54 protein-coding genes and 1 tRNA gene (2 of these 55 running past the window's edge) are annotated in these 57,486 nt (G+C 71.8%); 18 read left to right on the forward strand and 37 right to left on the reverse strand.

Annotated elements, in window-relative coordinates; all coding sequences use genetic code 11:
- Positions 1-549: the 3' portion of a dihydroxyacetone kinase phosphoryl donor subunit DhaM gene (dhaM, locus tag EDF51_RS02655; protein ID WP_133936616.1), read on the forward strand. 174 nt of this gene lie to the left of the window's left edge; 549 of the gene's 723 nt are visible here — the last part of the coding sequence; its start codon lies beyond the left edge, outside the window; it ends in the stop codon at positions 547-549.
- A 23-nt stretch (positions 550-572) separates the two neighbouring features.
- On the opposite strand, the gene EDF51_RS02660 is transcribed toward dhaM, so the two are convergent.
- On the reverse strand, positions 573-1,214 hold the full coding sequence (locus EDF51_RS02660) for a TetR/AcrR family transcriptional regulator C-terminal domain-containing protein (RefSeq protein ID WP_133936615.1): 642 nt from the start codon (positions 1,212-1,214) through the stop codon (positions 573-575).
- A gap of 55 nt (positions 1,215-1,269) precedes the next feature.
- Here EDF51_RS02660 and EDF51_RS02665 point away from each other — a divergent pair, with 55 nt between their 5' ends.
- Together EDF51_RS02665 and EDF51_RS02670 are read left to right on the forward strand one after the other, a co-directional pair.
- Positions 1,270-2,490, forward strand: coding sequence for a beta-ketoacyl-[acyl-carrier-protein] synthase family protein (locus EDF51_RS02665; protein WP_133936614.1), 1,221 nt, complete (start codon positions 1,270-1,272; stop codon positions 2,488-2,490).
- 31 nt (positions 2,491-2,521) lie between these two features.
- A complete protein-coding gene (locus EDF51_RS02670; RefSeq protein WP_123938013.1) occupies positions 2,522-4,423 on the forward strand; it encodes an ABC transporter ATP-binding protein in 1,902 nt (633 codons plus the stop codon).
- On the opposite strand, the gene EDF51_RS02675 is transcribed toward EDF51_RS02670, so the two are convergent.
- Entirely contained in the window at positions 4,420-4,878 is a 459-nt protein-coding gene (locus EDF51_RS02675; RefSeq protein WP_166673173.1) for a MerR family transcriptional regulator, read from the reverse strand. The two genes, EDF51_RS02670 and EDF51_RS02675, sit on opposite strands and share 4 nt — an antisense overlap.
- Before the next feature lie 89 nt (positions 4,879-4,967).
- On the opposite strand from EDF51_RS02675, the gene EDF51_RS02680 reads away from it, so the two are divergent.
- Positions 4,968-5,951, forward strand: a complete 984-nt coding sequence (locus EDF51_RS02680; protein WP_131880121.1) for an aldo/keto reductase — start codon at positions 4,968-4,970, stop codon at positions 5,949-5,951.
- Positions 5,952-6,016: 65 nt separating this feature from the next.
- Here the strand turns inward: EDF51_RS02680 and EDF51_RS02685 are convergent, their stop codons facing one another.
- From EDF51_RS02685 to EDF51_RS02695, 3 genes are all read right to left on the reverse strand, one after another.
- Positions 6,017-7,060, reverse strand: coding sequence for a DMT family transporter (locus EDF51_RS02685; RefSeq protein ID WP_131880123.1), 1,044 nt, complete (start codon positions 7,058-7,060; stop codon positions 6,017-6,019).
- On the reverse strand, positions 7,041-7,412 hold the full coding sequence (locus tag EDF51_RS02690; protein WP_131880125.1) for a metalloregulator ArsR/SmtB family transcription factor: 372 nt from the start codon (positions 7,410-7,412) through the stop codon (positions 7,041-7,043). Before EDF51_RS02690 ends, EDF51_RS02685 begins: the two co-directional genes overlap by 20 nt.
- Before the next feature lie 63 nt (positions 7,413-7,475).
- The gene (locus EDF51_RS02695) at positions 7,476-8,312 is read right to left on the reverse strand and encodes a helix-turn-helix transcriptional regulator (protein WP_133936612.1); all 837 of its coding nucleotides are present in this window, start codon (positions 8,310-8,312) and stop codon (positions 7,476-7,478) included.
- Positions 8,313-8,414: 102 nt separating this feature from the next.
- On the opposite strand from EDF51_RS02695, the gene EDF51_RS02700 reads away from it, so the two are divergent.
- The gene (locus EDF51_RS02700) at positions 8,415-9,095 is read left to right on the forward strand and encodes an SDR family NAD(P)-dependent oxidoreductase (protein ID WP_133936611.1); all 681 of its coding nucleotides are present in this window, start codon (positions 8,415-8,417) and stop codon (positions 9,093-9,095) included.
- Positions 9,096-9,111: 16 nt separating this feature from the next.
- On the opposite strand, the gene EDF51_RS02705 is transcribed toward EDF51_RS02700, so the two are convergent.
- Positions 9,112-9,561, reverse strand: a complete 450-nt coding sequence (locus EDF51_RS02705; protein WP_123938006.1) for a GNAT family N-acetyltransferase — start codon at positions 9,559-9,561, stop codon at positions 9,112-9,114.
- 91 nt (positions 9,562-9,652) lie between these two features.
- Between EDF51_RS02705 and EDF51_RS02710 the strand changes: the two genes are divergently transcribed.
- Positions 9,653-10,684: an alcohol dehydrogenase catalytic domain-containing protein gene (locus tag EDF51_RS02710; RefSeq protein WP_133936610.1), complete on the forward strand. Its 1,032-nt coding sequence runs from the start codon at positions 9,653-9,655 to the stop codon at positions 10,682-10,684.
- Between the two features lie 5 nt (positions 10,685-10,689).
- On the opposite strand, the gene EDF51_RS02715 is transcribed toward EDF51_RS02710, so the two are convergent.
- Positions 10,690-11,283, reverse strand: a complete 594-nt coding sequence (locus EDF51_RS02715) for a dihydrofolate reductase family protein (RefSeq protein ID WP_133936609.1) — start codon at positions 11,281-11,283, stop codon at positions 10,690-10,692.
- A gap of 152 nt (positions 11,284-11,435) precedes the next feature.
- A complete protein-coding gene (locus EDF51_RS19760) occupies positions 11,436-11,591 on the reverse strand; it encodes a hypothetical protein (protein WP_159571359.1) in 156 nt (51 codons plus the stop codon).
- A 95-nt stretch (positions 11,592-11,686) separates the two neighbouring features.
- Between EDF51_RS19760 and EDF51_RS02720 the strand changes: the two genes are divergently transcribed.
- Positions 11,687-12,586 (forward strand): shikimate dehydrogenase, encoded by a 900-nt coding sequence (locus EDF51_RS02720; protein WP_131880137.1) that lies wholly within the window; start codon positions 11,687-11,689, stop codon positions 12,584-12,586.
- A gap of 93 nt (positions 12,587-12,679) precedes the next feature.
- On the opposite strand, the gene EDF51_RS02725 is transcribed toward EDF51_RS02720, so the two are convergent.
- From EDF51_RS02725 to EDF51_RS02740, 4 genes are all read right to left on the reverse strand, one after another.
- The gene (locus EDF51_RS02725; protein ID WP_123294405.1) at positions 12,680-12,946 is read right to left on the reverse strand and encodes a hypothetical protein; all 267 of its coding nucleotides are present in this window, start codon (positions 12,944-12,946) and stop codon (positions 12,680-12,682) included.
- 119 nt (positions 12,947-13,065) lie between these two features.
- On the reverse strand, positions 13,066-15,459 hold the full coding sequence (locus EDF51_RS02730) for an excinuclease ABC subunit UvrA (RefSeq protein ID WP_131880139.1): 2,394 nt from the start codon (positions 15,457-15,459) through the stop codon (positions 13,066-13,068).
- Positions 15,460-16,020: 561 nt separating this feature from the next.
- On the reverse strand, positions 16,021-16,476 hold the full coding sequence (locus EDF51_RS02735) for an NUDIX domain-containing protein (RefSeq protein WP_131880141.1): 456 nt from the start codon (positions 16,474-16,476) through the stop codon (positions 16,021-16,023).
- A 10-nt stretch (positions 16,477-16,486) separates the two neighbouring features.
- Positions 16,487-17,248 carry an SDR family oxidoreductase gene (locus EDF51_RS02740; protein ID WP_133936608.1) on the reverse strand — a complete coding sequence of 254 codons (762 nt, stop codon included), beginning with the start codon at positions 17,246-17,248 and terminating at the stop codon, positions 16,487-16,489.
- Positions 17,249-17,402: 154 nt separating this feature from the next.
- On the opposite strand from EDF51_RS02740, the gene EDF51_RS02745 reads away from it, so the two are divergent.
- Entirely contained in the window at positions 17,403-17,876 is a 474-nt protein-coding gene (locus EDF51_RS02745; protein WP_235035827.1) for an NfeD family protein, read from the forward strand.
- Positions 17,873-19,099: an SPFH domain-containing protein gene (locus tag EDF51_RS02750; RefSeq protein WP_133936607.1), complete on the forward strand. Its 1,227-nt coding sequence runs from the start codon at positions 17,873-17,875 to the stop codon at positions 19,097-19,099. Before EDF51_RS02745 ends, EDF51_RS02750 begins: the two co-directional genes overlap by 4 nt.
- Positions 19,100-19,172: 73 nt before the next feature.
- Here EDF51_RS02750 and EDF51_RS02755 read toward each other — a convergent pair whose 3' ends face one another.
- The 9 genes from EDF51_RS02755 to EDF51_RS02795 all read right to left on the reverse strand — a co-directional run bounded on the left by EDF51_RS02755 (position 19,173) and on the right by EDF51_RS02795 (position 29,514).
- Positions 19,173-19,523 carry an RNA polymerase-binding protein RbpA gene (locus tag EDF51_RS02755; RefSeq protein WP_111084006.1) on the reverse strand — a complete coding sequence of 117 codons (351 nt, stop codon included), beginning with the start codon at positions 19,521-19,523 and terminating at the stop codon, positions 19,173-19,175.
- A gap of 145 nt (positions 19,524-19,668) precedes the next feature.
- Positions 19,669-21,261, reverse strand: coding sequence for an apolipoprotein N-acyltransferase (gene lnt, locus EDF51_RS02760; RefSeq protein WP_243833988.1), 1,593 nt, complete (start codon positions 21,259-21,261; stop codon positions 19,669-19,671).
- An 11-nt stretch (positions 21,262-21,272) separates the two neighbouring features.
- Entirely contained in the window at positions 21,273-23,717 is a 2,445-nt protein-coding gene (locus tag EDF51_RS02765) for a DEAD/DEAH box helicase (RefSeq protein ID WP_123339651.1), read from the reverse strand.
- Positions 23,714-24,466: a twin-arginine translocase subunit TatC gene (gene tatC, locus EDF51_RS02770; RefSeq protein WP_111084003.1), complete on the reverse strand. Its 753-nt coding sequence runs from the start codon at positions 24,464-24,466 to the stop codon at positions 23,714-23,716. The genes EDF51_RS02765 and tatC overlap by 4 nt, the downstream gene beginning before the upstream one ends.
- Positions 24,467-24,615: 149 nt before the next feature.
- A complete protein-coding gene (locus EDF51_RS02775) occupies positions 24,616-25,587 on the reverse strand; it encodes a WYL domain-containing protein (RefSeq protein WP_123937905.1) in 972 nt (323 codons plus the stop codon).
- Positions 25,580-26,611, reverse strand: coding sequence for a WYL domain-containing protein (locus EDF51_RS02780; protein WP_123294400.1), 1,032 nt, complete (start codon positions 26,609-26,611; stop codon positions 25,580-25,582). Before EDF51_RS02780 ends, EDF51_RS02775 begins: the two co-directional genes overlap by 8 nt.
- A gap of 71 nt (positions 26,612-26,682) precedes the next feature.
- Entirely contained in the window at positions 26,683-27,609 is a 927-nt protein-coding gene (locus tag EDF51_RS02785) for a hypothetical protein (protein WP_131880148.1), read from the reverse strand.
- 43 nt (positions 27,610-27,652) lie between these two features.
- Positions 27,653-28,759, reverse strand: a complete 1,107-nt coding sequence (locus EDF51_RS02790) for a tRNA (adenine-N1)-methyltransferase (protein WP_235035825.1) — start codon at positions 28,757-28,759, stop codon at positions 27,653-27,655.
- A complete protein-coding gene (locus EDF51_RS02795; RefSeq protein WP_243698093.1) occupies positions 28,756-29,514 on the reverse strand; it encodes an HAD family phosphatase in 759 nt (252 codons plus the stop codon). The genes EDF51_RS02790 and EDF51_RS02795 overlap by 4 nt, the downstream gene beginning before the upstream one ends.
- 150 nt (positions 29,515-29,664) lie before the next feature.
- Between EDF51_RS02795 and EDF51_RS02800 the strand changes: the two genes are divergently transcribed.
- Positions 29,665-30,600, forward strand: coding sequence for a PAC2 family protein (locus EDF51_RS02800; protein ID WP_134193787.1), 936 nt, complete (start codon positions 29,665-29,667; stop codon positions 30,598-30,600).
- Positions 30,601-30,916: 316 nt separating this feature from the next.
- Here EDF51_RS02800 and mshC read toward each other — a convergent pair whose 3' ends face one another.
- Genes mshC through EDF51_RS02815 form a run of 3 tightly spaced genes read right to left on the reverse strand, consistent with a single transcriptional unit; the run spans position 30,917 to position 34,365 of the window.
- Positions 30,917-32,161: a cysteine--1-D-myo-inosityl 2-amino-2-deoxy-alpha-D-glucopyranoside ligase gene (gene mshC, locus EDF51_RS02805; RefSeq protein ID WP_123294396.1), complete on the reverse strand. Its 1,245-nt coding sequence runs from the start codon at positions 32,159-32,161 to the stop codon at positions 30,917-30,919.
- Complete coding sequence (locus EDF51_RS02810; protein WP_111083996.1) at positions 32,158-32,988, reverse strand: undecaprenyl-diphosphate phosphatase; 831 nt, start codon at positions 32,986-32,988, stop codon at positions 32,158-32,160. Before EDF51_RS02810 ends, mshC begins: the two co-directional genes overlap by 4 nt.
- 60 nt (positions 32,989-33,048) lie before the next feature.
- Positions 33,049-34,365, reverse strand: a complete 1,317-nt coding sequence (locus tag EDF51_RS02815) for a M20/M25/M40 family metallo-hydrolase (protein WP_131880150.1) — start codon at positions 34,363-34,365, stop codon at positions 33,049-33,051.
- 183 nt (positions 34,366-34,548) lie between these two features.
- Between EDF51_RS02815 and EDF51_RS02820 the strand changes: the two genes are divergently transcribed.
- Positions 34,549-34,634, forward strand: a tRNA-Leu gene (locus EDF51_RS02820).
- 421 nt (positions 34,635-35,055) lie between these two features.
- Here the strand turns inward: EDF51_RS02820 and EDF51_RS02825 are convergent.
- From EDF51_RS02825 to EDF51_RS02850, 6 genes are all read right to left on the reverse strand, one after another.
- Entirely contained in the window at positions 35,056-36,384 is a 1,329-nt protein-coding gene (locus EDF51_RS02825; RefSeq protein ID WP_131880152.1) for an FAD-dependent oxidoreductase, read from the reverse strand.
- A gap of 59 nt (positions 36,385-36,443) precedes the next feature.
- The gene (locus EDF51_RS02830; RefSeq protein WP_123294394.1) at positions 36,444-36,641 is read right to left on the reverse strand and encodes a hypothetical protein; all 198 of its coding nucleotides are present in this window, start codon (positions 36,639-36,641) and stop codon (positions 36,444-36,446) included.
- Positions 36,642-36,666: 25 nt separating this feature from the next.
- Positions 36,667-38,460: a DEAD/DEAH box helicase gene (locus EDF51_RS02835; RefSeq protein WP_123294459.1), complete on the reverse strand. Its 1,794-nt coding sequence runs from the start codon at positions 38,458-38,460 to the stop codon at positions 36,667-36,669.
- A 176-nt stretch (positions 38,461-38,636) separates the two neighbouring features.
- A complete protein-coding gene (gene dinB / locus EDF51_RS02840; RefSeq protein WP_111083991.1) occupies positions 38,637-39,881 on the reverse strand; it encodes a DNA polymerase IV in 1,245 nt (414 codons plus the stop codon).
- Between the two features lie 37 nt (positions 39,882-39,918).
- Positions 39,919-42,246: an FUSC family protein gene (locus EDF51_RS02845; protein WP_134193789.1), complete on the reverse strand. Its 2,328-nt coding sequence runs from the start codon at positions 42,244-42,246 to the stop codon at positions 39,919-39,921.
- Between the two features lie 190 nt (positions 42,247-42,436).
- Positions 42,437-43,600: an acyl-CoA dehydrogenase family protein gene (locus EDF51_RS02850; protein ID WP_133936606.1), complete on the reverse strand. Its 1,164-nt coding sequence runs from the start codon at positions 43,598-43,600 to the stop codon at positions 42,437-42,439.
- 11 nt (positions 43,601-43,611) lie between these two features.
- Here EDF51_RS02850 and EDF51_RS02855 point away from each other — a divergent pair, with 11 nt between their 5' ends.
- Complete coding sequence (locus EDF51_RS02855; RefSeq protein ID WP_207913256.1) at positions 43,612-44,418, forward strand: SGNH/GDSL hydrolase family protein; 807 nt, start codon at positions 43,612-43,614, stop codon at positions 44,416-44,418.
- 134 nt (positions 44,419-44,552) lie between these two features.
- Here EDF51_RS02855 and EDF51_RS02860 read toward each other — a convergent pair whose 3' ends face one another.
- From EDF51_RS02860 to EDF51_RS02875, 4 genes are read right to left on the reverse strand one after another with little or no spacing between them, the layout of a single operon-like run.
- Positions 44,553-45,935, reverse strand: a complete 1,383-nt coding sequence (locus EDF51_RS02860; protein ID WP_131880172.1) for a serine hydrolase — start codon at positions 45,933-45,935, stop codon at positions 44,553-44,555.
- Between the two features lie 50 nt (positions 45,936-45,985).
- A complete protein-coding gene (locus EDF51_RS02865) occupies positions 45,986-47,215 on the reverse strand; it encodes a D-alanyl-D-alanine carboxypeptidase (RefSeq protein WP_123294391.1) in 1,230 nt (409 codons plus the stop codon).
- 25 nt (positions 47,216-47,240) lie between these two features.
- A complete protein-coding gene (locus EDF51_RS02870; protein ID WP_243648776.1) occupies positions 47,241-47,819 on the reverse strand; it encodes a DUF1097 domain-containing protein in 579 nt (192 codons plus the stop codon).
- Complete coding sequence (locus tag EDF51_RS02875; protein WP_123937879.1) at positions 47,812-49,143, reverse strand: amidohydrolase family protein; 1,332 nt, start codon at positions 49,141-49,143, stop codon at positions 47,812-47,814. Before EDF51_RS02875 ends, EDF51_RS02870 begins: the two co-directional genes overlap by 8 nt.
- A 146-nt stretch (positions 49,144-49,289) precedes the next feature.
- Here EDF51_RS02875 and EDF51_RS02880 point away from each other — a divergent pair, with 146 nt between their 5' ends.
- The 3 genes from EDF51_RS02880 to EDF51_RS02890 are packed head-to-tail and all read left to right on the forward strand — an operon-like array spanning position 49,290 to position 52,695.
- The gene (locus tag EDF51_RS02880; protein WP_123294389.1) at positions 49,290-49,982 is read left to right on the forward strand and encodes a FadR/GntR family transcriptional regulator; all 693 of its coding nucleotides are present in this window, start codon (positions 49,290-49,292) and stop codon (positions 49,980-49,982) included.
- Entirely contained in the window at positions 49,982-51,082 is a 1,101-nt protein-coding gene (locus EDF51_RS02885) for an acetamidase/formamidase family protein (protein ID WP_131880174.1), read from the forward strand. Before EDF51_RS02880 ends, EDF51_RS02885 begins: the two co-directional genes overlap by 1 nt.
- Complete coding sequence (locus EDF51_RS02890) at positions 51,079-52,695, forward strand: AtzH-like domain-containing protein (protein WP_134193791.1); 1,617 nt, start codon at positions 51,079-51,081, stop codon at positions 52,693-52,695. The genes EDF51_RS02885 and EDF51_RS02890 overlap by 4 nt, the downstream gene beginning before the upstream one ends.
- Positions 52,696-52,730: 35 nt before the next feature.
- Here the strand turns inward: EDF51_RS02890 and EDF51_RS02895 are convergent, their stop codons facing one another.
- Positions 52,731-53,549, reverse strand: coding sequence for an RNA methyltransferase (locus EDF51_RS02895; protein ID WP_131847417.1), 819 nt, complete (start codon positions 53,547-53,549; stop codon positions 52,731-52,733).
- Positions 53,550-53,723: 174 nt separating this feature from the next.
- On the opposite strand from EDF51_RS02895, the gene EDF51_RS02900 reads away from it, so the two are divergent.
- From EDF51_RS02900 to EDF51_RS02910, 3 genes are read left to right on the forward strand one after another with little or no spacing between them, the layout of a single operon-like run.
- Positions 53,724-54,605: a Sir2 family NAD-dependent protein deacetylase gene (locus EDF51_RS02900; RefSeq protein ID WP_166673177.1), complete on the forward strand. Its 882-nt coding sequence runs from the start codon at positions 53,724-53,726 to the stop codon at positions 54,603-54,605.
- Entirely contained in the window at positions 54,602-55,240 is a 639-nt protein-coding gene (locus EDF51_RS02905) for a histidine phosphatase family protein (protein WP_133936603.1), read from the forward strand. Before EDF51_RS02900 ends, EDF51_RS02905 begins: the two co-directional genes overlap by 4 nt.
- A gap of 57 nt (positions 55,241-55,297) precedes the next feature.
- Positions 55,298-56,038, forward strand: coding sequence for a hypothetical protein (locus EDF51_RS02910; protein WP_131880182.1), 741 nt, complete (start codon positions 55,298-55,300; stop codon positions 56,036-56,038).
- Between the two features lie 104 nt (positions 56,039-56,142).
- On the opposite strand, the gene EDF51_RS02915 is transcribed toward EDF51_RS02910, so the two are convergent.
- The gene (locus tag EDF51_RS02915; protein ID WP_131880245.1) at positions 56,143-57,216 is read right to left on the reverse strand and encodes a glycosyltransferase; all 1,074 of its coding nucleotides are present in this window, start codon (positions 57,214-57,216) and stop codon (positions 56,143-56,145) included.
- Between the two features lie 5 nt (positions 57,217-57,221).
- Positions 57,222-57,486 carry the final stretch of an alpha/beta hydrolase gene (locus EDF51_RS02920; protein ID WP_131880184.1) on the reverse strand. It continues 743 nt past the right edge of the window, so the window shows 265 of its 1,008 coding nt (coding positions 744-1,008); its start codon lies off the right edge, out of view; its stop codon occupies positions 57,222-57,224.

Below are 57,486 nucleotides of genomic sequence, written 5' to 3' on the forward strand. Positions count from 1 at the left end.
GCCGACGCCGTCGTGGTCCTGTGCGACCTCGGTTCGGCCTACCTGACCACCGACACGGCGCTCGACTTCCTCGACGACGACGTCCGCGCACGCGTGCACGTCTCGCAGGCTCCCCTCGTCGAGGGCGCGGTCGCCGCGGCCGTCGCGGCCCAGACGGGTGGTGACGCCGAGGCAGTGCTCGCTGCCGCGGCGTCCGCCGCAGGGTCCGCGGACGACGCGAGCAGCGCCTCCCGTCCGTCCGGTGACCAGCCGGGAGGCACGGGGCCGGGTGACGGGGCGGCCAGCGTCGACGACGTGGCCGCGTCCGAGAGCGTCGAACTGGTGAACGAGACCGGCCTGCACGCCCGCCCCGCGGCGGAGTTCGTGAAGACGGCAGCCAAGTACGACGCAGCGGTGCGCGTGAACGGCGTGGACGCGAAGAGCCTGCTGGCGATCATGGCGTTGGCGCTCCCGAAGGGCGCCACCGTGTCGATCGAGGCGAGCGGGACCGATGCGCAGGTCGCGGTCGACGCACTGGTGGAGCTGGTGCGGAGCGGCTTCGGCGAGTAGGCGTCGCGGCTCGTCTCCCGCGCTCAGCGGATGGACACCGTGCCGGCCAGGTCGAGGTCCGACGGCCCGCCGGTCACGCCCGCGTCGGCCAGGAGCGTCGCGCCGAACACCGCGCTCCAGAACGTCCGGGCATCACGGCCGACACCGCTCGGACTCGTCCAGCCGTGCTCGGCGACGACGCGCTCGAGGTAGCGCTCCGACTGCCGGAACAGGACTGCGAGCAGGAGTCGCACGCGCTCCCGCTGGGCGTCGTCGTCACCGGCGGCGGCCAGCGCGCGCACGACGAGGAGTGTCGACGGCATGGCGAGCGCGGTGCGTGCGAGCACCTGACGGAACGCGTCGGCGGACCCGGCGCGCCGACCGGCTGCCTGCAGGCGCGTGGTGTCGCGGAGGAAGAGCGCGAAGGCGGCGTCGAGGACGAGGCGGTCCTTCGAGCCGTAGTGGTGCGTGATCTGGTTCGGGTAGACCCCGGCCGCACGGGCGATCTCGCTGACGGTGGCGGCGTGGCGTGCGGTGCTCGCTCCGCCCGCGTCACCGGCGCGTGCGGTGCTCGCTCCGCCCGCGCCACCGGCTGCCCCTGCGCTGAGGAGTCCGGCGGTCGCGGCGAGGATCCTCGCCCGGGTCGCTGCGCCGCGGGTCGTCCCGGTGCCGTCGGTGGTTGCCATCTCCGAATTGTACGTGGTACAACTCCACTTGTTCAACGTACAAGAAGGAGCACTCGTGGACATCTCCATCACCGGCTACGGCGCGGTCTCCCCGTTCGGCCACGGCGTCGCGCCGCTGTGGGACGCCCTGGTCGCCGGACGCTCCGGCGTGCACGAGCTGCACCGCGACGGGCAGCTCTGGGAACGGGTGCCGATCATGGTCGGCGCCGACGCAGCGCTCGACGCCGAGTCCGTACTCGGTCGCGTCCGGGCGAACCGACTCGACCGCAGCCAGCAACTCGCGCTCGTCGCCGCCGGCGAGGCCTGGGCCGACGCCGGCGCGCCCGCGGTGGAAGGCCACCGCCTGGCCGTCGTCGTCGGGACCGGCATCGGGGGAGTGGAGACGTTGCTCGATGCACACGACGTGCTCGGCGCCTCGGGCGCGCGTCGGGTGTCGCCCCGGACCGTCCCGATGCTCATGGCCAACGGGGCCGCGGCGCAGATCAGCATCGAGTACGGCGCCCGCGCCGGTGCGTACACGACCGTCTCGGCGTGCGCGTCCGGTGCCGAGGCGATCGCGACGGCCGCGCGGCTCATCGTCACGGGGGAGGCCGACGTCGTCATCGCGGGCGGCACCGAAGCGGCGGTCACCCCGGTCACCATGGCCTCGTTCGCGCAGTCCCAGGCCCTCGCGAAGCCCGACGGTGACGACCCCACCACGTTGTCGCGACCGTTCGACGCCGACCGCCGCGGGTTCGTGCTCGGCGAGGGCGCCGGGTTCGTCGTCCTGGAACGGGCCGGGCACGCCGCCGCCCGCGCACAGCGGTCGCACGGGACGCTCGCCGGGTGGGGGATCACGTCGGACGCGTTCCACATCACCGCCCCGCTCGGGGACGGCAGCGAGCAGGAGCGCGCGATGACGGCGGCGATCCGGATGGCCGGGCTCACCGGTGCGGACATCGACCACGTCAACGCGCACGCGACCGGGACCCCGGTCGGGGACGTCGGTGAGGCAGCGGCGATCGGTCGCGCTCTCGGGACCGGTGCACTCGTCACCGCGCCGAAGAGCGCCATCGGGCACATGTTCGGCGCGGCGGGAGCGGTCGAGGCGATCCTGACGGTCCGGGCGCTCGAGACCGGGGTCGTGCCGCCGACGCTGAACCTGCAGCACCAGGACCCGGCGATCGACCTGGACGTGGTGGCGGGGACGGCTCGGACCGCGACCATGCGTGCGGCGCTGAACAACTCGTTCGGGTTCGGTGGGCAGAACGCCTCGTTGGTGTTCACCGCGGTCTGAGGCGCACGGGGACCGACGTATCCTGACTGCCATGAGCATGGAAGGCGTGGCCTGGAGCTCGCTGTACAAGATCTCGACCGCCAAGGACGGCAAGCACGGCATCTCGCGCGAGTCGGTGCGGCGGATCATGACGTTCGCAGTGCCCTACCGGGCCAAGCTGGTGGTCTTCATCGTCCTCTCCGTCGTGGGCGCGGTCCTCGCGGTCGCGACACCGGTGCTCGCCGGCCGGGTGGTCGACGTCATCGTCGCCCGGGGCGCGCTCAGCACGATCACCTGGCTCGCGGTCGTCATCGCCCTGGTCGCCGTGGGCGACGCAGGCGTGTCGCTCGCCACGCGCTGGTTCTCCGCACGCATCGGCGAAGGCGTGATCCTAGACCTCCGGACCGCCGTCTTCAACCACGTGCAGAAGATGCCGATCGCCTTCTTCACCCGCACACGCACGGGTGCCCTCGTCAGCCGCCTCAACAACGACGTGATCGGCGCGCAGCAGGCCTTCAGCGGCACGCTGTCCGGCGTGGTCACGAACCTCGTGGCGCTGATCCTCACCCTGACCGTCATGCTCAGCACGTCCTGGCTCGTGACGGTCCTGGCGATCGTCATGCTCCCGATCTTCCTCGTGCCTGCGCGGCGCATGGGCAGCCGCCTCGCCGCGCTGCGTCGCGAGGCCGCCGACCACAACGCCGCCATGAGCACGCAGATGACCGAGCGCTTCTCCGCGCCGGGCGCCACCCTCGTGAAGCTGTTCGGCCGGCCCGACGAGGAAGCAGAGGAGTTCCGGGTGCGCGCCGCCCGCGTCCGCGACATCGGGGTGCGGAGTGCCCTGCTGCAGTTCGTCTTCGTGACCGCCCTCACCCTGGTCTCCGCGCTCGCCCTCGCGCTCGTCTACGGGGTCGGCGGCGCCCTCGCACTCGGTGGCCAGCTGAACACGGGCGACGTGGTGACGCTGGCCCTCCTGCTCACCCGCCTGTACGCGCCGCTGACCAGCCTCGCGAACGCCCGGGTGGAGATCATGAGCGCGGTGGTCAGCTTCGAGCGCGTCTTCGAGGTCCTCGACCTCGAACCGCTCATCCAGGAGAAGCCCGACGCCGGCACCGTCCCCGACGGCCCGGTGGCGGTCGAGTTCGACGACGTCCGCTTCGCGTACCCCTCGGCGGACAAGGTGTCCCTCGCCTCGCTCGAGGAGGTCTCCACGCTGGACACCCGCGGCGGTGACGAGGTGTTGCACGGTGTCTCGTTCCGGATCGAGCCGGGGCAGACCGTGGCCCTCGTGGGCACCTCCGGAGCGGGCAAGTCCACGATCGCGCAGCTGCTCTCCCGCCTGTACGACGTCGACAGCGGCGCCGTACGACTCGCCGGGTCGGACGTCCGCGACGTCACGTTCGCCTCCATGCGACACACCATGGGGATGGTGACGCAGGACGGCCACCTGTTCCACGAGACCATCCGCTCCAACCTGCGCCTCGCACGGCCCGAGGCGACCGAGGACGAAGTGTGGGACGCCGTCCGGCGCGCGCGGCTCGAACCGCTCATCCGCTCCCTGCCGGACCAGCTGGACACGATGGTCGGCGAGCGCGGCTACCGGCTGTCCGGCGGCGAGCGCCAGCGGATGACCATCGCCAGGCTCCTGCTCGCCCAGCCGCGCGTCGTCATCCTCGACGAGGCCACCGCGGCGCTGGACTCGACATCCGAGGCGGCCGTGCAGGCTGCGCTCAGCGAGGCGCTCGAGGGGCGGACGGCGATGGTGATCGCCCACCGACTGTCGACCATCCGCAGCGCGGACCTGATCCTGGTGGTCGAGGACGGTTCGATCGTCGAGCGTGGGACCCACGAGGAACTGCTGGCCGTCGGCGGACGGTACGAGGAGTTGCACCGGACCCAGTTCGCGGTGCAGAAGGACGTCGCGGCGGACGAGGAAGCGCTCCGGGGGAGCTAGCCTTCCGCCTGTGCCGGATGGCTCCGACCGCTCATCGAAGGACCCGTCGATTCCGCGGTCTCGGGCCGCCTTGCAGCGATGGTCCGGCGGTACGCGTCGATCTTCCGTTCCAGCGCGGCCAGGTGCCGCTGGACTTCGGCCTGCCGGGCGAGGACGGTCGCATGGTGTCGTTCGAGGAGCGCAAGACGCTCGGCATCGTCGGCGCCGGCCCGGTACGCGGCCGCGTACTCGCGCATCTCCTGCACGCTCATCCCCGTACCGCGGAGCATCACCGTCCCGGCGAGCCAGCTCAGCGCAGCCGTGTCGTAGCGGCGCCACCCGTCCTGCCCACGATCAGGAGCCGGCGCGATGCCTTCCTTCTCGTAGTAGCGGACGGTGTCGACGGTGATGCCGAGCAGGCCTGCGGCGGCGCTGATCGTGACGGGCTCGTCGACGCGGACTTCGGGAAGGAGCACGGGATCGAGTACCGCGCTTGACATGGTGTGCGCACCAGGGTGGAAGGTCAGGTTGTCCGGAACGATCCGGCGGCGAACGGAGCACACGCATGCAGCAGATTCCTCTCGGCTCTCAGGGCCTCGTCACGTCCGCGATGGGGCTCGGGTGCATGGGGATGAGCGCGTTCTACGGCGGCGCGACCGAGTCCGGCTCGGTCGAGACCATCCGCCGGGCGCTCGACCTCGGGATCACGCTGTTCGACACGGCTGAGGCGTACGGGCCGTTCGAGAACGAGCGGCTGGTCGGACGGGCCCTCGGCGCTGACCGTGACCGGGTGGTCGTCGCGTCGAAGTTCGCGACGGACTTCACGGATGACGGCACACCGATCGGCCTCGACGGCTCCCCGGAGCATGCCCGTCGCGCGATCGACCGCTCCCTCAGGCACCTCGGAACCGACCACGTCGACCTCTGGTACCTGCACCGTGCCGACCCGAACGTCCCGATCGAGGACACCATCGGGGCGATGAGCGACGCGGTCACCGCCGGGAAGGCCCGGTACATCGGCGTCTCGGAGACCTCCGCCGCAACACTGCGCCGAGCGCACGCGACCTTCCCGATCACCGCGATCCAATCCGAGTACAGCCTGTTCGAGCGCGACGCCGAGCACAACGGCGTCCTCGACGCCGCCTCAGGACTCGGGATCGGCTTCGTACCGTTCTCTCCGCTCGGCCGCGGATTCCTCTCCGGTGCGGTCACCCGCAAGGACGACCTCCCCGAGGGCGATGCCCGCCGGAACCTCCCACGGTTCTCCGACGAAGCCATCGATGCGAACCTCCGCGTCGTCGACGCACTCAAGGTCATCGCCGACGAGAAGGGCGTCACCACCGCCCAGCTCGCTCTCGCATGGCTGATCCAGGCAGGAACCGTCCCGATCCCGGGCACCACGAAGGCATCTCGGGTCGAGGAGAACGTCGCCGCCGCCGACGTCGTCCTCTCCACGAGTGAGCTCGGACGGATCGAAGCGGCCGCACCGCACGGCGTTGCCGTCGGTACCCGGAACACCGAGGTGGGGATGGCGCGAGATCGCGGCTGACTGACGCCCTCGGCGCCGGCCGGGGGCGTCGTGGTGCCTGACGGCCGGTCGTCGACCGAGACACCTCAGTGGGAGTGGCGGTGGTGGCTGTCGGGGTAGTGCTCGTGGGTGTGGGTGATCGGTTCGTTAGTGTGCGTGTGTCGGTGCCACGTGCCGACCGCGACGGGTTCGGCGTGCTCGTGCTGGTGGTGCTCGTCGTGGTGGTGCCAGTGGTCGTGGGTCACGGCTTCGTGGGTGTGCTCGTGCTCGTGTCGCTCGGTGAGGTGGAGCCAGATCCCGACGGCCATGAGGACGCCGGCGATGACCAAGGGCACGGTCACGGGTTCGCCGAGCACGATCGCGAGGACGGCGCCGAAGAAGGGGGCCACCGAGTAGTACGCGCCGGCGCGGGCGGTGCCGACGTGGCGGAGTGCGACGATGAACAGCACCAGGCTCACGCCGTACGCGAAGAAGCCCACCACCATCGCGGCGACGACGTTCCCGATGGCCGGCAGCTGCGCGCCGAGCAGGGAGGCCAGGAGCAGGTTCACGGGCCCGGCGACACCGCCCTTGACGGCGGCGAGCCAGGACGCGTCGTGGATGGCGACCTTCCTCGTGAGGTTGTTGTCGATGCCCCATGACAAGCATGCGCCGAGGATCGCCAACGACGGCCAGGCGCTGACGAACTCGATCCCGGCCGGGACGGTCAACACGACGGCGCCGGCGACGATGGCGAGCATGCCGAGGGCGATGCGGCGGTCGAAGTTCTCACGGAACACGAACCAGGCCAGCAGTGCCGTCGCCACGCCTTCCGCGTTCAGCAGCAGCGATGCCCCTGAGGCGGGCATGTTCACGAGGCCGATCAGCAGGAGGACCGGTCCGAGGACGCCGCCGAAGAGGATCGCTCCGGCGAGGGGCAACTGCTCGTCCCTGGCGAGGTGCACGCGCGGAGCGCGTCGGACGATCCGGATGAGGCCGAGCCCGAGTCCCGAACCCGTGTAGAGCAGTCCGGCGAGCATGAACGGGCTGACCGTGTCGAGGAGGATCTTCGCCGCGGGTGTCCCTGCACCGAAGAGCACCGCGGAGAGCAGCGCCGCTTGGACGCCGCGACTATGCAGGGCGGTCGGCACGAGAGGCTCCGTCGTGGTGGTGGGCGGGGGTCCCGTCGAGCTGGTGCTCGGCCTGGAAGATCGCGTCCGACACGAGCTGGCGAGCGTGCTCGTTCGTGAGGCGGTAGAAGACCCGCGTGCCCTCGTGCCGGGTCGCGACCACGCGGGCGAGGCGCAGCTTGGCGAGGTGCTGCGAGACCGCTGCCGGCGACTTGCCGACCTGCGCGGCGAGGTCGTTCACGGGCAGCTCGCCGTCGGAGAGCGCCAGGACGATCCGCACCCGCGTGGCATCGGCGAGCATGCTGAAGACCTCGACCGCCAGCTCGACGTACTCACTGTCGACGTGTCGGCCACACCTACTATCTGCATCCATGCGCAGATTCTTGCACGCGCACCCGGCCGACGCTCCACCGGCAGGGTGCTGGTGCTGGATGCTCTACGACGCCGTCGTGAACTGCTGGAGGCCGGTGACGCGCAGCAGGTCGAGCTTGGCGGCGTCCTCAGTTCCGGGAACCGCGGTGTAGACGACGATCCGCAGGTCTCCGCCCGGCACCGTCAGCACGTCGCAGTCGATCTCGATCGGCCCGACGGGCGTGTGCACCTGCTTGCGGCTCGCCCGGTGCTCGGCGATGCGACCGGTGTCCCAGCGACGTTCGAACTCGGGCGACTCCCGGCGCAGCCGCGCGACGAGTTCGGCCAGGTCGCGGTCGGCGGGGTAGCGGCCGGATGCCTGCCGGAGGTCCGCTGCGAGGTCGCTCGAGAACTCCTCCTGGTGCTCGTCGTCCCACTCGACACCGTCGTGCGCGTGCATGAAGTGCCGCCACACCAGGTTGCGCTCGATCCCGGCCGCCCGGGACGGGTCACCGTTCAGCGCAGCCCACAGGTCGTTCCACAGCACGATGTCGTGCGTCGCCGTGAACACCGCGATCGGGACGTCGCCGAGCCGGTCGACGAGCCGCTGCACCCCGGGTGTGATGTGCCGCGGGACGACCTGGAGCGACGGGGGAGCGACGCCCGCGACCCGGCACAGGTGGTCGCGCTCGGCCGCGGTGAGCCGGAGCGCCGTGGCGAGCGCGCCGAGGAGCTGCGGTGAGGGGTTCAGCGCGCGGCCCTGCTCGAGCCGGACGACGTAGTCGACGCTCACCCCGGCGAGCGCGGCGAGCTCCTCGCGACGGAGACCCGGGGTCCGTCGGCCGGGCCCGGCCGGCAGGCCGACCTCTTCGGGACGGACGCGGTCGCGCCAGGAACGCAACACACTCGCGAACTCGCTCATGTCCACCATCCTGGCCCCGCGCCTCCCGTCCGTCCTGGTACTGCTGGTCCCACCGTCGCACGGTGCCTGGGGGAGTCAGCCGCTCGGGCGGAGAGTGGGGGCATGACAACGACACTCATCACCGGAGCCAACCGCAGCCTGGGGCTCGAGACCGTCCGCCGCCTGGTCGACGCGGGCCACACCGTGTACGCCGGCATGCGCGATCCGTCCACCGGCGACGAAGCACGCGCCCTCGGTGCCCAGGTGGTCCAGCTCGACGTGACCGACCAGGACAGCATCGACGCCGCGATCGCGACCATCCCCGTCCTCGACGTGCTCGTGAACAACGCCGGCATCCTCGGGACGTCGTTCGGCGTCGACGACCTCGACTCCGCCGCGATGGCCACCGTGCTCGACACCAACGTCACCGGCATCGTCCGGGTGACGCAGGCAGCGCTCCCGCTCCTGCGGGCATCCGACCACCCCGTGATCGTGAACGTCGCCTCGGGCGTCGGGTTCGCCCGCTGGTTGACGACCCCGGGCCACGACGAGTACGCGGTGCCGGCGGTGCCCTACGCCGCGTCGAAGGCCGCGGTGATCGCGTTGACCGTGCAGTACGCGAAGAACCTGCCGGGGTTCCGCGTCAACGTCAGCGACCCCGGGTACACCGCCACCGAGTTCAACGGGTTCGGTGGCCACCAGACGATCACCGAGGGCACGGACGCGACCGTCGCACTCGCCACCGTCGGGCCGGACGGGCCCACCGGCGAGTTCCACAACCGGGACGGCCGCATCGAGTACTGAGGTCACGGCGTCCGGCTCAGTCGTGCACGTCGGCGCCGAACCCCGGCCCGGGGCGCATCATCCAGCCTTCCGGGTCGGGGAGCGGACGGAACCCGAACCGCTCGTACAGTCCGTGCGCATCCGCGGTGAACAGGGCGAACCGCTTCAACCCGAGTGGCTCGATCGCCTCGGTCACGCCCTGCACGAGGGCGACGCCGACACCACGGCCACGAGCGTCCGGATCGACGAAGACGTCGGCCAGCCAGCCGAACGTCACCCCGTCGGTGATCACCCGGGCGTACCCGAGCTGCGCACCCGTCGCCGTGTCGTAGACGCCGAAGTTGCGGGACCCGGCGATGATCGCGTCCTGGGTGGCACGACTGCGACCCCGCGCCCAGTACGACTGCTCGCTGAGCCAGCGGTGCACGCGGTCGACGTCGAGGTCGGCGGGGTCGGCGGAGAAGTGCAGTGCGGTCGGTTCGTCCATGGGACCAGTGAACCGGCGGTCGCCATCGTCGGGCAACGGCCAATCCGTCGCCTGTGGACAACGCGGCACCACCGTCTGGGACGATGGCGGGATGCGCGCAGTCCAGTACGACCAGTTCGGATCCGCCCCGTCGATCGTCGACCTGCCCGATCCGGTGGCACCGGACCACGGTGTCGTCGTCCGGGTCGCGGCCACCGGGGTGTGCCGCAGTGACTGGCACGCCTGGAAGGGGCACGACGACTCCGTCTCGCTGCCGCACGTCCCCGGGCACGAGTTCGCCGGTGTCGTCACGTCCGTCGGGGACGCGGTGACCCGGGTCTCGGTCGGTGACCGGGTGACCGCGCCCTTCGTGTTCGCCTGCGGGACGTGCCCGGAGTGCGTCGACGGCGCCACCCAGGTGTGCACGCGCCAGCAGCAACCCGGATTCACGCTGCCCGGTTCCCACGCCGAGTCGGTCGTCATCCCGCACGCCGACGTCAACGTGGTCGCGCTCCCGGACGCCGTGGGCTTCGCCGAAGCCGCGGCGCTCGGGTGCCGGTTCGGGACGGCGTACCACGCCCTGCACGCCCGAGGTCGGGTCGCCGCAGGGGAGTGGGTGGTCGTGTTCGGCTGCGGCGGCGTCGGTCTGTCGACGATCATCGTCGCGGTCGCGGCGGGCGCACAGGTCGTCGCGGTGGACGTCTCGCCGGCGGCGCTCGAACGTGCCGCGGCACTCGGCGCCGTCACCGTGCCGATGGACGGAGCGGCAGTCGCCGCGGTCCGCGCTCGCACCGACGGCGGCGCGCACGTCTCGATCGACGCCTTCGGCAGTCGAGCGACCTCAGTCGCAGCGGTCGCTTCCCTGCGCCCTCGGGGACGTCACGTGCAGGTCGGCCTGCTGCTCGACGACGAAGCCGAGCCGGTGATCCCGATGGGCCGCGTCATCGCTGATGAACTCGAACTGCTCGGCAGCCACGGCATCTCCGTGGGGGAGTACGCGGCGATGCTCGCCGACGTCGTCACCGGGCGACTGCGTCCGGACGACTCGATCGGTCGGACGATCGGTTTCGACGACCTGCCCGGCGCGATCGTCGCCATGGACCGTCCCGCCACGTCGGCCGGGATGACCGTCGCCGTCTTCTGACCTGCTCAGCGCTTCGGTCGGTACACCAGTCCGAGCGCGCCGCCGGCGAAGGCCTGAGAGCTGATCAGTTCGAGATCGAGCTCGTCCGTCAGGTCGGCGAACACGCCATCGCCTGACCCGAGCGCGACGGGCAGGACCGCTAGCCGGTACTCGTCGACCAGACCAGCCCGGACCAGGCTGCGACCGAACTCCGTCCCGCCCTGCGCGAGGACGTACCCACCGGACTCCTGCTTCAGCGCTGTCACCTCGGCTTCGAGCGGTCCGGCTGCGACTCGTGCACCCGTCCAGGTCGCCGCCGCGGGGGAGTCGGGGTCGGGGACCGGCACCGAGCGTGGATCGAAGTCGCGCTGTGTGGTGAAGACGACCTTGGGGATCCGGTTCATCGGTTCGGCGATCGGCCCGGGCGCCGTCGGCCAGAAACCTGAGATGATCTCGAAGGTCTTGCGGCCGAAGGCGTGCACGCCCGCACCAGCGACGACGTCGAGCACCCAAGCCATCGAGTCCGGACTCCCGCCGCGGAACATCCAGTCCGACTCAGCTCGGGGAGCGGCCACGAAGCCGTCCAACGACATCGACATCTTCAGGACGAGTTCACGCACGGGGAGCCGCTGTCCGGATCTGAGTTGACATAATATGCATTATCGGCGCACAGGTACGAGCGGCACCAGAGCGTTTCGTGAGCAGAAAAGGTCGGGTCCCACGCGCGGACCCGACCTTTCCTGCTCACGAAGCACATCGTCGGGCGACAGTGTCAGTCGACGGGCTTCGTCGGGACGTCGTCGGCGTCGATCTCGAGCGCCGCCGGTTCACCGCCCTGTTCTTCCAGGTTCTCCTGGTCGGTGTCCGGCTGCTCCGGCGTCTCGCTCTGGGTGGTCTCTTCGGCTGGGTCTGGCTGGCTGTAGCTCATGCGCCGGACGGTACGCTCACCGCGCTGATGACGTATCGGGGCTCCGTGCACGGCGCGCTACTGTCGGATGGCCGGTCGACGCCACGGGAGGAACGATGCCGCAAACGCTCGTCGGGCTGATCGGCGTCGGACTGCAGCGGTCGCTGACTCCCCTGATGCACGAAGCAGAGGGCCGGCTGCTCGGACTCGACTACGAGTACCGTCTTCTCGACCTCGACATGGTGGGCCGGACTGCGGCCGATCTACCGGAACTGCTCGCCACCGCCGAGGCCGAGGGGTACCGCGCGGTCAACGTCACGCACCCCTGCAAGCAGGCCGTCGTCCCGTTGCTCGACGCGCTCGATCCGCGCGCTGCCCGGATCGGTGCGGTCAACCTCGTGCTGTTCCGCGACGGCCACCGCATCGGGTACAACACCGACGAGACCGGCTTCCGGATCGCCGTGGAACGCGGCCTCGGATCGGTCGCCGGGCAGCACGTCGTGCAGTTCGGTGCCGGCGGTGCCGGCTCGGCGATCGCCCACGCGCTCGTCGGACTCGGTGTCCGGCGGCTCGACGTCGTCGATGCGGACGTCGGCCGCACGGAGGCGCTCGTCGCGACGCTCGAGCCACCGACCGACTCCCCCGTCGACGCCCGTGTCCTGGCGATGACCGATGCCGACGAGGTACTCGCGACGGCGGACGGAGCCGTCAACGCGACACCGCTCGGCATGAACGACGACCCGCGGCAGGCCTTCGACCCCGCGCTGCTCCCCCGAGGCGCCTGGGTCTCCGACGCCGTCTACTTCCCGCTCGAGACGCCGCTCGTCCGGTCGGCACGTGCGGCCGGATGCCGGGTGGTCGACGGTGGCTGGATGGCCGTCGGGCAGGCGGTCGCGAGCCTCCGACACATCACCGGGCTCGAGCCGGACCTCGACCGTGTGCGCGCTGCCTTCACCGGGTTCCTCGCCGAAGGGCGAACCGCCGGTGACCGGACCGGGCGCGAAGCCATCGGGTGAGCAGAAGAGGTCGAGTCCGGATGGCGGACTCGACCTCTTCTGCTCACGATGCACGCCCGCGGACGCACCGAGTGCGCCCGCGAACGCGCTCCATCACGACTGGGTGAGGATGACCGCCGTCAGGATGTAGCCGACGATGCCGATGACGATCGCGACGGCCGACAGGATGATGCCGGCGAGGACGGTGCCGCGGCTGCCCCCACGCTTGCGCGCCAGGATGCCGAGCACGAGCCCGATGATGCCGGCGATGATGCCGATCAGGGCGATGAAGATGCCGCCGACGACGCCGACGATGCCGAGCACCAGGGAGACGACACCGAAGGTGTTGGACTGAGCGGGCGCGTTGCCGGGGTTGGACATGGGAGCTCCTTCGATCAGGACGCCGATCCAGGCCGGGTAGCCGATCGTGAGCGTCGATCAAACGCTATCCGAATCGCACCGGCAACGTTCAGGTTCTGCGCACGAACCTGTCCCCTGCTTCAGACGCCGACGTACGTCGCCAGGTGCTGGCCGGTCAGTGTCGAGCGAGCGGCGACGAGGTCGGCGGGCGTGCCCTCGAACACGATCCGGCCGCCGTCGTGCCCCGCGCCGGGCCCGAGGTCGATGATCCAGTCGGCGTGCGCCATGACGGCCTGGTGGTGCTCGATCACCACGACGGTCTTGCCCGAGTCCACCAAGCGGTCGAGCAACCCGAGCAGCTGGGCGACGTCCGCCAGGTGCAGTCCGGTGGTCGGTTCGTCGAGCACGACGATGCCGCCCGGCTCGCCGAGGTGCGTCGCGAGCTTGAGGCGCTGCCGTTCTCCGCCCGACAGCGTCGTGAGCGGCTGCCCGATGGTCAGGTAACCGAGTCCGACGTCGGCCAGGCGCGCCAGGATCGTGTGCGCAGCAGGTAGCGCGGCAGGACCGTCGGCGAAGAACGCCACGGCCTCGGCGACGGACATGCCCAGGACCTGGCTGATGTCCTTGCCGCCGAGCTGGTACCCGAGCACCGACTGGTCGAACCGTTTGCCGTCGCACTCCACGCACGGGGTGGCGATGCCCGCCATCATCCCGAGGTCGGTGTAGACGACACCGGCGCCGTTGCACGCGGGGCACGCGCCCTCGGAGTTCGCGCTGAACAGCGCGGGCTTCACGCCGTTGGCCTTCGCGAACGCCTTGCGGATGGGTTCGAGCAGCCCGGTGTAGGTCGCCGGGTTGCTGCGTCGGGAGCCGCGGATCCCGCTCTGGTCGATGGCCACGACACCCTCGCGATGCGCGAGCGAACCGTGGATCAGCGTGCTCTTGCCGGAACCGGCGACGCCCGTCACGACGGTGAGCACCCCGGTGGGGACGTCCACGTCGACGTCGTGCAGGTTGTGTGCCGACGCACCGCGGATCGCGATCGCCCCGTCGCACCGGCGGACGGCGGTCTTCACCGAGACGCGGTCGTCGAGGTGCTGACCGGTGATGGTCCCGCTCCCCCGCAGCCCCTGCACCGGACCCTGGTAGCAGAGCGTCCCGCCGCCGGAGCCGGCGCCCGGGCCGAGGTCGACGACGTGGTCGGCGATCGCGATCACCTCGGGCTTGTGCTCGACCACGAGGACGGTGTTGCCCTTGTCGCGCAGCCGCAGCAGCAGGCCGTTCATCCGCTCGATGTCGTGCGGGTGCAACCCGGTGCTCGGCTCGTCGAAGACGTACGTGACGTCGCTGAGGGACGACCCGAGGTGCTTCACCATCTTGACCCGCTGCCCCTCTCCCCCGGACAGCGTGCCGGTCGGGCGGTCGAGCGAGAGGTAGCCGAGACCGATCTCGACGAACGACTCGAGCAGGTCGCGGAGGCCGTCGAGCAGCGGCGCGACGCCGGGGTCGTCGATGGCCCGCAGCCACGGGACGACGTCGGTGATCTGCATCGCGCAGACGTCGGCGATGCTCCGGCCCGCGATCTTCGACGAGCGGGCGATGTCGTTCAACCGGGTGCCACCGCACGCCGGGCACGTCGTGAAGGTCACCGCACGGTCGACGAAGGCGCGGATGTGCGGCTGCATCGCCTCGCGGTCCTTCTGCAGCATCGAGCGGCGCACCCGGGGAACGAGCCCTTCGTACGTCATGTTGATGCCGGCGATCTTCTGCTTCGTGGGCTCGCGGTACAGGAAGTCGGCGCGCTCCTGCTCGGTGAAGTCGCGGATCGGGGTGTCCTTGTCGAAGTACCCGGACTCCGCGTACATCCGGACGTTCCACCCGTCGGTGCCGTAGCCGGGGATCGTGATCGCCCCGTCGCCGAGCGCCTTCGAGTCGTCGAACAGCTGCGTCAGGTCGATGTCGTTGACGAGCCCGCGCCCCTCGCAGTCGGCGCACATGCCACCGAGCCGGGTGAACGAGACCTTCTCGGCCTTGGCGTCCTTGCCCTTCTGCACGGTGATCGCTCCCCCGGCGGTGACCGTCGCCAGGTTGAACGAGAACGCGTTCGGACCACCCACGTGCGGGTCGCCCAGACGGCTGAAGAGCACCCGCAGCATCGCGTTCGCATCGGTGGCGGTGCCGACGGTCGACCGCGGGTCGGCGCCGATGCGCTCCTGGTCGACGACGATCGCGGTGGTCAGGCCGTCGAGCAGGTCGACGTCGGGTCGTGCGAGCGACGGCATGAAGCCCTGCACGAAGGCGCTGTACGTCTCGTTGATCATCCGCTGCGACTCGGCGGCGACGGTGCCGAACACGAGCGAGCTCTTGCCGGACCCGGACACACCGGTGAACACCGTGAGTCGACGCTTCGGCAGGTCGACGTCGATCCCCTGCAGGTTGTTGGCGCGGGCACCGCGCACGCGGATCCGGTCGTGGCCGTCGGCGGCGTGCACGCTCCGGCTCTGGGCGGCGTCGTCACCGGAACTGGTATGCATGTCGATCAGCGTACCGGCGGGTACCGACACCGACAAGACAACCCGGCACCATGCACGCCTGCTCACCCGGTGCGCGGTTCCGCGCACCGTGCGCACCTTCTCACCCCGTGCGCGCTTCCGCGCACCGTGCAGCGTCACGAGCGCGCACCACGCCACCAACCCCGCGCCGGCCGACGGACCCGGCACCGTGCGTTGGACGCAACCCACCACCGGACGGGAGGCACGGGTCAGGCCCGCACCGGGCCTCCCGTCAGCACCGTGCGGACCTTCTCACCCCGTGCGCGGTTCCACGCACCGTGCAGCGCCACAAGCGCGCACCACGCCACCAACCCCGCACCGGCCGACGGAGCCGGCACCGTGCGTTGGACGCAACCCACCACCGGACGGGAGGCACGGGTCAGGCCCGCACCGGGCCTCCCGTCAGCACCGTGCGGACCTTCTCACCCCGTGCGCGGTTCCACGCACTGTGCAGCGCCACAAGCGCGCACCACACCACCAACCCCGCACCGGCCGACGGACCCGGCACCGTGCAGACGACGGCCGGGTCAGACGACGGCCGGGTCAGCTCACGGCGAACCGACGCACCAGCTCCGGCAGCTCCGCCGGTTCGAACGGCTCGTCGGTGGCGTCGAGCTCGTCGGCAGTCCACCAGCGCGACGCGAGGATGTCGACCCGCTCGTCGTCGGTCCACTCGGCGTCCGACAACTCGAAGCCCGGGGTGCGCACGACGTAGAACTCGCTGTGGCCGCGGTCGTGGTCGGCAAGGTCCCACTCGACGGTGAAGTCCCAGGACCAGACCGGCTCGCCCGGGTCGTCGATGACGATGCCGGTCTCCTCGCGCAGCTCGCGGATCGCCGCGTCGCGGTGGTCCTCGCCGGGGTCGACCCCGCCACCCGGCGTGATCCACCGGTGCGCGCCGTCCGACGACGGCGAGTTCGTGTCCATCAGGAACACGCGACCCTCGGGGTCGAGCAGGATGATGCGGGAGGTTCGGCGCAGGCCGGGCTTGGCAGTCACCCGCCCGACGCTAGCCGACGAAGCCGCTGACGTCGCCGACGAGCTTGGTGTGGTCGGCGGGGATCGGATCGATCGCGGCGAGGGCGATCTCGGCCGCGAACTCCGACACGCTGTAGAGCTTGCCGACCTCTTGCCGGCGGCCCTCGATCGCGCCGGGGTTCAGGCGGTTCAGCAGGGTCGCGGTGATCGTGCCCTCGATCATGTCGCCGGAGACGACGACGAACTCGATGCCGGCGGCCTCGAGCTGCGGGATGAGCTCACGCAGGGCGAGTTCGCCGGCGCGCTTGCTCTTGGCGACGGGAACGTACTCGTCCATCGTCTCGGCGGTCTCGACGAAGTGGGCCTGGTGGCTCGTGACGAAGACGACGCGCGACCCGGCGGGCATGTGCGGCACGGCGGTCTGGAGCATGTCGACCTGCGCGTCGCGGTTCAGGCGGAGCGCGTAGTCCTCGCCGAGGCCGGACTCCATGCCGCCCGAGGCGTTCAGGACGAGCAGGTCGATGCCGCCCCACTCCTGCACGACGGTGTCGACGAGCGCCTGCACCGACTCGTGGTCGGTCAGGTCGGCGCCGATCGCCAGGGCGGAGCCACCGGCTGCGACGACCTTCTCGGCGATCTGCTCGGCGCGCTTGGCCTTGTTGCGGTAGTTCACGACGACCTTGGCGCCGGCCTCGGCCAGGTACCCGACGGTGTCGGCGCCGATGCCGCGCGACGAGCCGGTGACGACGGCGCGCGTGTCGGTGAGGGATCCGGGGGCGAGGGGGTTGCTCACAGTCGTGTTCTCCAGGTCGTGTTCCGGCCGGTCGGCCGCATCGAGCCTACCAATCGCCTGCACGGCCGACCGACCCTCCTGATATGTTGAACGGAGTTGTACCGGCCGTCGCGACGCTGCGAGCCACGGCGCGCGACCGAGGGAGGGAGATCGCGTGAACGGAATCGATTGGATCCAGACCATCGTCTGGATCGGACTCGTGTTGCTGCTGGGAGTGGTCGAGATCTTCACCCTCGACTTCATCTTCATCATGCTCGCGGCCGGAGCCGCCGGTGGGTTGATCGCCGCCTTGCTCGGCGCCCCGTGGTGGCTGTCCGCCATCATCTCCGCCGTGCTCGCGCTCGTGCTGCTGTCGCTCGTGCGACCGCGCCTGCTGCTCATGCTCGGCCGAGGCGCCGACCCGCACCGCACGAACATCGAGGGGCTCATCGGGCTCCCCGGCACCGTCGCCGTCGCGTTCACATCATCTGCTCCCGGTCAGGTCCGCCTGGCCAACGGCGAGACCTGGAGCGCGCGGTTCGCCGTGGGCGCCATCGACCGCACACCGCCACTCGGCACCCCCGTGGTCGTCGAGTCGATCGAGGGGTCGACCGCGGTCGTGCGCCTCGCAGAAAGGGCCACCTCGTGACCATCACACCCGGGACGATCGCACTGCTCGTCCTGATCCTCGTCGTCGTCATCTTCGTGATCGTCGTCCTGGCCAAGGCGATCCGCATCGTCCCGCAGGCCACCGCGGGCATCGTGGAACGCCTCGGCAAGTACCACAAGACGCTCTCGCCGGGCCTGAACCTGCTCGTGCCGTTCATCGACCGCCTGCGGCCCCTGCTCGACATGCGTGAGCAGGTCGTGTCGTTCCCGCCGCAGCCGGTGATCACCGAGGACAACCTCGTGGTCTCCATCGACACCGTCGTGTACTTCCAGGTCACCGACGCCCGCGCGGCGACGTACGAGATCGCGAACTACCTCGGCGCCGTCGAGCAGCTCACCACCACCACGCTCCGCAACGTCGTCGGTGGCCTCAACCTCGAAGAGGCCCTGACCAGCCGCGACAACATCAACGGTCAGCTCCGGGTCGTGCTCGACGAAGCGACCGGCAAGTGGGGCATCCGCGTCGGCCGTGTCGAGCTCAAGGCGATCGAGCCGCCCGTGTCCATCCAGGACGCCATGGAGCAGCAGCTGCGTGCCGAGCGGAGCCGTCGTGCCGCGATCCTGCAGGCCGAGGGCACCAAGCAGTCGCAGATCCTCGAGGCCGAGGGGCAGCGGCAGGCCGCCATCCTCGCGGCCGAGGGTGACGCCAAGGCCCAGGTGCTCCGCGCCGAGGGTGAAGCCTCCGCCATCGCCACGGTCTTCGAGGCCATCCACACCGGTGACCCCGACGACAAGCTGCTCTCGTACCAGTACCTGCAGATGCTCCCGAAGATCGCCGAGGGCACCGCGAACAAGCTCTGGATGATCCCGAGCGAGTTCACCGAGGCACTGTCCGGCATCGCGAAGGGCTTCTCCGGCGGACGCAGTGGCAGCGGCCCGGTCGCCGGCGCCGGCTCGGGCGGGGACTTCCTCTCCCGCATCTCCAAGCTCGCGAACGAGAGCCTGGCGAACACCGCCGCTGCCGGGTCCGCCGGCACGACCATGCCGCGTGCGGACGCCACCGCCGCGGACATCGTCCCCGAGTCCGACCTCGACGCACGACTGGCCGAGTCGAACCGGAGCGTCGACGCGCACCTCGCAGCCGCCGACGACGCGACCGCCGAGAAGGTCGACGACGCACCGGCCCCGCAGACCGACGCCGCGCAGCACCCGAACGACGAAGCGTCGGGACACCGCACCAGCGACGGCTCCGGCCGACGCTGACCCGCACCACCACGAACGACGATGCCCGCCCCGGGGAACCGGGGCGGGCATCGTCGTTCGTCAGGTGGTGGTGTCAGGCACCGCGTCGTGCACGGAGGACCTGCAGGCGCTCCTCGAGGAGCTCCTCGAGTTCCTCGCGCGAGCGACGCTCGAGCAGCATGTCCCAGTGGGTGCGGGGCGCCTTGACGTCCTCTGCTGCGACCTCGACGGGGATGCCGTCGTCACCGAGCAGGCGTCCTTCGCGGCCGGAGCGTGGCTCCGACCAGGTCTGGGGCACGTCTGCGTCAGCGGAGAAGACGATGTCGAAGGTCTCCCCCGAATCGGTCTGGTAGACCGCGCGCTTGCGGTCCGAGAGCTCGACGCCCTCTTCGCTCTGGAGACTCTGACTCCCGAGCCGCATGCCGCGGAGACTCCGATCAGCCATGTGTGTGCTCCTCTCGCTCGTCTGCCCTCCACAACACTGTCCCACGCCCCGTCGTTCCCGACTGGGCGCATTCACAGTCCGTTCCCAGTGCGTGGCCCCGATGCACAGGATCACAGCCTCGGACGGACAGGGACGCGGCGGCGGATCAGGAGCGGTTGCGGCGTCCCCACGGTGCGCAGGCGAGCAGCACGAGGAGTCCGCCGAGCGACAGGAACAACGCGATCGACCCCGAAGCGAGCGACGCCGGAGTCGTCGAGGTACCGAGCGGCACGTCGGTCACCATCGAGGTCGCGGTGTACTCGGGGACCCGGTCGATGGTGCGTCCGGACGGGTCGATGACCTGCGAGGCGCCGACGGTCGAGATGTTGACGAGGGACCGACCGGTCTCGATCGCCCGCATCCGTGCGATCTCGAGTTGCTGCAGGTTCTCGTCGGTGCCGGAGAAGTCCGCGTTGTTCGTCTGCGCGAGGATCACCTGCGCTCCCCCGCGCACCATGTCGCGGGTCAGCCCGTCGTCGACGATGTCGAAGCAGATCGCGATGCCCGCCTTGATCCCCGCCACCGGCAGGACGTTCGGTTTCGTCCCCGGCGTGTAGTCGCGCTGCAGCAGGCCGATCAGGGACGGCGCGAGCTTCGAGAAGAACCACCGGTCCGGCACGTACTCGCCGAAGGGCACCGGGCGCTTCTTGTCGTAGGACGACTGCCAGCCGTCGGCGGTCCACACGAACGACGTGTTGTGCAGCACCCCGGACGGCGTCTGCGTGATGGCTCCGGCGACCAGCGACGCACCGACCGAGTCGACGACGGCGTCGAGCGACGACGCGATCACGGGCTGCTGGCGCGGGTCGAACTCGGCGGAGGCCTCGGGCCACACGACGAGGTCGACGCCCTTCGCATCGACGTCGGTCGCCGCGACCTGCGCCGCCAGGACCTCGCCCGGCGCCGCACGGTCGAAGTACCCGGCCGGCCCGTTGCCCTGCACCGACTCGATCCGGATGGTGCCGGAGGTCGCGGTCGGCCAGGCCGGCACCGCCAGCACGGCGGCGACCAGCAACCCGGCCGTCGCGACCCGGACCGGCAGCCGCAGGGTCGCGCCCGGCGCCCGCGGGGACACGAGGGCGAGCGACACGACGACCGCGACGCAGTAGACGACCACGAACGTCACCCCGAGGACGCCGACGTACGCGGCCAGGTGGGTGAACGGACCCTGCGACTGCGACAGGCCGACGCGCCCCCAGGCGAAGCCGCCGTACGGCCAGCTCCCGGAGAACCACTCGCGTCCGGTCCACAGTGCGGCGACCACGGCCGGGAGGCCCCACACGCGTCCGGCGGTCGAGGGCACCACGCGCGCGACCCAGCGGTACGCGAGGGCGATCGCGACGCTGCCGAGGGCGAAGAACGCCGCCTCCAACAACGCCAGTGCGAACCACGGGACGGGTCCCAGGTAGCGCCCAGCCCACGAGATGGCCGGGATCCAGAACGCGGCACCGGCCACGTAGCCGAGCCACGCGGCCCTGCGGGCACGCTGGCCCATCGCGGCGAGCAGCATGCACGCGAGCGCCGGGAAGGCCAGGAACCACCAGCCGGGCGACGGGAACGCGAGCGCGAAGAGCACCCCGCCGATGACGGCCAGGGGCAGCGCGCTGCCCAGCGGGAGCGCCGCGAACGGGCCGTCCGCGACCGCACCGCGGCCCACGCGCGCGGGCACCCCGCGCACACCGGTCTCCGGAACCCGCACCGTGCCTCCTGTCAGACCGCGGCGTAGGCGACGATGCCGCGGCGCACCGCGTCGGTCGCACGTCGGGCGGTCTGGGCGAGGTCGTCGTCACCGGCGTTCCGGATCTGGTCGAGCAGGTCGATGACCTGCTTCGACCAGCGGACGAAGTCGCCGGCGGGCAGGTCGAGGGTGCGGAGGACGTCGTCGAGGGCCGAGCCGGAGGCCCAGCGGAACATGCCGACCGCCATCGCCGGGGTGGGCGGCACCGAACCGGCCAGACGGGCGTCGCGCTCGATGTCGTCGAGGCGCGACCAGATCGTCAGGGTCTCGTCGAGCGCCGGACGGAACGCGCCGCGCGGCAGTGCGTGCTCGGTGCCGGGGGCGTCGTCGCGGCGGGGCTGGTAGATGATCGTGGCGGCCATCGCGGCGAGCTGCGCCGGGGTGAGGTCCTTCCAGACGCCCGCCTCGAGGCACTCGGCGACGAGCAGGTCGCGGTCACCGTAGATGCGCTGCAGGCGGCGACCACCAGCGGCCACGGTGGCCTCGCCGTTGCCGGCGTCGACGAGGTAGCCGAGCTGCAGGAGCACGTCGGTGACCCGGTCGAACGTGGTCGCCACGGCACCGGTGCGGGACCGGATCTGCTGGAGCAGCTTGTCGTTGACGCGCTTGAGCTTCCACCAGCGCTCCGCCCAACGGGCGTGCGCCTCGCGGTCGGGGCAGGCGTGGCAGGGGTGCCGCTGCATCTGGCGACGGACCGCCGTGATCGCGGCCTGCCGTTCCTGCCGTGCGCCGTGCGAGGCCTCGCGCCCACCGGGCACGTTCGTGCGCTCGAGGTCGGAGAGCTCGCGGCGGAGCGTCGAGTACTCGGTGAAGTCGCCGAGGTGGCACTGCATGGCCTCGCGGTAGCCCTCGAGGGACTCCTGCTGCGAGCGGACCTTGCGGGCCAGGTCGACCACGGACCGGTCGGCCTGGAACTGCGCGAACGAGGTCTCGAGGACCTCACGCGTGCGCTGCCGCCCGAACTGGTCGATCAGGTTGACGGCCATGTTGTACGTCGGCTTGAACGACGAGTTCAGCGGGTAGGTGCGTCGGCTGGCGAGCGAGGCGACGGCCTGCGGGTCGAGGCCGTCGGTCCACTGGATGACCGAGTGCCCCTCGACGTCGATGCCACGGCGTCCGGCACGCCCGGTGAGCTGGGTGTACTCCCCCGGGGTGATCGGGACACGGGCCTCGCCGTTGAACTTCTCGAGCTTCTCGAGCACCACCGTGCGTGCGGGCATGTTCACACCGAGCGCGAGGGTCTCGGTGGCGAACACCACCTTGAGCAGCTTGCGTTGGAAGAGGTTCTCGACCACTTCCTTGAACGCGGGGAGCATGCCGGCGTGGTGCGCGGCGACCCCGCGCTCCAGGCCCTCGAGGAACTCCCAGTAACCGAGGACGGCGAGGTCCTCGTCCGGCAGGGTGCGGCAGTGGTACTCCGCGGTCTCGCGGATCTCGTTGCGCTCCGGGACCGTGGTGAGCGACAGGCCGGAGCGCAGGACGTTGCGGACGCCCTGGTCGCACCCGGCGCGGCTGAACACGAAGAAGATCGCGGGCAACAGCATCCGCTCGTCGAGCATGTGTGCGATGCGTTCGCGGTGCAGTTTCTCGGTACGCGGCCCACGGCGGTCGTGGTATCCCCCACGCCCTCGTCCGCCACGGTGGCCGCCGCCGTGCCGTTCGCTGCGCGAGGCACCGCCGACCATGCGGAGCAGTTCCGGGTTGACGCGGTTCGTCGCCGCCGCACCGCTGGAGTCGAACAGGTCGACCATCTTCGAACCGACCAGGACGTGCTGCTCGAGCGGGACCGGGCGGTCTTCCGACACGATGACGTCGGTGTCCCCGCGGACGGCCTGCAGCCAGTCGCCGAACTCCTCCGCGTTGGACACCGTCGCGCTGAGCGAGACCAGCCGGACCTCGGTCGGCAGGTGCAGGATCACTTCTTCCCACACCGCACCGCGGAACCGGTCGGCCAGGTAGTGGACCTCGTCGAGGACGACCCAGGCCAGGTCGTCGAGCAGGTCGGAGTCGGCGTAGATCATGTTCCGCAGGACCTCGGTCGTCATCACGACGACCCGCGCCCGCGGGTTCACGTTCGTGTCACCGGTGAGCAGGCCCACCTCGGACTCGCCGTAGACCTCGACCAGCTCGGCGTACTTCTGGTTGCTCAGGGCCTTCATCGGCGTCGTGTAGAACACCTTCGCCGTCGGCTGCCGCATCGCCAGCCAGATCGCGAACTCGGCCACGATCGTCTTGCCGGCACCGGTCGGCGCGGCCACGAGGACGCTGCGGCCCTGGTCGAGGGCGTCGCACGCGGCGAACTGGAACGGGTCGAGGTCGAAGCGCAGGTCGGCGCGGAACAGCTCCAGGTTGCGGGAGCGGTTCCGGACCTTGGCGGCGGCGAAGCGCTCGGCCGCGCTGAGGTCCGCGCCCGTCACAGGCCGTACTCTTCGTCGAGCTTGGCCTGCTTCTTCGCCACCCTGCGGTCGTGGAACCAGGCCACGACGCACGCGGCGATGTAGAGCACCACCATCGGGACGGCCAGCAGGAACATCGAGATGACGTCGGCGCTCGGCGTGACGATCGCGCAGAAGACCAGGATGCACAGGATCGCGATGCGCCAGGACTTGATGATCGCCGCCGCCGACAGGACGCCGACGAAGTTCAGCAGCACGATGAAGACCGGCAGCACGAACGCGATGCCGACCGCGACGATGAGCTTGATGACGAAGTCGTAGTACGCCTTCGCGTCGACGATCGAGGTGTCCTGGCTCGACACGAAGCTGCCGAGGATGCCGACCACGTGGGGCAGGATGTACCACCCGAAGTAGCACCCGGCGAAGAACAGCGGGATCGCGGTGCCGAGGAAGCCCCACACGTACTGCTTCTCGCGCCGGACCAGGGCGGGCACGATGAACGCCCAGATCTGGTAGAGCCACACCGGGCTGGCGATGACGATGCCGATCGTGATCGCGATCTGCAGCTTGAGGTCGAACGCGCCCGTGATCATCGGGAAGTTCAGCTCGGCCGTGTGCCCGCCGACCTTGGCGAGCTCGGCCACCGGTGCCCGGAGCGAGTCCAGCACGAACGGGGTCAGGAACCATCCACCGACCGCGGCGATGACCACGGCGATCACTGCGCGGAACAGGCGGTTGCGCAGCTCGATGAGGTGCTGCCCGAGCGACATGCGGCCTTCGGCGTCGTTGTCACGGCGCCCTTGCCGCCTCGCTCGCCCGCGCGCGGTCGTCGAAGCCATGGGTCGATCCTACGGGGTGGGGACCGACAGTTCGGCGCGCTCCGTGCGAACGCACATGCAGAGGCGGCCAGCCGGCCCGGTCAGCCGGCGGCGAGGGCGGCGGCGGCGAAGTCGCGCACCGCGTCCCGCGCGGCGGGCGGGTCGAGCACCACGGCGCGGCCGGGCAGCCCAGCGACGAGCCGGACCACGCCGTCGAAGCCGTTCGACGCCGCGAGCCGGATGCGTACACGCGCCTCGGCGTCGGGGGCGTCCGCGGTGTCGGCGAGGAAGTCGGCCACGAGCGGCAGCGACGACGAGTCGAGTTCGACGGTGACGATGACGTCCTCTGCCGACTGCTGGAACAGCGTGTCCGGGATCACCACCTGGTCCGCCGACTTCTCCACCGCACGGTCGTCGACGCGTGCACCGGACATCCGGTCGAGGCGGAAGGTCCGGAGCGCCTGCCGGTCGAGGTCCCAGGCGCGGAGGTACCAGTCGGTGTCGATCGACTCGACGCGGAGCGGGTCGACCCGGCGGGTGCCGCCCTGGGTGCGCGGACCGGCGTACTCGAAGGACAACCCGCGGCCGCCGGCCATCGCACGACGGATCGTGGCGAGGGCGACGTCGTGCAGGTCCTGCCCCACGGCCACCGTCGAGGCGGCACCGCCGGCACCGCGCGACAGCTTCGCCATGAGTGCTCGGATGGCGTCGCGGTCAGCGGCCTCGGGCAGCGCGGAGAGGTACTGCAGCCCGGCGATGAGCGCCGAAGCCTCTCGCGCGGACAGTCGGGGCGAGTCGTCGATGGCGACGAGGTTCGTGAGGACGATCATCTCGTTCTGGTCGAAGTCGTCCCAGGCGATGTCGAACAGGTCGCCGTGCTGGTACTGCATCGTCTCGCCGGGGACCCCCGACACCGCGATGAGCTCGACGGCGCGGCGGATGCGGGCCTCGGGGACGCCGAAGTGGCGCGCGGCCTCGGCCACGGAGACGCGCTCGCGGTCGATCAGGTACGGCACCAGGGCGAGCAGGAAGGCGAGCTTGTCCTGCGCCTGCAGGGGTTGGGCGTCAGCCACGGGCGGACTCCTCTCCGTCGCTGTGGTCGCGCACGAGCGCACGGAGCCGCTCGACGACGCGCAGCCGCAGGTCCTCCGGCTCGAGCACCCGGACCTCGGGTCCGAAGGCGGCGAGTTCCTCAGCCAGGATCTGCGGGTCGACGTGGTGCAGCACGAGTGCGCCGTCGGCGTCGGTCTCGGTGTCACGACGGCGGGCGAGCCGCCGCTCGGCGTCGGAGCCGGGGGTCACCGCGATGCGCGCCGTGCGGGCTGACCAGATCCGTTCGAGTTCGGCGAGCGTGCGCTCCCCCGCGCCCACCGGGGCGGTGTGCTGCCCGACGTCGTACTGCGTGACGGGTCCGACGATGCGTGAGAGCAGGTAGTTCTTGTCCGAGTCCGTGGCGAACTCGTGGGCGGCGAGCATCCAGCGGCCGCCGTGCTGCACCAGGGCGAGCGGGGCGAGCTCGCGACGACGGGCCTCGTGCTGGCCCGGCGTGATGTAGTCGAACCGGACGGCGGCACCGCGGTCGAGGGCGGAGCGGAGCGGCTCGAACGCCGCGTCGCGTGCTCGGAGCCGCGGGGCGTACGCGTCGACGCCGAGCTGGAGTGCGCCGTCGTCGTCCTCGGAACCCGCGGACCGGACCTTCAGCAGCCCGCGACGCGAGTCAGCGGACAGCGCGCCTTCGCGCCAGGCCATGGCGGCCAGCGACAGCAGGGCCGACTCGTCCGGGGTGAAGCGGACGTCGACGGGCAGGTCGTACTCGCCCTTCGGGATCCGGTAGCGCAGCGTCTGGTTGTTGCCGGCGGCGCCCGGTGTCTCGATGGTCTCGAGCGGGATGCCGAGCTCGCGGACGTCGTCCTTGTCGCGCTCGAACTGCCGCTCGAGCGAGGCGTTGTCCCCACCCGGTGTGAACCGCTGGCGGTAGCCCTGCACGTTGGTCAGGATCTCCGCCTTGGTCAGCCCGGACTCCGTCGAGAGCAGCGCGAGCACGAGGCTGAACAGCCGCTCCTCTGCGGGCACACGGGGCACACGGGTCGCTGGCACGAGGCGATCCTACGGCAGCGCGGGTGCACCGGAGTGCACCCGCGCCGCGGTCGGTGGACGGTGTGGGAGCGTCAGCTCGACATCGCTCCGAGCACGTCGATGACGTACGCGTAGGCGGTGCCCTGCTGGTTCACGACGGCCAGGACCTGGTCGCCGACGTGGTGCCCGACGATGGCGTTCCGCACGCCCTCGTCGACCTGGCCCTTGGTGAGCGGCACGGTCTGCGCGCCCGAGCCGTCGGTCCAGCTGGAGCCGGCCACGGACGGGTCAGCGCCCCACGTCACGGCGGTGTACTTGATGACCGCGGTGTCCTTGGCGGTGAGCACGCGACCGGACCCCTTGCGGAGCAGGTGCGTCTCGTTCGACTTCGGCGCGTTCCACGACGGGATCGTGATGCCGGGGGCGCCGGACGGTGCGAGCACGACGGCGGGCATCTTGTCGCCAGCGAGCTGCGGGGTGCCGGTCGCGCGGGCGTCGAAGGCCCGCTTGACGTCGATGACGGCGATGACGGCGTCCTCGGTCTTCGCCGACGAGCCGCTGTCGGTGGTCGCGCTGGTGTCCGAGCTGCTGAGGGCGCTCTTCGGCAGCGCGACGGCCAGGCGGTCGCCGACCTGCGCGCACTCGAGCGACTCGCCGAGGGCGCCGTAGTTGCTCGCACCGGCGGTGATCGGAGCCGTCTGCCCGGAGTACCCGCTGGTCTGCGCGACCTCGCCGGTGGCGCCGTCGACGAGCGTGTACTCGATCAGGACGGGGGTGCCGTCGTCGATCGTGCGGCCGTCGCCCTGCTTCAGGACGGAGACCTGCGTGCCCTTCGTGGTGAGTCCGCTCGGGATCGACACCTTCGGCTCCTTGCCGAACGCGCCGGTGGCCGTCACCGCTTCGGACGCCGCACCGGGTGCGGCGCAGCTCGAGGGGGTGGTGCCGGCGCCGTTCGAGGCGCACGCCGTGAGCGACGCCACGAGACCGATGGTGACCAGGAGTGCGGGGATGGTGCGCACGGACCCTCTTTCCGTTCGATGCAGGACGGGCACGACCGTCAGCCTACCGTTCGCCGTCGGTCGGCTCGGACGCGTCGCTGACGGGCTCGGACCCCTCGGCAGCGGCTGCTGCGGACCCGGCCTCGGCAGCGGCGACCTTGCGGGCCTGTGCCGCCGACTGCCGTGCGACCTTGCGGAGCTTCTTGTCGCTCGTCGCGCGCTCGCCCACGGCGCCGGGGGTCCAGGCTTCGATGTCCTCGTCGGAGAACTCGACCTTGCCCGCGCGGCGCTTCAGGTTCGGCAGGACGGTGCCGTCGGCGAGACGACGGGCCGTGATGAGGAACCCGGTGTGCCCGACCATGCGGTGGTCCGGTCGGACGGCGAGCCCCTCGACGTGCCAGGTGCGCACCAGGGTCTCGCTCGGCATCGGGTCGGTGAAGCGGCCGGTGTCGCGCAGGGCCTCGGCAGTGCGGGACAGCTGGGTGACGGTCGCGACGTAGCAGACGATGAGTCCGCCGGGCACGAGGGCGTCGGCTGCGGCGTCGACGCACTCCCACGGCGCGAGCATGTCGAGCACCACGCGGTCGACACTCTGCTCGTCGACGGCGCCGGGCAGCTCCTCGACCAGGTCTCCGACGGTCACCGACCAGTTGTCCGGGACGGCGCCGAGGAACGTGCCGACGTTGCCCTGTGCGATCGCGGCGAACTCCTCGCGACGCTCGAAGGACTGCAGCTGCCCCGTCGGACCGATCGCCCGCAGCAGGAACAGGGAGAGGGCACCGGAACCGACGCCGGCCTCGACCACCCGGGCGCCCGGGAAGACGTCCGCGAACGCCACGATCTGGGCGGCGTCCTTCGGGTAGACGATGGCGGCACCGCGCGGCATCGACATCACGTAGTCGTTGAGCAGCGGACGGAGCGCGAGGTACTCGTCGCCCGTGCTGGCCCGGATCACCGAGCCGTCGGGCTGGCCGATGACGTCGTCGTGCCGCAGGACCCCGCGGTGCGTGTGGTACTCGCCGGCGGTCTCGAGGGACAGCGTCGTGAGCTTGCCCTTCGGGCCGGTGAGCTGCACTCGGTCGCCGGCCCGGAACGGGCCACGCGGCGGCGTGTGGGGCGCGCCACCGGCGGTGTGCGGCAGGGCCGCTGTCGGGTCGTCGGTGTGGCTCATCGGGTGACTCCCTCGGTGTCCGCAGCGTGCGCCGGGTCAGGAGCCGGGCCTCCCGTCACGGCAGCGCGCGCGGCCAGCGCCGGCCCCGTCAACTCGACCAGGCGGTCGACGTCGACACCCGACAGGGTGGTCAGGTGCACGTCACCGCCGGCGATCTCGGACAGCGGGACGATGTGCTCGACGGCGACCGTGACGGCGCCGGAGGCGACGGCCGAGGCGACGCCGGTGGCGGAGTCCTCGATCGCGACGCACGCGGTCGGCTCGACGCCGAGCTGGGCGGCGGCGGAGAGGTAGGCGTCCGGGTACGGCTTCGGACGGTCGACGTCGTCACCGGCCACGACGACGCGGAACCCGCGCTCGCCCAGTGCCTCGGCGGCGACGAGTGCCATCTTGCGGCGGGACATCGTCACCAGCGCGGTGGGGATGCCGCGGGCGTGGAGCTCCTCGACGAGTTCGCGGGCACCCGGGCGCCACGGCAGCTCACCTGCGCGCAGGTGCTCCATCACGTATTCGGTCATCCACTGGATGATCTCCTCGACCTCCATGTCGACGCCCTTGGCGCGCAGGAGCTCGCCGGAGCGCTCGAGGCCGGAGCCGACCAGGGACAGGCCGTCCTCGTGGGTCCACTCGGCGCCGTAGCGGTTCGTCAGGTCGACCTGGGAGCGCTGCCAGATCGGCTCGGTGTCGATGATCGTGCCGTCCATGTCCCACAGCACGGCTGCGGGCGGGACGAGGGCAGGAGGATGCGCGGTCACGGGCGACGAGTCTACCGGGGCCGTTCCGCTGGGCGCGGACGGGCATGCCCGCGGGCGTCGCCGGGGCCTACAGTGGATGCCTGCATCGTGTCCGGCCGGGTGCCTCGTCGTGCCCGCCCCGCTCCGCTCCACCACCAGGAGGTCCGCTCCGTGCCACAGCACTCCCCCTTCAGCGACGGCCGGTTGCTCGTCGTCGCCTTCGAGGGCTGGAACGACGCCGGCGAAGCCGCGAGCGGACTCGCCCGCCGCATCGTCGAGTCCCTCGGGCTCGACGAGCTGCGCGAGCTCGACGGGGAGCGGTACGTCGACTACCAGTTCAACCGTCCGACCATGGGATCCGACGAGACCGGCGCCCGCGGGGTGCAGTGGCCCCGCATCGTGCTGCACGGCCCCGGGGCCGAGGGCCGTCCGGTCATCGGCGCCACCGGCTCCCCGACCGACCGCGACGTGTTCGTCCTCGTCGGTCCGGAGCCCTCCCGCACCTGGCGCGGCTTCTGCGCCGAGATCATCGACCTCGCCGACGTGTACTCGATCGACGCCGTCGTCTTCGTCGGCGCGATGCTGGCCGACGCGCCGCACACCCGACCGATCTCGGTCTTCGTCTCGAGCGAGAACGCAGGCGTCCGCACCGCGTTCGACGTCGACAAGTCCTCGTACGAGGGTCCGACCGGCATCCTCGGCGTCCTGGCCGACGCGATGGACAAGGCCGGGCTGACCACGCTGTCGCTCTGGGCCTCGGTCCCGCACTACGTGCACAACTCGCCGTCGCCCAAGGCCACCCTCTCGCTGCTCGACAAGATCGAGGAGCTCACCGACGTCACCGTGCCCCGTGGCACCCTGCTCGACGACGCCACCGAGTGGGAGGACGGCATCGACGCCCTCGCTGCCGACGACGAGGACATGGCCTCGTACATCGGGCAGCTCGAGCAGGCCCGCGACACCGTCGACTCCCCCGAGGCCTCGGGCGACGCGATCGCGCAGGAGTTCGAGCAGTACCTGCGGCGCCGCGAGCACAAGGACGGCAAAGACGGCGGTACCGCTGGTGGCGAGGGGCCCTGGCGGCCCCCGCAGCCGCCCCAGCAGTAGCCGACACCCCGCTCGGTTCCGCCGAGAGGTCGCGGACTGTCGGCTGCCGCCAGCCTCGGCGACAGTTCGTGACCTGTCGCCGGCACGCACGCGACGTGTTGCGACCGCACGGCGGACGGGAGGCACGGGGCGGGTCCGCCACGGGCCTCCCGTCCGGGGGTCGCGAACGGTCACGGCAGCCCGCTCACCTCCGCAGGGTGGTCGCGAATTGTCGGTTGCCGCTCGCTCAGGCGACAGTTCCTGACCGAACGGCGACCGGCACACGACGTGTCGTCACCTGTCGACGCAGGCCGACAACGACGCCGCCGGCCCGAGCTCAGGCCAGACGGATGCCGAGCAGCGCGTCGATCAGGTCGGCGAGCTCCGGCGTGCACGCAGTGCCCCCGGCGATCGCAGTGTCGACCGCGGCGACCGCACCCGGCGTGTCGAGGTCGTCGGACACCCGCGCCCGGATCCGGGACGCCACGTCGGCCGCATCGTCGGCGTGCCCGGCGGATGCACCCGATGCCCAGGCGTCCCAGGTCGCCAGGCGCGTCGTGGCACTCGTGAGCTCGGCGTCGAACCACTCCCAGTCGTCGGAGTACTTGTGCGACAGCAGCGCGAGCCGGATCGCGCGGGGGTCCGCGCCGTCGTCGAGCAGCCCCCGCACGGTGACGAGGTTGCCGAGCGACTTCGAAATCTTCGTGCCCTGGTAGGCGATCATCCCGGTGTGCACGAACGCGTGTGCCAGGGGCTGGTGCGCCAGGGCCGCTGCGTGTCCCGCGCTCATCTCGTGGTGCGGGAAGACGAGGTCACTGCCGCCGCCCTGCACGCTGATCGGCAGGCCGAGGCGGTCGCCGGCGATGACGCTGCACTCGATGTGCCAGCCGGGCCGGCCGGGGCCGATCTCGGAGTCCCAGCTCGGCTCACCGTCGCGGGCCGCACGCCAGAGCAGCGGGTCGAGCGGGTCGCGCTTGCCGGGTCGCTCCGGGTCGCCGCCGCGCTCGGCAGCGAGCGTGAGCATGGTCTCGCGGTCCAGGCCGCTCTCGTCGCCGAGCGACCACGCGTCGGTGGGGTGGTTCACGTCGAAGTACAGGTCATCGCCCTCGGCGTCCGGGGTGGGGACCTCGTAGGCGGAGCCGGTCTCCTGCAGGAACGCAACGGCCTCGGCGACGCGGTCGACCTCGTCGGTGACGGCCACGAAGTCGTCGGGCGGCAGGATCCGCAGCGACTCCATGTCGCGACGGAACAGGTCGATCTGCGACGCGGCGAGCTCGCGCCAGTCGACGCCGTCGCGGGTGGCGCGCTCGAGCAGCGGGTCGTCGACGTCGGTGACGTTCTGCGCGTACTCGACGTCGAGGCCGGCGTCGCGCCACGCGCGGCCGAGCGTGTCGAACGCCAGGTAGGTCGCCGCGTGCCCGAGGTGGGTGGCGTCGTACGGGGTGATCCCGCAGACGTACAGCGCAGCGCGCTCCTCGCCCTGCGTCGGGTCGACCGGCTTGCCGGTGGCGGTGTCGTGCACGACGGGCCGCGGCGCTGCGCCGGGGACGTCGGGGACGGACGGGGCCTGCCAGGCCCTCACGGCTGGATCACTCCGAGCGACAACAACACGATGAGAACGATACCGAGTGCGATGCGGTACACGACGAACGGCATGAAGCTGCGCTTGCTGATGTAGTTCATGAACGCCGCGATCACCACGAACCCGACGACGAAGGCCACCACCGTCGCGATGAGCGTGTCGGCGAGTCCGAACGGCGCTCCGTGGTCGCCGAGGCTCGTCGCGGCCTCGTACAGGCCGGACAGGAACACCGCGGGGACGGCCAGCAGGAACGCGAACCGCGCCGCGGCCGGCCGCGTGTAACCGAGCGCGAGCCCCATCGACACGGTCGCGCCGGAGCGGGAGACCCCGGGGACGAGTGCGAGCACCTGCGCGAGCCCGATCAGGATGCCGCCACCGAAGGTCATGTGCTCGATCCGACGCTCCTTGCGGCCGACGACGTCGAGCACCCCGAGCACGATGCCGAAGACGATGAGCACGATCGCGACGATCCAGAGCGAGCGGAACGTGGTCTCGATGGAGTCCTTCAGCAGGAGCCCCGCGATGCCGATCGGGATGGTGCCGAGGATCACGAGCCACCCGAGGCGCACGTCGGGGTCGCCCTTCGGGACGTCGCGCCGGAACACGGAGCGGAACCACCGCCCGATGATCCGGGTGATGTCCTTCCAGAAGTAGATGAGCACCGCGGTCTCGGTGCCGAGCTGCGTCACCGCGGTGAAGGCCGCGCCCGGGTCCTTCGCGTCGGGCAGGAACAGCCCGACGATGCGCAGGTGCGCGCTGGAGGACACCGGCAGGAACTCGGTGAGCCCCTGGACGAAGCCGAGGAAGATCGCCTCGAGGATGTGCACGCACGGGCCTTTCGGGGGAGGTCGGTCAGGACACCGCCACGCAGGCGACCATGAACAATATCAGTACGTGGCCAGGAGGTCCCCGAGAACACGCCGACCGAAGGCCAGCGAGTCGAGCGGAACCCGCTCGTCGACACCGTGGAACATCGCCGGGAAGTCCACGCCGGCGGGCAGCTGCAGCGGCACGAAGCCGTACCCGGCGATCCCGAGCGTCGACAGCGCCTTGTTGTCCGTGCCGCCGGACAGCAGGTACGGCAGCACCGGGGCTCCCGGGTCGTGGCGGCCGAGGACGTCGCGGACGGCGTCGACGAGCGGTCCGCCGAAGTCCTGCTCGAGACCGATGTCGCGGAAGGACATCACGACCTCGACCTCGTCACCGGCGAGCTCCCGCACACGCGCCAGCACCGACTCCTCGTCCCCCGGCAGGCAGCGGATGTCGACGAGCGCCTCGGCCGTGTCCGGGATCACGTTGTGCTTGTAGCCCGCGGTCAGGACCGTCGGGTTCGTCGTGGTGTGCAGTGCGGCGTGGATGAACCGCGAGGCCGAACCGGTGGCGAGCGCGACCTCGTCCGGGCCCGTCACGGTCGGGTCGACGCCCAGGAACCGAGCGACCTCGGCGACCATCGCGTCCGTCGTCGCCGACAGACGCACCGGCCACTCCTCGCTGCCGATCCGGGCGACCGCCGCGGCGAGCTTCGTCACGGCGTTGTCGCGGATGACGTGCGAACCGTGCGCAGCCGTACCGCGGGCGACGAGCTTGATCCACATCAGCGCCTTCTCGCCCGTCTGCAGCAGGTAGGCACGACGGTCGCCGAGGGTGATCGAGTACCCGCCCACCTCGCTGATGGCGGCGCTGGCCCCGGCGAAGACCTCGGGGTGGTGCTCGACGACGTGGTGCGAGCCGAGGACTCCCCCGGCTTCCTCGTCGGCGAAGTACGCGATCACCAAGTCGCGCTCGGGAGCCCCCTGCGCCGCGATGACGTCCGACAGCGACGTGAGCATCATCGCGTCCATGTTCTTCATGTCGACGGCGCCCCGCCCCCACAGCGAGCCGTCCTTGACGACACCGCCGAAGGGGTCGACCGACCAGTTCGCCGGATCGGCCGGCACGACGTCGAGGTGCCCGTGCACCACCAGGGCCGGCTTGTCACGATCGCGGCCGGGCACCCGCGCGACGACGCTCACACGATCCGGCTCGGACTCGAACAGCTGCGGCTCGAGGCCCAGCCCGCGCAACTTGTCCTCGACGTAGTGCGCCGCCTCGGTCTCGCCGCGCGACTTCCCCTCGCCCCAGTTCGTGGTGTCGATGCGGATGAGGTCGCGCGCGATCGCCGCGGTGGCCTCGAGCTCGGGCGCGGTCGGCTCCGGGTTCGTCATGCCACCACGGTATCGGTCCGCACCGACGCGCCCCGGCCCGGTGACGCCGGAGGACGCGCCGGGTACCCAGCCCTCTGGACGCGCCCGGGATGCGCGGCCGTGTTCATCGGGCGTTCAGACCCGTGCTAGTGTTTTCTCTCGGCAGGGACGCCGGGGAAACCCGGGGAAATCGCCACACATCCAGTCCGGATGGCGGAATTGGTAGACGCGCTAGCTTGAGGTGCTAGTGCCCGTATTAGGGCGTGGGGGTTCAAGTCCCCCTTCGGACACAGAAACATGCAATGCCCCCTGACCTTTCGGTCCGGGGGCATTTTCTGTTGCGTCTCCCGGCGAGTGCCGCCATCGCTGCGCTCAGGGCGTCACCGCCTCGGCCAGTTCGCTGCGCTCACGGCCACCGCCCGCCAGTTCGCTGCGCTCACGGCCAGGGGTGGGGGCACGGCCAGTTCGCTGCGCTCACGGCCGATGCGTGAGCAAGTTCCGACAGACCACCAGGGGAACGACTCGTGTGCTGTCGGAACATGCACACGCACTGGATGAGTGCGCATCTTCCGACGGAGCACGCGTCGATCGACAAGTGGAGCGTCGGAAGATGCGCACGCATCCGGCAGCGAGCAAGACAGCGCACGCACGGACGGACGGGAGGCGCGGTGCCAGCTGACACCGCGCCTCCCGTCCGTCAGGTGGTTGCGTCTAGGACTTCGACGCCTCGACGAAGTTGCGGCGCGGGTCCGTCTCCTTGATGAGCGAGGTCGCGTCGCGGCCTGAGACGGCACCGGTGACCCAGCCGATGACGATGCGCGCCTTGCGGTTCAGCGTCGGCATCGCGTACACGTGGTACGCGCGGTGGGCGAGCCAGGCGAGCAGGTTCGTCATCTTGATGCCCTTGATGTTGGCGGCACCCTTGGCGACACCGTACGAGGCAACCGTGCCGATCGAGGGGTGGCGGTACTCCTCGAGGGGCTTGCCGGTGATCGTCGCGACGACGTTGTCCGCCGCGACGACGGCCTGACGGACGGCGTTCTGCGCGTTCGGCGGGTAGAACGCCGGCTGCTTGTCGGCGGTCAGGTCGGGCACCTGTGCGACGTCGCCGAGACCCCAGACACCCGGGACCACTTCGTGCGTGTCCTCGGCCTCGACCTGGAGCTTCGCGTTGGCGGCGAGGTGGCCCTTCGGTCCGCGGGGCAGGTCGGAGGCGTCGAGCAGCGGGTTCGGCTTCACGCCGGCGGTCCAGACGAGCAGCCCGGTGGGGATCTCGTCGCCGTCGGAGAGCTTGACGATGCCGCCCTCGGCGCTCGGCATGGTGGTCTTCAGGCGCACGTCGATGCCGCGGGCGCGGAGCGACTCGAGCGTCCACTTGGACAGCTCCGGGCCGACCTCGGGCGCGACACGGTCGAGCGCGTCGATGAGGATCCAGCGGGGGTGCTCCCCCGCGAGCGACGGGTAGGTCTTGATGGCGGCCTGCGAGACGTCGAACAGCTCGCCGATCGCCTCGACGCCGGTGTAGCCACCGCCGACGAAGACGCTGGTCAGCAGACGACGACGCTCGTCCTCGTCACGGGTGGCAGCGGCCTTGGCGATGTTGTCGAGGAGCTTGGCGCGCACGTAGGCGGCCTCTTCCACGCTCTTGAAGCCGACGCCGTACTCCTCGAGTCCGGGGGTCGGGAAGGTGCGGGTGACCGAGCCGAGTGCGACGACGAGCTGGTCGTAGCCGAGCGTGCGGTCGTCGCCACCGGCGGTCGCGATCGAGACGGTCTTGTCCTTCGACGAGATGCCGGTGACCTTGCCCTGGATGACGCGCGTCTTGCGGAGCGCACGGCGCAGCTCGACGGTCACGTCCTTCGGGGCGATGTGGCCGCCGGCGACCTCGGGCAGGAACGGCAGGTACGTGTAGTAGGTGTTCTGGTCCACGAGCGTGATGCGCATGGGCACGGTCGCGGCGTGCTTCTGCAGCTGCTTGACGGTGCTGTAGCCAGCGGAGCCGCCGCCGAGGACGAGGACGTGAGGGATCGAGTCTGCCATTCCTCCGGTCTACCGGATACGGGCCGTCAACGTCATGAACGCCGCACTTCCTGAGCGAATCAGCGCTCTCGGAGTCGCCACCAGGCCGTCTCAGCGAGGTCGAGACCCATGTAGACCCCGTGCGCGGTGCGTCGGGACTCGGTCAGCGAGAACCGTCGCAACCGGTACCCACCGCCGAACCGGTCGATGATCGCCTCTGGGGAGGACTCGGCGTCGCGCTTGACGTACCAGGTGCGGTCGTCGACGGACTCGATCACGGGCGGACCGCCCGGACCGGACCCGTCACCGGCGCCCGCCGATGCGGGAGCGCAGGACGTCGATGCGCTTCTGGATCTGCTCGATGCTCGCCTGCGCCACGGCCGGCCCACCGCTGATGCGACGGAGTTCGGCGTGGATGGAGCCGTGCGGCTCGTTGGAGTGCCGGGACCAGATCGACACGAGGCGCGCGAGCTCGGTCCGCTGCTCCTTGATGGTCATGTACATCGGGCGGTTCTCGGGCTCGGCGGCCTTCGGTTGGCCGTCCTTGACCGCCCGGCCCTTGGAGCGCTTCGCCTGGGTCGCCTGGCGCGCCCGGAGCAGGTCGCGCACCTGGTCGGGTTCGAGGAGCCCCGGGATGCCGATGAAGTCGAGTTCCTCGAGCGACCCGACCTCGCCGCCGGTGCCGAACTCGCCGCCGTCGTAGAGGACGCGGTCGAACGACGCCTGCGAGTCGAGCGCCTCGAACGGCTGGACCTCGAGCAGGCTCTCGGACGCGCGGTCTTCCTTGTTGGCCTCGGCCACCATCGCGTCTTCGGGGTTGTACATGCCGTCGTCGGCGTCCTTCGGACGGTCGAGGGCGTGGTCGCGTTCGAGCTCGAGCGTCGCCGCCAGTGCCATCAGTCCGGGCACGCTCGGCAGGAACACCGAGGCGGTCTCGCCACGGCGCCGAGCACGCACGAAGCGGCCGATCACCTGGGCGAAGAACAGCGGGGTGCTCGCGCTCGTGGCGTACACGCCGACGCAGAGCCGTGGGACGTCGACGCCCTCGGACACCATGCGCACGGCGACCATCCACCGCGAGGTGTCGTCGGCGAACGCGCTGATCCGGCTGGACCCGGCGGCTTCGTCGGACAGGACGACCGTCGGCCGCTCCCCCGTGATCTGCTGCAGGATCCGGGCGTAGGCGCGAGCCGTGGTGGTGTCCGTCGCGATGACCAGACCACCGGCGTCGGGCACACCACGACGCACCTCGGTCAGGCGCTTGTCGGCGGCGGACAGCACGGCCGGCATCCACTCACCCTCGGGCGACAGGGCGGTGCGCCAGGCCTGCGCGGTGATGTCCTTCGTGACCTGTTCGCCCAGGGAAGCCGACATCTCGTCGCCCATCCGGGTCTTCCAGCGCATCTGGCCGGCGTAGGCCATGAACAGCACCGGCCGGACGACGCCGTCCTTGAGCGCCCGGCCGTAGCCGTAGTTGTAGTCGGAGATCGAAGTGCGGATGCCCTGCTCGTCGGGGGCGTACTGGACGAACGGGATCGGCGCGGTGTCGGACCGGAACGGCGTGCCGGACAGCGAGAGCCGTCGGGTGGCACCGGAGAAGGCTTCCCTGATGCCGTCGCCCCAGGTGAGTGCGTCGCCGCCGTGGTGGACCTCGTCGAGGACGACCAGGGTGCGCCCGCCCTCGGTGATCTTCTTGTGCACCTCGGGGTTCATGCCGACCTGGGCGTACGTGATCGCGACGCCCTGGTAGTGCCGGCCGAACATGCCGTCGCCGTTCTTGAACATCGGGTCGATGCGGATGCCCACGCGGTCGGCGGAGTCCGCCCACTGCCGCTTCAGGTGCTCGGTGGGGGCGACGACCACGATGCGGTCGACGGTCCCGCGCGCCAGCAGCTCGGTGGCCAGTCGGAGCGCGAACGTCGTCTTGCCGGCGCCGGGTGTCGCGGCCGTCAGGAAGTCACGCGGCTCGGACTCGAAGTACTTCGTGAGGGCTTCGACCTGCCACGCCCGGAGCTTCGACGCGGTGCCCCACGCGGCTCGGTCCGGGAACGCCGGCGACAGGTGCTGGACGGCCGAGTTGCCGGCTGCCTCGGCCAGTGCGGCTGCGTCGGCTTCGTCCCGTGCGACGGCGTCGGCGTGCGCCGATGACTGCGCGGACACCGACGACGAAGACGTCGACGACGTGTGGTCGTCCCCCGACTCGGCCCACAGCGTGGCGGGCTGCTGCTGTTCGTACTCCGCTGCGCTCACTGGACCTGATTCTACCGCCACCGTCAGTCCTGCCTGGCGTGCGGGACGTGGCCGTCGGGGGTCCGGCGGACCAGGGATGCCGGTCGCAGCACGCCTGCGCCGAAGCGCGCGGCGACCGCGTCGACCGTGGTCTCGGTCTCGCGCCACGGCGCGTCGTCGTCCCAGAGCGCGTTGCTCGCGGCGGCCGGCACGAGGTTCTCGCCGCGGACCCCGATGAGCCGGATCCGGTTGCCCGGTCGGTGCAGCACGTCGTACAGCTCGACGGCTTCGCGGTGCAGCCGCTTGGCGACGTCGGTGGGCTCGGCGAGGGTGCGCGACCGGGTGAGCGTGGTGAAGTCGGTGTAGCGGACCTTGAGCGCGACGGTGCGGGCCTGCACGTCGGCGTGGCGCAGGCGGACGGCGACCTTGTCGGCGAGGCGCAGGAGCTCGCGCGCGACGTCGTCCCGCTCGGTCAGGTCGTGGCCGAACGTGACCTCGTGCCCGATGGACTTCTCGCCCACGCCGGTGTCGACGACGCGCGGGTCGCGCCCCCAGGACAGGTCGTGCAGGCGCTGGCCACCGGCTGGCCCGAGCGCGGACACGAGCGACCCGAGGGGCGTGTTCGCGAGGTCGCCGACGGTGCGGATGCCGCGGCGCTCGAGGGTCTCCTGCGTCTTGCCGCCCACGCCCCACAGCGCCGAGACCGGCTGCGGGTGCAGGAACGCGATGGTGTCGGCCGCGGGCACGACGAGCAGCCCGTCCGGCTTGGACCGGCTCGATGCGAGCTTCGCCACGAACTTGGTCGACGCGGCGCCGACCGAGCAGTGCAGGCCCGTCTCGGCGTGGACCGTGCGCCGGATGGCCCGTCCGATCTCCCACGGCGTGCCGTACAGCCGGAGCGCGCCGGCGACGTCGAGGAACGCTTCGTCGATGCCGAGCCGTTCGACCCGCGGCGTGAACCGGTCGAAGACCGCCATCACCGCGGCGGACTGGTCGCGGTACTTCTCGAAGTGCGGCTCGACGATGATCGCGTTCGGGCAGCGGCGCTTCGCGATGGCCATCGGCATGGCGGAGTTCACGCCGTACCGACGGGCTTCGTAGGTGGCAGCGGTGACCACGGAGCGGTCGGAGTCGTGGCCGACGATGACCGGCAGACCCACCAGGTCGGGTCGGTCGAGCAGTTCGACGGACGCGAAGAAGGCGTCCATGTCGACGTGCAGCACGGTCGCCGAGACGTCGTCCACCGGTGCGTCGGAGACGAGCCGGTTGCTTCCGTCCTGCTTGCTCACACCGAGATGATGCCAGGGACCACCGACATCGCCGGCCTCACCGTGCGCCGGTGGCCGCCGAACGCGTGGCGGTCTCGCCGAGCACGGTCGCCCGGTGTCGGTCGGCCAGCAGCGCGAGCGCCTCGTCGATGCGGCCCAGCGCGTGCGCCGCGACCTCGACGGTCTGCTGGTCCGGACCACCCGCCGCCGCGTCCACCGCCGTGTCGAGCCGGTCGCCGACCCGCGCCCAGACCGGCGCCGGCGCGGCGGACCGGGGCACGGCCACGATGCCGTCAGCCAGGTCCGCGATCGACGCGGCGAGGCGGTGGGCGGCACCGACCAGGGCGGCGGGCGGGTCCTGCGGGGGCGAGCCGAGCCTCCCGGCCGCCTCGCGCGCGAACGTCGCCGCCGCCTGCAGGGACGTCTGGGTCCTGGCGTCCGCGCGGGCGGGTCCGCCCGTCGGGAACCGCACCATCGGGCGCAGGACGGCGTCCAGTTGGTAGGTGGCCGCGTCGACGGCGCGCGATCGTGCGCGCAGGTCGGGTGCGGCGGCGTCGGTGGCCGTGTCGGCGGACCGGGAGGCCCGGCTCGCGCCCGCACCGTCGGTCGCGTCCGCCTCGGCGTCCGCATCGACCCCGACCAGCGCGAGCACGAACGCCCGGACCGCGGTCAGCTGCCGGCGCACGGCCCGTCGGATGACGGCCCGGGTGGCGATCGGGAGGACGACGGCGCTCACGAGCACGGCGACCGCGGCGCCGAGCAGGTTCTCGGCGAGGCGGATCGGGACGAGCGAGTCGGTGAAGCTGCCGGAGAACGCGTACACCTGGCACAGGACGACGACCAGGCACGCGACCCAGACCGAGTAGACGCCGCCGAAGCCGTACGTGCCGACCGCGAGCAGGACGCAGACGAGCACGAGCGTGAACCAGGGGTGCGCCGTGCCGACGACGTGCACGAGGACGATGCCGACGGCGCCGCCGACGACCGTGCCGACGGCACGGTGCAGGCCCTTGCGGACCCGCTCGTGCGTGGTGTTCGTGCCGGCGAGGACGATCATCACGCCGATCACGCCCCAGTAGAACCGCGGGCCGTCGAGCAGCAGCGCGAGGGGCTCGACGATCGCGACGGCGATCGCGGCGTGCACCGCGGTGCGCAGCGAGACGGAGAGTCGCCAGCGGCGCCAGGGGCCGTCGGCGACGGTGTCGGCGAGCACCGGCACGGCCCCGGCCGGGCGGCCGCCGGCGAGGACGACGGGCGTGACGAAGGGCGCTGCCAACGCGACGCCGTCGCCGCGGCGCGGCAGTTCGTCGCGGAGCTCGCGCCACCGCAGCCCGGCGCCCTGCAGGTCGGTGAACTCGGCGGCCATCCGACGGACGACGGCCGTCGTGCGCGAGTCGGGGTCGCCGGCGGACGCCGTGATGCCGTAGCGGGCGAGCAGTGTCTGCGCGGCGTCCTCGCCGTGCCCGCCGCCGTGGCGCAGGACGATCGTGACGGCACGGAGCGCGGCGTGCCGGACGTCCGACGGCGCGCCGTGCTCGACGAGGGCACCGGCACCGCGCCCGAGCTCGTCGACGGCGAAGTGCGTGTCGAACACGAGCCGGTGGAGCTCCTCGGCCGTGGTGTCGGCGTCCACCCCGCTCGCGGCGAGCATCCCGTCGACCGTCAACGCGATCTCGTGGTACCGGTCGCGGCTGCGACGGAGGCGGCGCAGGGTGCGGCGTCGTGCGGCCGGGTCGTCCGCCGCGGCGAGGACGGCGGCAGCGGCCTCGAGCACGGCCGAGCCACGGGCGACGAAACCACGGCGGGTACGCAACAGGGCACGGTGCGCGTCCGGTCGGAGCACCAGGCGGACCAGGACCGTCGCAGCGAGCGAAGCGGCCACGACGAGGCCGAGCGGCACGACACTCGTCTCGGGCAGCGGGAGGAGCAGCCCGCACAGGTACCCGGCGAACCCGACGATCGCGGCGTCGGCGGCCCACGCGCCCCACGCGGCCGCGGCGAACTGCAGGAACAGCAGCACGACGATGAGCACGAGCTCGAGGAGCCGGAACGGCTGCAGGGCGATGCTGCCGGCGAGGGCGACGACGAACGGCACGAGGACGGCTCCGGTGCGGGCAGCCGTCCGGCCGGTGCTCGGGTCGACGATGACCAGGCACGTGATGAACGCGGGCATCGCGCCGATCATCACGCCCAGGATCGCGGGCAGGCCGAACGCGGTCGCGACGGCGTACCCCACGGCCATGCCGGCGGGCACCGCGACCAGGGTGCGGAGGGCACCGTCGGTCTTCACGAGCCCGGGGTCGAGCGCGAGGGCCGCGTCGGCGAGTCGCCGGGAGCGGGTCCGTCGACGGGGAGCGGTCCGGTTCGTGGTGTCGGTCCTCGGCACGAGTCGGCCGCCTCCTCTGCGCTCGGGAGGCCAATCGTACCGGATGCTAACTATCCGGCTGTGCGGTCGGCAGCCGCACGGTGCGGCCTTCGGCGCTCGGTGCGAGGTTGATCGCTCGGTGCGGCGCTACAGGGCCGCACGGAGGGATCAACCTCGCACCGGGGCACGCGGCCGGCCGCACGCGTCCGCGTCAGGCGGGCGGGCCGAGCACCGACGCCGCGAGCGTGCGCGCCGCCGAGTCCCGCGACGACGGGTGGTACTGGCCGGCCCGGACGTCGCGCGCCAGGCGGGCGAGTTCGCTCGAGGACCGGAACGCCGAGCCCCCGACCACCCGCATGGCCTCGTCCACCACGTGCTGGGCGGTGTCCACCGCCCGCGCCTTCGTGCCGACGAGCAGCGGGAACCACCGGGCACCGAGGTCGTCCTGTTCGTCCACCGATCGGGCGAGCGCGTCGACCTGCAGGGTGATCGCGTCGACGGCGCCGCGCAGGTCCGCGATCGCACGCCGGACGTCCGGGTCCTGCGACCGGAGCGAGCCGTCGGCCGCGACGCGACGTCCGACGGCGGACACCGCCAGCGTGATCGCACGTTCGGCGATCCCGACGTACACCGAGGCGATGAGCAGCTCGAACGCCGCGAAGACCCCGAACACGAGCGGGTCCTGGTTCGGCCCGACCGGCAGCGACCGGACGATGCGGTCGGCGGGGACGTGCACGCCGTGCAGCTTCGTCGTGCGGCTCTGCGTGGCCCGCATGCCGAGGGTGTCCCAGTCGTCCAGGTGCTCGACGTCGCCGTCGGACCGGAGCACGAAGCCGTGCACCAGCCGCGGTTCCGGGCCGGAGGTGTCCTTGCCGAACACGCTCAGGACGTCCCACGCCGGTGCGAGCGAGGTGAAGACCTTGGTACCGGTGAAGCGGTACCCGCCGTCGCCGTCCGGCTCCGCCGTCGTCGACGAGTCGAACAGGACGGCGTCGTTGCCGGGTTCGCTCACCCCGAAGGCCAGCAGGTGGTCGTCCGACGCGTGGTCGGTGACGGCCTGGAGGAACGACGCACCTCGCGCAGTCACGGCGCGCGCCGCCTGCACCCACACCTGGTGCATCCCCAGGCCGAGCGCCGTCGCCGGTGCGGCCTGGGCGAGGGTCCGCTGGACACCGACCGTGGCGCGGAGGCCGAGACCAGAGCCACCCTGCGCCACCGGCACCCCGATGCGCAGGTAGCCCGCGGCGCGGAGTTCCTCGAGGTCCTCGGCGCAGAACGCGTTGGCGGCGTCGTACCCGGGGGCGCGTTCGGCGATGCGGGCGAGCAGGTCGTCCGGCACGGTCCAGGCGGCTGCGCCCGTGTTGGCCTTCGTCATGGCACGAGACTATGGTCCGGAGCGTGTCAGATCGTCATCCGTGGTCCAGGTACGTCGCGATCGGTGACTCGTTCACCGAGGGGATCGGCGACCCCGACCCCACCGTCCCCGGGGGGAACCGGGGTTGGGCGGACCGAGTGGCCGAGGTGCTCGCCCACGGGTCCGACGACTTCGCGTACGCCAACCTGGCGATCCGCGGGCGGCTGCTGCAGCAGATCATCGACGATCAGGTCGAACCGGCGCTCGCGCTCCGTCCGGACCTGGTCACGGTGTCCGCCGGGGGCAACGACATCATCCGGCCGGGCTCCGATCCCGACGAACTCGCCGAGCGGGTGGACGCCATGGTGTCCAGGCTGCGGAGCGACGGCGCCACCGTGGTGCTGTTCACCGGGCCCGACGTCGGCATGACGCCGGTGCTCGGCATGGTGCGCGGCAAGACGGCGATCTACAACGAGAACCTGCACGCGATCGCCCTGAAGCACGGCGCACTGGTGGCGGACATGTGGGCCCTCCGGGTGCTCCGCGACCCGCGCATGTGGGCACCGGACCGGCTCCACCACTCCCCCACGGGGCACGCCACGATCGCCGCCGCGGTGCTCGACGCCCTCGGCGCGCCGCACGGTCTGGAACCGTTCAACCCCGAACCGCTCGAGGCCCGGCCGTGGCGTGAGGCCCGCGCCGAGGACCTCGGCTGGGCGAAGGAGTACCTGGTGCCGTGGGTCGTCCGCCGCATCAAGCACACCTCGTCGGGCGACGGCGTCTCCGCCAAGCGCCCCGAGCTGCAGGACGTCGTCGAGCACAAGTCCGACACCCCGTAGCCGGACGACGCCCATCCGAGTCCGCACGCCTCCCCGGCCGCACCCCACCACGGTCATCGCGCCCCGACTCCCCAGGGCGCGATGACGGCACGGGGGCGCGAACCGCGACGTGCGCACCCTGTGGTCGGCAGAGGTCAGTCGGCGGGCCGGTGCAGCGTCAGCGCGCCGTCGTGCAGCGGTTCGGTCTCCCACGTCGTCCCGACCGTGCCCGCGTCGAGGTCGACGCGCAGGTGCAGCAGGTGCGGTGTCTCCACGAAACGGAGCGCGACGAGCACGGCGCCGTCCGGCTGGGTCGCGGCGCTCGCTGCGAGGGCACCCTCGACGGCCCACTCCCCCTCGCCGACCGGCACCGACGCCGACGCTCCGTCGGCCGACACGGTCAGCCGGATCCCGTGGGCCCCGCGGTCGAAGCCCACGGCGTCGAGCGCCGCACCGGGCAGCACGCGGAGTGCACGACCGGCCACGTGCTCGGGGACCGCGGCGCCACTCACCGCGGGCAGCCCCAGGGAGGCGAGCCGGGCCTCCAGGACGGTGTCCGCACCCGTGTCGGACGGCCGGTCGACGGCGGGCAGCAGGTGCTGCCAGGCCGCGTCGAGGACCGCCTGCATGTCGAGGCTCTGTCCCGTGATCGCGAGGACGACGTCGTGCTCCGGCAGGACGACGCAGAACTGGCCGTAGGCGCCGTCGCCGCGGAAGCCGTGGCGGGCCATCCAGAACTGGAAGCCGTAGCCCTGCGACCAGTCCGGGTTCTCCTCGTCGAGGTTGTCGATCTGCTTGCGCGTGGCGGCCGCGACCCAGTCCTCGTCGAGGATCCGCTCGCCCTCCCAGACGCCGCGCTGCAGGTACAGCTGCCCGAGCGCGGCGACCGCCGACGTCGTGGTGTAGCAGCCACTGAAGCCGAGCTCGCCGCCGGACTCGTCGCGGCGCCAGGCGAGGTCGTCGATGCCGAGCGGGTCGAGCAGCCGGGGACGCAGGTAGTCGACCAGCGAACCGCCGCTGACCCGCCGGACGATCGCGGCGAGCGTGTACGTGCACGGCTGGTTGTAGGTGAAGAGCGAGCCGGGCTCCTCGTCCGGCGGCAGGAGCAGGAAGCCACGCACGACGTCCATGCGGTCGGCCTCACGAGCCCGGTCGATGGCGTCCTCGCGGTGCCCGCTCGCCATCGCGAGCAGGTGCCGGACCCGGATGCGGCGGCTGCCTTCGTCCGTGATCTCGTCGTCGAGCTCGGGGAAGTACGACAGTGCGGTCGCGTCGAGGTCGATCAATCCCTCGCGCACCGCGATGCCGACCGCCGCTGCGGTGAAGCTCTTGCTGAGCGAGTAGAGCAGGTGCACCCGGTCGGCTGCGTACGGCTGCCACCACCCCTCGGCAGCGACCTGGCCGTGGCGGAGCAGCATCAGGCTGTGCGGCTCGACACCGGGGGTCGACTCGAGGGCGTCGACGAACGCGAGCACACCGCGGGCGTCGATGTCGAGGGCGGAGGGGGTGGTCCGGGGGAACGTCTTCGTCGTCGTCACCCGTCCGACAGTACGGACTCCGGGTGGTGCGCGTCAGCGCGCGAGCACCGTCAGCCCTGGAACGGGTTCGTCCAGCGCCACCAGACGCCGGGGTCGTCGATCGTCCGCTCGAGCACGAGCGGCACCGACACCGGGTCGTGGTTCGTGACCGTGAAGCGGACCTTCCCGACCCGCTCGCCCTTCGTCCCGAGGGTGACCTCGTCGAGGTGCGCCTTCGCCCGGACCTTCGTCTTGCCCCAGACCAGGACCTCGGCCGCCTTCGCGGTGACCGCGTCGGCCTCGTCCTGCCAGGGGGTGGAGAACGTGCCGAAGGTCTGGCCGGCGTGGGTCAGGGGCACGACCTGGAAGTTGTCCGCGACCGACCGGAGCAGCCGTTGCACGTCGACGTCGAGCGAGTCGTGGTCGACACCGCCGAGCATCACGCCGATGACCGTCACGTCACGGCCGCCGCGCTCGTACGTCGCCGCGAACAGCAGGCAGGCGCCGGCCTCGTCGAGGGTGCCGGTCTTGATGCCCTCGATGCCGTCCAGGCCGAGCAGTTTGTTCGAGTTCTCGATCTCGCCGACCGTCGGGATCGTGACGTCCTTGGTGCCGACGATCTCCTTTACCACCGGGTTCGCGAGGGCGAGCTGCCCGAGGTCGACCAGGTCGGTCGCGGTCGAGGTGTTCTGCGGGTCGAGACCGGTCGGCTCGTGGATCGTGGTGTCGTCGAGGTCGTGCTCCTCGAGCCACTTCGTCGCCGCCTGCTCGTACTCGGCGATCGACCCGAAGGCCCAGATGGCGAGGGCGCCGGCGTAGTTGTTCGCCGACTTCATGAGCATCACCTGGAACGCCTGGTGCTCGGTGAGCTTCAGGCCGGCGGGCATCGGCGCGACCTCGCCGTTCATCGCCGCGTACTTGGCGTAGAGCGACTCCATCTTCGGCGTGAAGGTGATCGCCGGGCCGGACTCCCCCGCCGCCATCGGCTTCTCGTCGAGGACCACGAGCGCCGTGACGATCTTGGTGATGCTCGCGATCGACCGGGGCTTCGTGTCACCGCTGGTGCGCAGGCTCTCCGGGAAGTCGGTGGCCTCGACCGCGGTGGCGCCGTAGCCGGGGAAGCTCAGCGCCGGCACGCTCGACGTCGGGGCCGAGTACGTGGTGGTCGCGGCGCTCGCCGGACCGAACGGCACGACGGCGGCGGCCACGAGGTACCCGGCGACGAGCACCAGGACCGCGACGACGGAGATCGTCACGGGCCTCCGGACGGCGGAGCGGGGGCGACGGACGACTCGTGACACGGGAACCGAGCGTACCGGTCGGTGCCTAGACCCTGGCTGCGACCGGCTGCTCGACGGCGGGGGTCGTCGTGGGCGTGTCCGTCGTCGCGCCGGGCTGGGTCGGCCGCGCGAACGTCAGCCGCCGGGACAGGTACGCGAACGCCGGACCGAGCGCGTTCATCACGACGACCGACGCCCATGCCGCCCACGCGTTGCCCGGATCGAACCCGAAGCCGCCGAAGCACGTGGCGAAGAAGGACGCGAACCCGAGGAACATGCCGGGCACGAGCCCGAACAGCCGCGTCCGACCCGTGTACATCAGCGCGCAGTTGACGACCAGGATGAGCAGCGCGAGCACGGTGTTCTGCGCGGCCTGCCCCTCGCCGAGCACCGTGCCGAACCGCTGGTCGAGCAGCACGATCACGAGGCCGAAGGCGGACCCGATCGGCATCGCCGCCCAGAGCCGGGTGGCGTTCCGGAGCGTGGGCTTCGCCCCGAGCAGGAACATCCCCGCCCAGCTGATGAAGATCGCCCAGGTGGGCAGGTGCAGCGCGTTGCCGCCGATGAACGCCGTGGTGCCGGCGAGGACCGAGGCGACGATCTCGTGCGGGATCCGTTCACGCATGGGTGAGCTCCTTCGATCGAGTGGTGGGTCCGGTAGTGAGTCGGGTGGTCCTGGTGGTCTCCGCGACGACGCGGCCGCGCTTGACCACGAGGTTCCGGTCGGGGCGGTCGAGCAGGACGCCCGCGGGGTCGGTCGTCGACAGGACGACGAGGTCGGCGGCGGCTCCGGGCCGGATGCCGTGGGTGTCGGAGACCCCGACGACGCGGGCCGCGGACGACGTGGCCATCTCGAGCACGCGCCCGAGGTCGGCCGGGCCGGACAGGTGCCCCACCTGCGCGAGCAGCAACCCGATGTCGAGCAGGTCCGCGTTGCCGAACGGCGTGAACGCGTTGCGGACGTTGTTCGACGAGTAGGCGCTCGTGACGCCGGCGTCCCAGAGCTCGCGCACCGGGACGACCCCTCGGCGGACGTCCCGGTCGTCCGAGCGACCGCCGAGGTGCAGGTCCGTGGCGGGCAGCGGCACCACCGCGACACCCGCTGCGGCGAGTTTCGCGAGCACGGCGCTGCGCGAGACCGGGGGCAGACTGGCGAGCGAGGTCACGTGTCCGAGGGCGACCCGGTCCCGCAGCCCGCGAGCGGCGACACGGTCGGCGATGTGCCCGGCGAGGGCGAACCGCGGGTCGGACGTGTCGTCGGCGAAGTCGGCGTGCAGGTCGGCCGGCACGTCGAACTCCTCGGCGAGGTCGAGGACGGTCTCGACGTGCTCGTGGCATGCGGCCAGGGTCGCCTCGTTGTAGGTGCAGCCACCGATCACGTCGGCCCCGGCGGCGAGCGCCTGGCGGAGCAGGGCGAGCGTGCCCGGCGCCTTCGCGATCCCCTCCTGCGGGAACGCGACGATCTGCAGGTCCAGGGCGTCGCGGTACTCGTCGCGCAGGGCGAGGAGCACCTCGACGCCGGTCAGTCCGACGACGGGGTCGACGTCGGGGTGCGCCCGGACGAGTGTCGTGCCGTTGGCGATCGCCTGGTCGAGCAGGGTCCGGGCGCGGTCACGGACGGAGTCGTGGGTGAAGCCGCGTTTGAGTTCCCCCGTCACCGCGATCGCACCGGCGAGGGTGCCGTCGGGGTTCGGTCGTTCACGGTCGAGCAGTGCCTTGTCGACGTGCAGGTGGGACTCGATGAGCCCGGGGATCACGACGCGACCGGCACAGTCCACGACGCGCGCCGCCTCGGTCGGCTCGACCTCCGTGCCCGCTTCGGCGACCTCCGTGCCCGCTTCGGCGACCTCTGTGCCCGCTTCGGCGACCCGGACGATCGTGCCGTCGGCGACGTGGACGTCGACCAGGCGGCCGTCGGTCAGGCGGGCCGTGCGCAGGATCAGGTCCATGGTGGGGTCTTCCTCGGATCGGATGGGTCGGACGTGACCCACCCTTCGCCCGCCGTGTTTCCGACTCGGACGCCACGTGTGACGAGCGTGTAAAAGTTGGTCGTACCAATGAACCAAGCGGACCAAGGGACCCTAGGCTCCTGTCCATGCAGAGAGGCCGCACCCTGAGCGCCGCGACCGCCGCGCACCTGGCCCGCCTGGTGCTCGAGGACCTCGCACCCGGCGACAAGCTCCCGCCGGAACGGACCCTGGCCGAGGACCTCGCCGTGTCCCGCACCACGGTGCGTGAGGCCATGCAGGAGCTCGAGCGCCGCAGGCTCGTCTCCCGGACACCCGGCCGTGGCACCGTCGTGCTGCCGCGCTCCGAGGAGGCGACCGCCCTGCTCGAACAGCAGACGGGCGCAGCGCACGGCGACGACCTGGCGCGGCGGGCCGAGCACGTCGCCGAGTTCCGCACGGTGGTCGAGCCCCGGGTCGCCGGTCTCGCCGCCGTCCGTGCCGGCGAAGCGGACCTGCTCGCCCTCGAACGCATCCTCGCCGCCACGCACGCGGGACTCAGTCCCGAGGAGTCGCTGGCACAGGACGTCGCCTTCCACGTGCAGGTCGCGCGCACCTCCGGCAACCCGTTGCTGGTGTCCCTGTGCGAGCTCAGCAGCGGGTGGGTGCAGGACGTCCGTGCCCGGTCGCACAGCACCAGCGAAGGTCGCCGCTCGTCGTTCGTCTGGCACGAACGGATCCTCGACTGCATCCGACGGCACGACGAGGACGGCGCCCGTGACGCGATGACCGCCCACCTCGCCGACGTCGCCCACCTCGTCGAACGGAAGGCCGACCGATGATGACCACACACACCCCCGCGATCCCGACCCTGCAGCCCGGCGCCGGCCCGATCCGGTCGGCCCGGTACCTGCCCGTCGACCCGGACACGGTCCTGTGGGGTCGGCTGCCGAACGCCGACGACCGCCCGGTCATCACGATCGCGTCCGGTGAGGACGTCACGATCGACACCGTCAGCCACGAGGGGATCCTGCCCGACCAGGGCAGTGACCCCCGCGCGTACTTCGCGTCGCACGGCGTCGCCGCGGAGCACGTCCTCGACGACGCCGTCGCGATCGCCAGGAGCGGCCACCGGGACCCTGCCACCGACGGCCCGCACGTGGTCTCCGGTCCGATCGCCATCGCGGGCGCCGAGCCGGGCGACGTCCTGACCATGACGGTGCTCGAGACACTGCCACGGGTGCACTACGGCGTCGTGTCGAACCGGCACGGCCGCGGCGCCCTGCACGGCGAGTACCCGGTCGACGGCACCACGGTCAGCGTCTTCGCCGACCTGGTCGAGACGGCCGCGGGTCAGCGGGGCCGCATCCCCCTGACCGGCGCCCGCGACCGCTTCGCGCACTTCCCGCTCGCCCCCTTCCTCGGGATCATGGGCGTCGCCACCCCCGGCGAGCGGCTGCACTCGGTGCCGCCGGGCCGGCACGGCGGCAACGTCGACGTGAACCTGCTGCAGGTCGGCGCGCAGCTGCACCTGCCGGTCCTGGTCCCCGGGGTGCTCGCGTACGTCGGTGACCCGCACTTCGCGCAGGGGGACGGCGAGGTCGCGCTCACCGCGATGGAGGCGTCGCTCCGCGCGACCGTCCGGTTCGACGTGACACCCGCCGCCGAGGCAGCGCAGCAGTTCGGCGACCTGGTCTGGCCGCTCGTCGAGACCCACGAGTTCCTCGTGCCGACGGGCATGGACCCGGACCTCGACGAGGCCGTCCGCGCCTGTGTCCGGCACGCGGTCGCGATCCTCGGCGCCCGCTGGGGCATGGAGCCGCACCTGGCGTACGCCTACCTGTCGGCGGCGACGGACTTCAACATCTCGCAGGTGGTCGACCTGGTCACCGGCGCGCACGCCCGCATCCGCAAGGCCGACTTCGAGGAGCCCGCACGATGAGCCCGCACGAGACGAGCACGCACGAGACCAGCACCGCGGCACCGGAGGGCTTGCTCGACGCGCTCGACGCGTACGAGGCCGCCCTCGCCGCGAACGACCTCGACGCGCTCGACGCCGCATTCGTCGACGCCCCCGGCACGATGCGCGGTGACGACCGCGGCCTGCTCGTCGGGCACGACGCGATCAGCGCGTTCCGCGGGGCACGGGGTGGGGTCCAGACCCGGTCGCTGACGCGCGTCGAGGTCCGCCCCCTGGCCGAGGGACTCGCCCTCGTCGTGTCGGTGTCCGAGTTCGCGGCGGGCGGGCAGGGCCTCCAGACGCAGCTGTGGCGACGCGACAGCGACACCAACAGCAACAGCAACAGCAACAGCAACAGCAACAGCGACCACGGCGACGCCGGTCCGCGCTGGCGCATCGAGGCAGCCCACGTCACCGGCCGCCCGAAGGCCTTCGACACCACCGTCTGGCGCGCCGTCGGCGACCCGCTCGTCGCCCCCACCGCGTCCGGACCGCTCGACGGGCTCACCGTCGCGGTGAAGGACCTCTACGCCGTCCCCGGCCAGCCCGTCGGCGCCGGCAACCCGACCTACCTGCGCGAGTCCCCCGTCCAGGCGACGCCGGCAGCGGCCGTCGCGGCGCTCCTCGACGCCGGCGCCGCGATCCGCGGCATCGCGCGCACCGACGAGTTCGCCTACAACCTGACCGGACGCAACGAACACCACGGCACCCCGCCCAACGGGGCGGTCCCGACCCGACTGCCAGGAGGCTCGTCCAGCGGATCCGCATCGGCCGTCCGTCTCGGCACGGCCGAGATCGGGATCGGCACGGACACCGCGGGATCGGTGCGGGTCCCCGCCTCGTACCAGGGACTCTGGGGCCTCCGGACGACCCACGGCGCGGTCTCCCGGCAGGGACTGCTCCCCCTCGCGCCGTCGTTCGACACGGTGGGGTGGCTCACCCGGAGCGCCGACGTCCTGCTCGCGGCGCTCGACGCCACGGTGCCGTCGGATCCGGTCGCTCCTGCGGAGCCGGAGCTCTTCGTCCCCGCCGAGCTCCTGGACCTCGTCGAGCCGGCCGTCGCCGAGGCCTTCACCGCGTTCGTCGCAGGGCACGGCCACCCGATCGGCACCGTGCGGCTCGCCGACCTCGGGATCCCGCCCCTCGACGACCTGCGTGAACTGCTGCGCCTCGTGCAGGCCGCCGAGGCCGTCGCCGCCCACGGTGCCTGGATCGACGCCCACCCCGGCGGCCTGAGCGCCGTCGTCGGCGACCGGTTCGCCGCAGCCCGGGCGAACGACCCCGCAGCCACCGCCGACGCCGTCGCGCGACTCGACGGCGTCCGGGCGACGATCCGCACGGCCCTCGCCGGCCGGACCCTGCTGTTCCCGACGGTCCCCGGGCCGGCACCGCTCATCGCCGCCGACACGGCGGCACTCGAACGCACCCGGACCGCGACGACGGCGATGACGAGCCTCGCGAGCGTCGGCGGCACACCGGCGGTCAGCGCACCGGCGCTCACCGTCGACGGAGCCCCCGTCGGCGTGTGCCTGGTCGGGGAACCGGGCACCGACCGTGCCCTGGTGATCCGCGCCGGACGGATGCTGCAGCACTGAGGCGAGTCGGGCCTCCCGGTCCGCCCGTGGCGTGGCTAGGAAGCGAGCCGCTGGGCCTGGGTGACCGCCCACAGTCCGACGGCGCTCGCCGCGGCGATGTTGAGCGAGTCGACACCGTGCGCCATCGGGATCCGCACCGTGGTGTCCGCCGACGCGATCGCGGCGGGCGTCAGCCCCTGCCCCTCGGTACCCATTACGAGCGCGACCTTGCCGGGGACGTCCCGGGTGAACTCAGCGAGGTCGACCGACTCGTCGGTGAGCGCCATCGCGGCGAGGTGGAAGCCCTGCGCGCGCAGTTCCTCGCCCGCCGCCGGCCACTCGCCGATGCGGGTCCACGGGATCTGCAGGACCGTGCCCATGCTCACCCGGACGCTCCGGCGGTACAGCGGGTCGGCGCAGCGCGGGCTCACGAGGACCGCGTCCGCGCCCAGGCCGGCGACGCTGCGGAAGACGGCACCGACGTTCGTGTGGTCGACGATGTCCTCGAGCACGACGACGAGCTTCGCGTCCCGCACCACGTCGGCGACCGTCGGCAGCTCGGGGCGCTGCACGGCGGCGATCGCGCCACGGTGCATGCGGAAACCGGTGAGCTCCTCCAGCAGGGCGTCCGGGCCCACGAAGACCGGACCGTCGTGGTCGGCGACCAGGGGCAGCACGCTGTCGAGCCACTTCTCCTGCACCAGGATGCTCCGCGGGGTGTGCCCGGCACGGACCGCGCGCTCGATGACCGTGTTCGACTCGGCGATGTACAGGCCGCCCTCCGGTTCGCTCACCCGGCGGAGCGCCACGTCGGTCAGACGGGCGAAGTCGTCGAGGCGGGGGTCGTCGAGGGAGTCGATGCGGACGGGGTGCACGGGGCTCGTTTCGGTGTGGTGCAGGTGGTGGGCCAGCCGGTGTCTCGCCGCGTCTCGCCGAAGGGGAAGCGACCGGGACGGTCGGCTGTTGAGGGTACCGTGAACAGGGTGCTGGATGATGCTGCGTCGACGACCGGACCGCCCACCGGGGCGACGACCGGTCAGCCGACCGGTCTGCCGACCGCGGCGGACCTCGACCGCGTGCTCGAGGTGCTCGCCGGCAAGCGCGTCGCCGTGCTCTCCGGAGCCGGCCTGAGCACCGACTCCGGCATCCCCGACTACCGCGGCGCCGGGCGGGTCGTGCGCAAGCCGATGACCTTCCAGGAGTTCCGCGCCGACGCCGCCAAACGGCAGCGGTACTGGGCCGGCTCGCACCTCGGCTGGCGGAGCTTCGCCGCCGCCCGACCGAACGAGGGGCACCGGGCGCTCGCCGCCCTCGAGGACGCCGGTGTCGTCACGGGCGTCATCACGCAGAACGTCGACGGCCTGCACCTGCGCGCCGGATCCCGGCGCGTGGTCGAGATCCACGGGTCGATGGACCGCGCCCTCTGCCTGACGTGCGGGCAGGTGTTCTCGCGCGCCGACCTCGCCACGACCATCGACCGCGCCAACCCGTGGATCGACGAGCCCGGCTCGGTGCAGCTGCAGCCCGACGGCGACGTCGAGATCACCGACGTCGAGCGCTTCGTGGTGCCGGACTGCTCGGTGTGCGGCGGGATGCTCAAGCCCGACGTCGTCTTCTTCGGCGAGTTCGTGCCCACCGAGAAGTTCCACGAGGCGGTGTCGATCGTCGCCGACGCCGAGGCGCTGCTCGTGGTGGGGTCGTCGCTGACGGTGAACTCCGGCGTGCGGCTCGTCGACCACGCTGCCCGCCGCAAGAACCCGGTGGTCATCGTGAACCGCGGTGCGACCCGCAGCGACCGCCGTGCCGCCGTGAAGCTCGACGGCGGGACGACCGAGACGCTGGTGCACCTGGCCGAGCGGCTGGGGTCGGGTCGCCCGGCAGCCGGTCCCGCGGCAGCCGGTCCCGCGGCGTCTGGGATGATCGACGGGTGACGACGCTCCTGTACCTGGTCCGGCACGGTGAGACCGACTGGAACGCGCAGCGCCGCATCCAGGGTTCCACCGACATCCCGCTCAACGACACCGGACGGCGACAGGCCGCCGAGGCCGCCGAACTGCTCACCCGCCGGCAGTTCGACGCCGTCGTCGCCTCGCCGCTGTCCCGTGCCGCCGAGACCGGGGCGATCATCGCCGACCGGCTCGGGCTCGCGGCACCCGTGACGTACGCCGGGCTGGCCGAACGGTCCTACGGCGAAGCCGAGGGGCTCACCGACACCGAGGTCACGGCGGAGTACCCGCACGACGACATCCCGGGCCGCGAGTCCCGGTCCGCGCTGCTCGCCCGCATCACGGAGACGCTCGGTGAGATCGCGGTGCGCTTCGACGGCGGGGTCGTGGTCGTCGCCACCCACGGCGCGGTGATCCGGAGCGTGGTCAACGAGGCGGCGCCCGGTACCGCCGACCGGCACGCCACTCCGATCCGCAACGGCTCGATCCACTCGTTCCGCTGGGACCCCGAACGCTTCCACGCGGAGCTCGTCCGGTTCGACGACCCGATCGACGACGTCTCGGACGGGCCCGGGCGGTACGCGTTCGACTACCAGAACCCGCTGGAACGCCGGGGCTGAGCGGGCGGCGCGGCCGTCCTGCGACTAGGCTCCGACGCACCCGAACCAGGGGGCGACATGGTGACCGACGGAACCGACCCGGGTGGCTGGCAAGCCACTGACCAGCAGGACGACGACCTCGACCGTGCCTTCGGCCCCGAGACCGCCAGCGTGCAGACCCGCACGATCGGGCAACGGGCACGCACCTGGCTCGTCATCGGCGGCAGCACCGTCGTCGTCGCCGGGGTGATCGCCCTCGTGCTCGGTACCATCATCGGCAGCGTGCAGACCGGCATCGGCGGCGTGTTCCCCCGGCCGGACCTGGCACTCGACCGCCTCGACGACCGGCTCGCCGACGTGCCGGGCGTCACCGAGGTCCGCCACCACCCGGCCGAGAAGACCGGCTTCGCGAGCTACGACGCCACCGCGACGATCACGGCCGACCCGTCGCTCGACCCTGCCGCGCGCACCGACCTGGTCGAGACGCTGAGCCGCGCGACCGACTCGGCCGGTGGCAACGGCGTCCGGGTCGTCGCGATCGCCGACCTCGGCACCCTCGAGGTGGGTGTCTCCGACTCGCGCACGGTGACCGCGAAGCGCCTGGTGCTGGCGGACACGCTCGACCACATCGGCGGGGTCACGGCCGTCCGCTGCTCGTGGGAACGCGGTGGCACGCCGTCGGACCGCGCCGCCGACCAGTCGATCGTCGTCGAGACCCCGGGGCGAGGGGCCGCCGTCCCGCCGATCGTGGCGCGGGTGACCGAGGAGACGCACAAGGTGTTCCCCGGGGCGAGCGTCGAGGTGGTCGCGGCGAAGTAGCGGTCGCCGGTCGTGTGGCCGACGCGGAACGACGAATCCGATGTCGTACGACGTCGACCATGTCGTATCGCATCGACCGACGCGCCCCCCGCCCCCGCGCCCCGCTACCGCGCGCGCCGGTCGGCCACGGCCCGCTCGACCGCCCGCACGACCTGCTCCGCCGAGTCCTGCCACCGGAACCGCGCGGCCCGCTCGACCGACTGCGCCGACGCCTCGTCCCACCGCTCCTCGACCCGCCGCACCGCAGCCGCCACCGCCGACGGCGACGCCGGGTCGAAGTACTCGGCCGCATCGCCCCCGATCTCGCGGAAGATCGGGATGTCGCTCACGACGACCGGGGTCCCGACGCCCATCGCCTCGACCAGCGGGATGCCGAAGCCCTCGTCGTACGACGCCGTCGCCAGGGCCGTGGCGGATCGGAGCACCGACAGGTACTCCTCGTCGGTCGCACCGTCGTGGAACACGATCGAGCCGGTCGGCGCGAGCCCCTCGATCCGTGCGCGGTCGGCGTCGGACACCCGCGACATGCAGTGCAGGGTCCAGTCCGCTCCGAGCAGCGGCAGCGCGGCCGCCAGCGTCTCGACGTTCTTGTACGGCATGAACGACCCCATGTAGACGAGCGAGCGCTCCCGCGGCGCACCCGCCGCACGCGGAGCCGCCGGGTCGGCAGCGTTGTACGCCACCGTCACGGGACGCTTCGTCAGCCGGTGCTCGGCGATGAGCCCCGCGGTGGTCTCGGACACCGTGACCACCCCGTCGGCGCCGTTCAGCAGGACGCGCTGCGGCACCCACGACAGGTGGAACGCGCGCCACCCGAGCCGGAGCGGCCACGAGAACTCGCGCGGAGGCGTCCGGTTCCGGTAGTAGATCAGGTCGTGCAGTGTGAGCACGAGCGCGTAGTCGCGCCCCCGCGAGCCCATCGTCTGCATCGGCGAGAACACCGCGTCGAGGCCGAGCCGGTTCACCCGTCGTGCGACGAGCGGCTCCCCCGCGTCGGTGGGCGCCGGCAGCAGCTCCCACGGCAGGTCGCGCGGCAGGGACTCGAGCTGGCGCTCGTCGTGGACGAGCAGCACGACGTCGTGCCGGTCGGGCAGGTTCCAGGCGACCCCGGCGGTGAACCGGCTGATGCCGTCGTGGCGGCCGATCCGGACGTAGCGGCAATCGAGGCCGATCCGCAGGCGCGTCACGCGTCGGTCTCCTTCGCGTCGCTCGTCGTCGTCTTCGTCGCGGTCGTCCGGGAGGCCCGTCCCGCGCCCGACGATCGGCCCGCCTTGGTGCCGCGGCCCCGTCCAGGGCGCGCGGCCGTGTCCGCCATCCGGCGCAGCACCGCCGCAGCGGCCGGCGCCGGTGTCTCGTAGTGCACCAGGTGCCCGACCCCGGGGATGACCACGACTTCGGCATCGCGCAGGCGGGCGGCCAGGGCGCGTTGCTGGGGGACGGCCGTGATG

The sequence above is a fragment of the Curtobacterium sp. PhB25 genome, assembly GCF_004365375.1.
Classification (GTDB): domain Bacteria; phylum Actinomycetota; class Actinomycetes; order Actinomycetales; family Microbacteriaceae; genus Curtobacterium.

Bases quoted from the DNA above. Each gene is read 5' to 3' on its own strand.
- EDF51_RS02710 (WP_133936610.1), top strand. From the start codon at position 9,653: ATGCGCGCAGTCCAGTACGACCAGTTCGGATCCGCCCCGTCGATCGTC.
- EDF51_RS02855 (WP_207913256.1), top strand. From the start codon at position 43,612: ATGGTCCGGAGCGTGTCAGATCGTCATCCGTGGTCCAGGTACGTCGCG.
- EDF51_RS02695 (WP_133936612.1), bottom strand. From the start codon at position 8,312: ATGAGCGAGTTCGCGAGTGTGTTGCGTTCCTGGCGCGACCGCGTCCGT.
- EDF51_RS02870 (WP_243648776.1), bottom strand. From the start codon at position 47,819: ATGCGTGAACGGATCCCGCACGAGATCGTCGCCTCGGTCCTCGCCGGC.
- EDF51_RS02670 (WP_123938013.1), top strand. From the start codon at position 2,522: ATGAGCATGGAAGGCGTGGCCTGGAGCTCGCTGTACAAGATCTCGACC.
- EDF51_RS02720 (WP_131880137.1), top strand. From the start codon at position 11,687: ATGCCGCAAACGCTCGTCGGGCTGATCGGCGTCGGACTGCAGCGGTCG.
- EDF51_RS02730 (WP_131880139.1), bottom strand. From the start codon at position 15,459: ATGCATACCAGTTCCGGTGACGACGCCGCCCAGAGCCGGAGCGTGCAC.
- EDF51_RS19760 (WP_159571359.1), bottom strand. From the start codon at position 11,591: ATGAGCTACAGCCAGCCAGACCCAGCCGAAGAGACCACCCAGAGCGAG.
- EDF51_RS02910 (WP_131880182.1), top strand. From the start codon at position 55,298: ATGGTGACCGACGGAACCGACCCGGGTGGCTGGCAAGCCACTGACCAG.
- EDF51_RS02790 (WP_235035825.1), bottom strand. From the start codon at position 28,759: ATGAGCCACACCGACGACCCGACAGCGGCCCTGCCGCACACCGCCGGT.
- EDF51_RS02875 (WP_123937879.1), bottom strand. From the start codon at position 49,143: ATGGACCTGATCCTGCGCACGGCCCGCCTGACCGACGGCCGCCTGGTC.
- EDF51_RS02880 (WP_123294389.1), top strand. From the start codon at position 49,290: ATGCAGAGAGGCCGCACCCTGAGCGCCGCGACCGCCGCGCACCTGGCC.
- EDF51_RS02825 (WP_131880152.1), bottom strand. From the start codon at position 36,384: ATGGCAGACTCGATCCCTCACGTCCTCGTCCTCGGCGGCGGCTCCGCT.
- EDF51_RS02705 (WP_123938006.1), bottom strand. From the start codon at position 9,561: ATGGACGAACCGACCGCACTGCACTTCTCCGCCGACCCCGCCGACCTC.
- EDF51_RS02680 (WP_131880121.1), top strand. From the start codon at position 4,968: ATGCAGCAGATTCCTCTCGGCTCTCAGGGCCTCGTCACGTCCGCGATG.
- EDF51_RS02885 (WP_131880174.1), top strand. From the start codon at position 49,982: ATGACCACACACACCCCCGCGATCCCGACCCTGCAGCCCGGCGCCGGC.
- EDF51_RS02890 (WP_134193791.1), top strand. From the start codon at position 51,079: ATGAGCCCGCACGAGACGAGCACGCACGAGACCAGCACCGCGGCACCG.
- EDF51_RS02850 (WP_133936606.1), bottom strand. From the start codon at position 43,600: ATGACGAAGGCCAACACGGGCGCAGCCGCCTGGACCGTGCCGGACGAC.
- EDF51_RS02660 (WP_133936615.1), bottom strand. From the start codon at position 1,214: ATGGCAACCACCGACGGCACCGGGACGACCCGCGGCGCAGCGACCCGG.
- EDF51_RS02755 (WP_111084006.1), bottom strand. From the start codon at position 19,523: ATGGCTGATCGGAGTCTCCGCGGCATGCGGCTCGGGAGTCAGAGTCTC.
- EDF51_RS02700 (WP_133936611.1), top strand. From the start codon at position 8,415: ATGACAACGACACTCATCACCGGAGCCAACCGCAGCCTGGGGCTCGAG.
- EDF51_RS02725 (WP_123294405.1), bottom strand. From the start codon at position 12,946: ATGTCCAACCCCGGCAACGCGCCCGCTCAGTCCAACACCTTCGGTGTC.
- EDF51_RS02815 (WP_131880150.1), bottom strand. From the start codon at position 34,365: ATGACGAACCCGGAGCCGACCGCGCCCGAGCTCGAGGCCACCGCGGCG.
- tatC (WP_111084003.1), bottom strand. From the start codon at position 24,466: ATGTCGCTCGGGCAGCACCTCATCGAGCTGCGCAACCGCCTGTTCCGC.
- EDF51_RS02690 (WP_131880125.1), bottom strand. From the start codon at position 7,412: ATGGATGCAGATAGTAGGTGTGGCCGACACGTCGACAGTGAGTACGTC.